This window comes from Pseudomonas sp. P5_B3, from assembly GCF_056400405.1.
On sequence record NZ_JBFULI010000002.1, the window covers coordinates 286,928 to 343,083 of the forward strand.

The 56,156-nt window shown below is 56.9% G+C and carries 57 protein-coding genes, 2 tRNA genes and 1 pseudogene (2 of these 60 running past the window's edge); 35 read left to right on the forward strand and 25 right to left on the reverse strand.

Annotated features, from left to right (window positions below; translation table 11 throughout):
* Window positions 1–119, reverse strand: the 5' end (the start) of a protein-coding gene (gene typA / locus AC1DRN_RS02490) for a translational GTPase TypA (protein WP_116264161.1). 1,702 nt of this gene lie to the left of the window's left edge; only the first 119 of its 1,821 coding nucleotides appear in the window; its start codon is at window positions 117–119; its stop codon lies beyond the left edge, outside the window.
* A 139-nt stretch (window positions 120–258) separates the two neighbouring features.
* Window positions 259–1,713, reverse strand: coding sequence for a tRNA uracil 4-sulfurtransferase ThiI (thiI, locus tag AC1DRN_RS02495; RefSeq protein WP_477786618.1), 1,455 nt, complete (start codon window positions 1,711–1,713; stop codon window positions 259–261).
* 328 nt (window positions 1,714–2,041) lie between these two features.
* Here thiI and glnA point away from each other — a divergent pair, with 328 nt between their 5' ends.
* The 3 genes from glnA to AC1DRN_RS02510 all read left to right on the forward strand — a co-directional run bounded on the left by glnA (window position 2,042) and on the right by AC1DRN_RS02510 (window position 4,880).
* Window positions 2,042–3,448, forward strand: a complete 1,407-nt coding sequence (gene glnA / locus AC1DRN_RS02500; RefSeq protein ID WP_110660758.1) for a glutamate--ammonia ligase — start codon at window positions 2,042–2,044, stop codon at window positions 3,446–3,448.
* Between the two features lie 299 nt (window positions 3,449–3,747).
* Entirely contained in the window at window positions 3,748–4,263 is a 516-nt protein-coding gene (locus AC1DRN_RS02505; RefSeq protein WP_223457839.1) for a DUF4124 domain-containing protein, read from the forward strand.
* Window positions 4,260–4,880, forward strand: a complete 621-nt coding sequence (locus AC1DRN_RS02510) for a DUF4124 domain-containing protein (RefSeq protein WP_223457841.1) — start codon at window positions 4,260–4,262, stop codon at window positions 4,878–4,880. Before AC1DRN_RS02505 ends, AC1DRN_RS02510 begins: the two co-directional genes overlap by 4 nt.
* Before the next feature lie 48 nt (window positions 4,881–4,928).
* Here the strand turns inward: AC1DRN_RS02510 and AC1DRN_RS02515 are convergent, their stop codons facing one another.
* Window positions 4,929–5,087, reverse strand: coding sequence for a hypothetical protein (locus tag AC1DRN_RS02515; protein WP_223457842.1), 159 nt, complete (start codon window positions 5,085–5,087; stop codon window positions 4,929–4,931).
* A 23-nt stretch (window positions 5,088–5,110) separates the two neighbouring features.
* On the opposite strand from AC1DRN_RS02515, the gene glnL reads away from it, so the two are divergent.
* On the forward strand, window positions 5,111–6,196 hold the full coding sequence (gene glnL, locus AC1DRN_RS02520; protein WP_057712404.1) for a nitrogen regulation protein NR(II): 1,086 nt from the start codon (window positions 5,111–5,113) through the stop codon (window positions 6,194–6,196).
* Window positions 6,193–7,629 carry a nitrogen regulation protein NR(I) gene (gene ntrC / locus AC1DRN_RS02525; RefSeq protein WP_223457843.1) on the forward strand — a complete coding sequence of 479 codons (1,437 nt, stop codon included), beginning with the start codon at window positions 6,193–6,195 and terminating at the stop codon, window positions 7,627–7,629. Before glnL ends, ntrC begins: the two co-directional genes overlap by 4 nt.
* 554 nt (window positions 7,630–8,183) lie before the next feature.
* Here ntrC and AC1DRN_RS02530 read toward each other — a convergent pair.
* Window positions 8,184–8,624, reverse strand: a complete 441-nt coding sequence (locus AC1DRN_RS02530) for a hypothetical protein (RefSeq protein ID WP_223457844.1) — start codon at window positions 8,622–8,624, stop codon at window positions 8,184–8,186.
* Here AC1DRN_RS02530 and AC1DRN_RS02535 point away from each other — a divergent pair.
* Window positions 8,623–9,078: a tRNA (cytidine(34)-2'-O)-methyltransferase gene (locus AC1DRN_RS02535; protein ID WP_223457845.1), complete on the forward strand. Its 456-nt coding sequence runs from the start codon at window positions 8,623–8,625 to the stop codon at window positions 9,076–9,078. The two genes, AC1DRN_RS02530 and AC1DRN_RS02535, sit on opposite strands and share 2 nt — an antisense overlap.
* A gap of 118 nt (window positions 9,079–9,196) precedes the next feature.
* Here the strand turns inward: AC1DRN_RS02535 and secB are convergent, their stop codons facing one another.
* The 3 genes from secB to AC1DRN_RS02550 are packed head-to-tail and all read right to left on the reverse strand — an operon-like array spanning window position 9,197 to window position 10,408.
* Window positions 9,197–9,682: a protein-export chaperone SecB gene (gene secB, locus AC1DRN_RS02540; protein WP_008047739.1), complete on the reverse strand. Its 486-nt coding sequence runs from the start codon at window positions 9,680–9,682 to the stop codon at window positions 9,197–9,199.
* A gap of 56 nt (window positions 9,683–9,738) precedes the next feature.
* Window positions 9,739–9,993, reverse strand: a complete 255-nt coding sequence (gene grxC / locus AC1DRN_RS02545; RefSeq protein ID WP_108216188.1) for a glutaredoxin 3 — start codon at window positions 9,991–9,993, stop codon at window positions 9,739–9,741.
* Between the two features lies 1 nt (window position 9,994).
* Window positions 9,995–10,408, reverse strand: a complete 414-nt coding sequence (locus AC1DRN_RS02550) for a rhodanese-like domain-containing protein (protein ID WP_007989216.1) — start codon at window positions 10,406–10,408, stop codon at window positions 9,995–9,997.
* A gap of 152 nt (window positions 10,409–10,560) precedes the next feature.
* On the opposite strand from AC1DRN_RS02550, the gene gpmI reads away from it, so the two are divergent.
* From gpmI to AC1DRN_RS02575, 5 genes are all read left to right on the forward strand, one after another.
* Window positions 10,561–12,090, forward strand: coding sequence for a 2,3-bisphosphoglycerate-independent phosphoglycerate mutase (gpmI, locus tag AC1DRN_RS02555; RefSeq protein ID WP_223457846.1), 1,530 nt, complete (start codon window positions 10,561–10,563; stop codon window positions 12,088–12,090).
* A gap of 253 nt (window positions 12,091–12,343) precedes the next feature.
* Window positions 12,344–13,639, forward strand: coding sequence for a murein hydrolase activator EnvC family protein (locus tag AC1DRN_RS02560; protein WP_223457847.1), 1,296 nt, complete (start codon window positions 12,344–12,346; stop codon window positions 13,637–13,639).
* 31 nt (window positions 13,640–13,670) lie between these two features.
* Complete coding sequence (locus AC1DRN_RS02565; RefSeq protein WP_223457849.1) at window positions 13,671–14,990, forward strand: S41 family peptidase; 1,320 nt, start codon at window positions 13,671–13,673, stop codon at window positions 14,988–14,990.
* Window position 14,991: 1 nt separating this feature from the next.
* Window positions 14,992–15,783, forward strand: coding sequence for a divergent polysaccharide deacetylase family protein (locus AC1DRN_RS02570; protein ID WP_223457851.1), 792 nt, complete (start codon window positions 14,992–14,994; stop codon window positions 15,781–15,783).
* Between the two features lie 207 nt (window positions 15,784–15,990).
* Window positions 15,991–17,409, forward strand: coding sequence for a trypsin-like serine peptidase (locus AC1DRN_RS02575; RefSeq protein ID WP_223457854.1), 1,419 nt, complete (start codon window positions 15,991–15,993; stop codon window positions 17,407–17,409).
* Between the two features lie 36 nt (window positions 17,410–17,445).
* On the opposite strand, the gene AC1DRN_RS02580 is transcribed toward AC1DRN_RS02575, so the two are convergent.
* The 7 genes from AC1DRN_RS02580 to AC1DRN_RS02610 all read right to left on the reverse strand — a co-directional run bounded on the left by AC1DRN_RS02580 (window position 17,446) and on the right by AC1DRN_RS02610 (window position 23,264).
* On the reverse strand, window positions 17,446–18,201 hold the full coding sequence (locus AC1DRN_RS02580; protein WP_223457856.1) for a substrate-binding periplasmic protein: 756 nt from the start codon (window positions 18,199–18,201) through the stop codon (window positions 17,446–17,448).
* Window positions 18,202–18,273: 72 nt separating this feature from the next.
* Complete coding sequence (gene hisF / locus AC1DRN_RS02585) at window positions 18,274–19,044, reverse strand: imidazole glycerol phosphate synthase subunit HisF (protein WP_007972752.1); 771 nt, start codon at window positions 19,042–19,044, stop codon at window positions 18,274–18,276.
* 10 nt (window positions 19,045–19,054) lie between these two features.
* Window positions 19,055–19,792: a 1-(5-phosphoribosyl)-5-[(5-phosphoribosylamino)methylideneamino]imidazole-4-carboxamide isomerase gene (gene hisA, locus AC1DRN_RS02590; RefSeq protein ID WP_020795736.1), complete on the reverse strand. Its 738-nt coding sequence runs from the start codon at window positions 19,790–19,792 to the stop codon at window positions 19,055–19,057.
* A 42-nt stretch (window positions 19,793–19,834) separates the two neighbouring features.
* On the reverse strand, window positions 19,835–20,092 hold the full coding sequence (locus AC1DRN_RS02595; RefSeq protein ID WP_223457858.1) for a DUF2164 domain-containing protein: 258 nt from the start codon (window positions 20,090–20,092) through the stop codon (window positions 19,835–19,837).
* Window positions 20,093–20,731 (reverse strand): imidazole glycerol phosphate synthase subunit HisH, encoded by a 639-nt coding sequence (gene hisH / locus AC1DRN_RS02600; protein ID WP_007972757.1) that lies wholly within the window; start codon window positions 20,729–20,731, stop codon window positions 20,093–20,095.
* Window positions 20,731–21,324 (reverse strand): imidazoleglycerol-phosphate dehydratase HisB, encoded by a 594-nt coding sequence (gene hisB, locus AC1DRN_RS02605; RefSeq protein ID WP_223457860.1) that lies wholly within the window; start codon window positions 21,322–21,324, stop codon window positions 20,731–20,733. The genes hisH and hisB overlap by 1 nt, the downstream gene beginning before the upstream one ends.
* Window positions 21,325–21,599: 275 nt before the next feature.
* On the reverse strand, window positions 21,600–23,264 hold the full coding sequence (locus AC1DRN_RS02610; RefSeq protein WP_223457862.1) for an OFA family MFS transporter: 1,665 nt from the start codon (window positions 23,262–23,264) through the stop codon (window positions 21,600–21,602).
* A 232-nt stretch (window positions 23,265–23,496) separates the two neighbouring features.
* Here AC1DRN_RS02610 and AC1DRN_RS02615 point away from each other — a divergent pair, with 232 nt between their 5' ends.
* The 12 genes from AC1DRN_RS02615 (at window position 23,497) to vapC (ending at window position 33,304) form a co-directional block, all read left to right on the forward strand.
* Entirely contained in the window at window positions 23,497–23,901 is a 405-nt protein-coding gene (locus tag AC1DRN_RS02615; protein WP_223457863.1) for an acetyl-CoA sensor PanZ family protein, read from the forward strand.
* A 78-nt stretch (window positions 23,902–23,979) separates the two neighbouring features.
* On the forward strand, window positions 23,980–26,211 hold the full coding sequence (locus tag AC1DRN_RS02620; RefSeq protein WP_457265693.1) for an AsmA family protein: 2,232 nt from the start codon (window positions 23,980–23,982) through the stop codon (window positions 26,209–26,211).
* A complete protein-coding gene (mutY, locus tag AC1DRN_RS02625) occupies window positions 26,208–27,275 on the forward strand; it encodes an A/G-specific adenine glycosylase (RefSeq protein ID WP_457265694.1) in 1,068 nt (355 codons plus the stop codon). The genes AC1DRN_RS02620 and mutY overlap by 4 nt, the downstream gene beginning before the upstream one ends.
* Window positions 27,272–27,544: an oxidative damage protection protein gene (locus tag AC1DRN_RS02630; protein WP_007989188.1), complete on the forward strand. Its 273-nt coding sequence runs from the start codon at window positions 27,272–27,274 to the stop codon at window positions 27,542–27,544. The genes mutY and AC1DRN_RS02630 overlap by 4 nt, the downstream gene beginning before the upstream one ends.
* Window positions 27,545–27,647: 103 nt before the next feature.
* Window positions 27,648–27,723: transfer RNA gene (locus AC1DRN_RS02635), tRNA-Phe, on the forward strand.
* A 413-nt stretch (window positions 27,724–28,136) separates the two neighbouring features.
* Window positions 28,137–28,928, forward strand: a complete 792-nt coding sequence (locus AC1DRN_RS02640) for a TSUP family transporter (RefSeq protein ID WP_223511754.1) — start codon at window positions 28,137–28,139, stop codon at window positions 28,926–28,928.
* Window positions 28,929–29,427: 499 nt separating this feature from the next.
* Window positions 29,428–30,486 (forward strand): PDDEXK nuclease domain-containing protein, encoded by a 1,059-nt coding sequence (locus AC1DRN_RS02645; RefSeq protein ID WP_223457867.1) that lies wholly within the window; start codon window positions 29,428–29,430, stop codon window positions 30,484–30,486.
* Between the two features lie 68 nt (window positions 30,487–30,554).
* On the forward strand, window positions 30,555–31,529 hold the full coding sequence (locus AC1DRN_RS02650; RefSeq protein ID WP_457265695.1) for an alpha/beta hydrolase family protein: 975 nt from the start codon (window positions 30,555–30,557) through the stop codon (window positions 31,527–31,529).
* A 91-nt stretch (window positions 31,530–31,620) separates the two neighbouring features.
* A complete protein-coding gene (locus tag AC1DRN_RS02655; RefSeq protein WP_008046520.1) occupies window positions 31,621–32,037 on the forward strand; it encodes a hypothetical protein in 417 nt (138 codons plus the stop codon).
* Window positions 32,038–32,043: 6 nt separating this feature from the next.
* Window positions 32,044–32,496: a hypothetical protein gene (locus AC1DRN_RS02660; RefSeq protein ID WP_223457869.1), complete on the forward strand. Its 453-nt coding sequence runs from the start codon at window positions 32,044–32,046 to the stop codon at window positions 32,494–32,496.
* 170 nt (window positions 32,497–32,666) lie between these two features.
* Window positions 32,667–32,897 carry a type II toxin-antitoxin system VapB family antitoxin gene (gene vapB / locus AC1DRN_RS02665; RefSeq protein ID WP_056725827.1) on the forward strand — a complete coding sequence of 77 codons (231 nt, stop codon included), beginning with the start codon at window positions 32,667–32,669 and terminating at the stop codon, window positions 32,895–32,897.
* On the forward strand, window positions 32,897–33,304 hold the full coding sequence (vapC, locus tag AC1DRN_RS02670) for a type II toxin-antitoxin system tRNA(fMet)-specific endonuclease VapC (RefSeq protein WP_457265696.1): 408 nt from the start codon (window positions 32,897–32,899) through the stop codon (window positions 33,302–33,304). The genes vapB and vapC overlap by 1 nt, the downstream gene beginning before the upstream one ends.
* 77 nt (window positions 33,305–33,381) lie before the next feature.
* Here vapC and gabP read toward each other — a convergent pair whose 3' ends face one another.
* The gene (gene gabP / locus AC1DRN_RS02675; RefSeq protein ID WP_457265697.1) at window positions 33,382–34,773 is read right to left on the reverse strand and encodes a GABA permease; all 1,392 of its coding nucleotides are present in this window, start codon (window positions 34,771–34,773) and stop codon (window positions 33,382–33,384) included.
* 564 nt (window positions 34,774–35,337) lie between these two features.
* Between gabP and AC1DRN_RS02680 the strand changes: the two genes are divergently transcribed.
* The 10 genes from AC1DRN_RS02680 to AC1DRN_RS02725 all read left to right on the forward strand — a co-directional run bounded on the left by AC1DRN_RS02680 (window position 35,338) and on the right by AC1DRN_RS02725 (window position 44,493).
* Complete coding sequence (locus AC1DRN_RS02680) at window positions 35,338–36,111, forward strand: ABC transporter ATP-binding protein (RefSeq protein ID WP_007972784.1); 774 nt, start codon at window positions 35,338–35,340, stop codon at window positions 36,109–36,111.
* Between the two features lie 13 nt (window positions 36,112–36,124).
* Window positions 36,125–36,871 carry an ABC transporter substrate-binding protein gene (locus AC1DRN_RS02685; protein WP_457265698.1) on the forward strand — a complete coding sequence of 249 codons (747 nt, stop codon included), beginning with the start codon at window positions 36,125–36,127 and terminating at the stop codon, window positions 36,869–36,871.
* A 72-nt stretch (window positions 36,872–36,943) separates the two neighbouring features.
* On the forward strand, window positions 36,944–37,639 hold the full coding sequence (locus AC1DRN_RS02690; protein WP_008046524.1) for an ABC transporter permease: 696 nt from the start codon (window positions 36,944–36,946) through the stop codon (window positions 37,637–37,639).
* A complete protein-coding gene (locus AC1DRN_RS02695; RefSeq protein WP_223457877.1) occupies window positions 37,636–38,325 on the forward strand; it encodes an ABC transporter permease in 690 nt (229 codons plus the stop codon). Before AC1DRN_RS02690 ends, AC1DRN_RS02695 begins: the two co-directional genes overlap by 4 nt.
* Entirely contained in the window at window positions 38,306–39,535 is a 1,230-nt protein-coding gene (locus tag AC1DRN_RS02700; RefSeq protein ID WP_457265699.1) for a methyltransferase, read from the forward strand. The genes AC1DRN_RS02695 and AC1DRN_RS02700 overlap by 20 nt, the downstream gene beginning before the upstream one ends.
* 344 nt (window positions 39,536–39,879) lie before the next feature.
* The gene (locus AC1DRN_RS02705; protein WP_457265700.1) at window positions 39,880–40,704 is read left to right on the forward strand and encodes an FkbM family methyltransferase; all 825 of its coding nucleotides are present in this window, start codon (window positions 39,880–39,882) and stop codon (window positions 40,702–40,704) included.
* A gap of 78 nt (window positions 40,705–40,782) precedes the next feature.
* A tRNA-Thr gene (locus AC1DRN_RS02710) sits at window positions 40,783–40,858 on the forward strand.
* Between the two features lie 164 nt (window positions 40,859–41,022).
* Window positions 41,023–42,351, forward strand: a complete 1,329-nt coding sequence (locus tag AC1DRN_RS02715; RefSeq protein ID WP_169390144.1) for a tyrosine-type recombinase/integrase — start codon at window positions 41,023–41,025, stop codon at window positions 42,349–42,351.
* A gap of 901 nt (window positions 42,352–43,252) precedes the next feature.
* On the forward strand, window positions 43,253–44,233 hold the full coding sequence (locus AC1DRN_RS02720) for an integrase domain-containing protein (protein ID WP_477786619.1): 981 nt from the start codon (window positions 43,253–43,255) through the stop codon (window positions 44,231–44,233).
* Entirely contained in the window at window positions 44,230–44,493 is a 264-nt protein-coding gene (locus tag AC1DRN_RS02725) for a hypothetical protein (protein WP_457265702.1), read from the forward strand. Before AC1DRN_RS02720 ends, AC1DRN_RS02725 begins: the two co-directional genes overlap by 4 nt.
* A gap of 233 nt (window positions 44,494–44,726) precedes the next feature.
* On the opposite strand, the gene AC1DRN_RS02730 is transcribed toward AC1DRN_RS02725, so the two are convergent.
* The 5 genes from AC1DRN_RS02730 to AC1DRN_RS02750 form a co-directional block, all read right to left on the reverse strand.
* Window positions 44,727–46,196, reverse strand: a complete 1,470-nt coding sequence (locus AC1DRN_RS02730) for a DNA/RNA helicase domain-containing protein (protein ID WP_072445778.1) — start codon at window positions 46,194–46,196, stop codon at window positions 44,727–44,729.
* A 320-nt stretch (window positions 46,197–46,516) separates the two neighbouring features.
* Complete coding sequence (locus AC1DRN_RS02735; RefSeq protein WP_457265703.1) at window positions 46,517–47,212, reverse strand: hypothetical protein; 696 nt, start codon at window positions 47,210–47,212, stop codon at window positions 46,517–46,519.
* A 462-nt stretch (window positions 47,213–47,674) separates the two neighbouring features.
* Complete coding sequence (locus tag AC1DRN_RS02740; RefSeq protein ID WP_457265704.1) at window positions 47,675–48,817, reverse strand: HNH endonuclease; 1,143 nt, start codon at window positions 48,815–48,817, stop codon at window positions 47,675–47,677.
* 104 nt (window positions 48,818–48,921) lie between these two features.
* The gene (locus AC1DRN_RS02745) at window positions 48,922–49,578 is read right to left on the reverse strand and encodes a hypothetical protein (RefSeq protein WP_477786620.1); all 657 of its coding nucleotides are present in this window, start codon (window positions 49,576–49,578) and stop codon (window positions 48,922–48,924) included.
* A 653-nt stretch (window positions 49,579–50,231) separates the two neighbouring features.
* Complete coding sequence (locus AC1DRN_RS02750) at window positions 50,232–50,873, reverse strand: BRCT domain-containing protein (protein WP_457265705.1); 642 nt, start codon at window positions 50,871–50,873, stop codon at window positions 50,232–50,234.
* Window positions 50,874–51,010: 137 nt separating this feature from the next.
* On the opposite strand from AC1DRN_RS02750, the pseudogene AC1DRN_RS02755 reads away from it, so the two are divergent.
* Window positions 51,011–51,253, forward strand: a pseudogene (locus AC1DRN_RS02755) (site-specific integrase); the annotation flags it as partial.
* 65 nt (window positions 51,254–51,318) lie between these two features.
* Window positions 51,319–52,476 (forward strand): PIN domain-containing protein, encoded by a 1,158-nt coding sequence (locus tag AC1DRN_RS02760; protein WP_457265706.1) that lies wholly within the window; start codon window positions 51,319–51,321, stop codon window positions 52,474–52,476.
* Window positions 52,477–52,699: 223 nt separating this feature from the next.
* On the opposite strand, the gene AC1DRN_RS02765 is transcribed toward AC1DRN_RS02760, so the two are convergent.
* From AC1DRN_RS02765 to AC1DRN_RS02785, 5 genes are all read right to left on the reverse strand, one after another.
* Window positions 52,700–53,410 carry an SDR family NAD(P)-dependent oxidoreductase gene (locus AC1DRN_RS02765; protein WP_457265707.1) on the reverse strand — a complete coding sequence of 237 codons (711 nt, stop codon included), beginning with the start codon at window positions 53,408–53,410 and terminating at the stop codon, window positions 52,700–52,702.
* 43 nt (window positions 53,411–53,453) lie between these two features.
* On the reverse strand, window positions 53,454–54,110 hold the full coding sequence (locus tag AC1DRN_RS02770; RefSeq protein ID WP_223457903.1) for a DsbA family oxidoreductase: 657 nt from the start codon (window positions 54,108–54,110) through the stop codon (window positions 53,454–53,456).
* Window positions 54,107–54,328: a tautomerase family protein gene (locus AC1DRN_RS02775; protein WP_007972813.1), complete on the reverse strand. Its 222-nt coding sequence runs from the start codon at window positions 54,326–54,328 to the stop codon at window positions 54,107–54,109. The genes AC1DRN_RS02770 and AC1DRN_RS02775 overlap by 4 nt, the downstream gene beginning before the upstream one ends.
* 240 nt (window positions 54,329–54,568) lie before the next feature.
* Window positions 54,569–54,859, reverse strand: a complete 291-nt coding sequence (locus AC1DRN_RS02780; protein WP_223462748.1) for a hypothetical protein — start codon at window positions 54,857–54,859, stop codon at window positions 54,569–54,571.
* Window positions 54,860–55,111: 252 nt separating this feature from the next.
* On the reverse strand, window positions 55,112–56,156 hold the 3' portion of the coding sequence (locus AC1DRN_RS02785) for a S8 family peptidase (RefSeq protein WP_223462751.1). 20 nt of this gene lie beyond the right edge of the window; only the last 1,045 of its 1,065 coding nucleotides appear in the window; its start codon lies beyond the right edge, outside the window; it ends in the stop codon at window positions 55,112–55,114.

The following is a 56,156-nucleotide window of genomic DNA, read 5'->3' on the forward strand; positions in this document are numbered from 1 at the left end:
TCGTCGTTGAGCTCGTTGCGCTCCAGGGTGCCGGATTGACGCAGGAGTTTGTCTACCAGGGTGGTCTTACCATGGTCAACGTGGGCAATGATGGCGATGTTGCGTAGATTTTCGATCACTTGTGTATCTCGATCAGAGGATTCGGTGTGCTGACAAGTCTTGGCAGCGATTAACAGTAGCGTCCGTGAAAGCCGTTACAGCTTGACGGTGGCGTCGGGGGGCCGGTGACGCAGGCCACAGGCAAACAGCCCCGGGCACTTAGCTCGGTCGATAAACGCGCACATTGGCATGCCCCTCACTGAGCAAATGGTGGGCATGCAGGCGACTCATCACGCCTTTGTCGCAATACAGCAGGTACTGGCGAGTAGGGTCCAGTTCCTTGAAACGAGCGTTCACTGCATAAAACGGCATCGTTTGTACCTCGATGCCAGCGAGTTCCAGCGGGTCGTCCTCAGCGGCATCCGGGTGACGGATGTCGATGACGATCTGACCGGCCAGCGCTTCGCTGACTTCTTCAATCTGCAAGTCCTGGCCCAATTCGTCGATCACGCGATCGATCGGCACCAGTTTGGCGTTTTCGAGCGCACGCTCGAGTACCGCCATATCGAATTCTTTCTCTTCATGCTCGACGCGATAGCGCTTGGCCGCGGTCTTCGGATTGACCGAGATGACACCGCAGTACTCCGGCATGTGCCGGGCGAAATCGGCGGTGCTGATTTCGTTGGCCAGGTCGATGATGTCCTGCTTGTGACTGGCGATCAGCGGACGCAAGACCAGCTTGTCGGTCACACAGTCGATCACGCTCAGGTTCGGCAGCGTCTGGCTCGACACCTGGGAGATCGCCTCACCGGTGACCAGTGCGTCGATGTGCAGTCGATCGGCAATTCGGGACGAAGCGCGCAACATCATACGCTTCAATACTACGCCCATATGACTGTTATCGACTTTGCCGAGAATTTCGCCCAGCACTTCCTCGAACGGCACACTGACAAATAGCACGCGCTGGGAGCTGCCGTACTTCTTCCAGATGAAATGCGCGACTTCCATGACGCCCAGTTCGTGGGCACGTCCGCCCAGATTGAAGAAGCAGAAATGCGCCATCAGGCCGCGGCGCATGATCTGGTAGGCCGCCACGGTGGAGTCGAAGCCACCGGACATCAGCACCAGGGTCTGTTCCAGGGCGCCCAGCGGATATCCGCCGATGCCGTTGTGCTGGCTGTGGATCACGAACAACCGTTGGTCRCGAACTTCGATGCGGACTTCGATTTCCGGCGCTTTCAGGTCGATCCCGGCGGCGCCGCATTCACGACGCAGCTTGCTGCCGACGTATTTTTCGACGTCCATCGAGCTGAACGGGTGCTTGCCCGCACGCTTGCAGCGCACCGAGAAAATCTTCCCGGCCAGCGCATCGCCGTAGTGCTGCCTGCACTTTTCGGTGATGTCGTCGAAGTCGCCCAGCGGGTACTCGTCGATCTGCAGAAAGTGCGCGATGCCCGGCATGCAGGTCAGGCGCTCACCCATCTCTTTCAAGGCTTTCGGGTCGGTGACGCGGGTTTCCAGCTCGAGATTGTCCCACACGCCGTTCACCACCACGGCCGGGTCCAGATCGCGGAGCACGGCGCGGATGTTTTTGGCCAACTGGCGGATAAATTTCGTCCGGACAGGTCGACTCTTGATGGTGATCTCGGGGAAGACTTTTACGATTAATTTCATGGAAACAGCGCGCGCAGGGTCTGCCGAAAAAGGGGGGCGCGGATTATAGCGGAAATTGCTCAAGGTTTAACCAGTTAATGTGTAGAAGGTTTTGCGCGCACCAAAACAGGTCATTTATTGAAATGAACGCCACATTGTAGGGCGGGATTTTCCGATTTAAGGTGCTTTTCCACCTGACAGGCGTGAAATTGGGGCAAAAAACCCATGGTGGGGCACTGGCATGCAATTTGCTCCCTTGTGAGGCAGGTTGCCTTGGCAGAGTATTCGCGCCGGCATCACCCACATTTAAGGGCATCCATTACTAGCCCGAAGCCACCCGGAGGACACTATGTCGAAGTCGGTTCAACTCATCAAAGATCATGACGTCAAGTGGATTGATCTGCGCTTCACGGACACCAAAGGCACTCAGCACCACGTGACCATGCCGGCTCGCGATGCGCTGGATGACGACTTCTTCGAAGTCGGCAAAATGTTCGACGGTTCCTCCATCGCTGGCTGGAAAGGCATCGAAGCCTCCGACATGATCCTGATGCCGGACGACTCCACCGCTGTTCTGGATCCGTTCACCGAAGAACCGACCCTGATCCTGGTCTGCGACATCATCGAGCCTTCGAGCATGCAAGGCTACGATCGCGACCCACGTGCGATCGCCAAGCGCGCCGAAGAGTACCTGAAAGCCACCGCTATCGGTGACACTGTGTACGCCGGTCCAGAGCCAGAGTTCTTCATCTTCGACCAGGTGAAGTTCAAGTCCGACATTTCCGGCTCCATGTTCAAGATCTACTCTGAACAAGGTTCGTGGATGTCCGACCAGGACATCGAAGGCGGCAACAAAGGCCACCGTCCAGGCGTCAAAGGCGGCTACTTCCCGGTTCCACCGTTCGACCACGACCACGAAATCCGTACCTCCATGTGCAACGCACTGGAAGAAATGGGCCTGACCGTCGAAGTTCACCACCACGAAGTGGCGACTGCCGGCCAGAACGAAATCGGCGTCAAGTTCAACACCCTGGTGAAGAAAGCCGACGAAACCCAAACCCTGAAGTACGTCGTGCACAACGTTGCCGATGCCTACGGCCGCACCGCTACCTTCATGCCTAAGCCGCTGTACGGCGACAACGGTTCGGGTATGCACGTGCACATGTCCATCTGGAAAGATGGCAAGAACACCTTCGCAGGCGAAGGCTATGCCGGCCTGTCCGACACCGCCCTGTACTTCATCGGCGGTATCATCAAGCACGGTAAGGCCCTGAACGGCTTCACCAACCCGGCGACCAACTCCTACAAGCGTCTGGTTCCAGGCTTCGAAGCTCCGGTAATGCTGGCCTACTCGGCTCGCAACCGTTCCGCTTCGATCCGTATTCCTTACGTGTCGAGCCCGAAAGCCCGCCGTATCGAAGCACGCTTCCCGGATCCGGCTGCCAACCCGTACCTGTGCTTCGCCGCACTGTTGATGGCTGGCCTGGACGGCATCCAGAACAAGATCCACCCTGGCGACGCCGCTGACAAAAACCTGTACGACCTGCCGCCTGAAGAGGCCAAAGAGATCCCACAAGTTTGCGGCAGCCTGAAAGAAGCCCTGGAAGAGCTGGACAAAGGTCGTGCGTTCCTGACCAAAGGCGGCGTTTTCAGCGACGACTTCATCGACGCTTACATCGCCCTGAAAAGCGAAGAAGAAATCAAGGTACGTACCTTCGTACACCCACTGGAATACGAGCTGTACTACAGCTGCTGATCCGGTAGCGCCCGCGCAAGCGGCGTGACAAAAGAGAGGCCTCCTTCGGGGGGCCTTTTTTATGTGCACGATTCGATGGCTGATCTGTTTCCCTGTGGGAGCGAGCTTGCTCGCGATGACGGACTGACATTCAACAACAATGTTGACTGAACCACCGCAATCGCGAGCAAGCTCGCTCCCACAGGGGATTGAGGCGTCCGCCAGATCTCCGTGAATCATGCGCAAATGTTTAGCGACTTGGGCCAACCACCAACCCTGACCTATGCTGCAACCCTACGTTTTCGTTTCCGGTTGTTTTTATGGGTCGCGGTTATCTGTTCATCCTGCTGCTGATCGTTCTGCCCGCCACGGCGCAGATCTACAAATACACGGACGCCAACGGCGCCACCGCGTACAGCAATCAACCGCCCGACGGCGTCAGCGCCCATCCGGTCGACTTGCCGCCCCTCAACAGCGTCGAGCGCCAGCCTCCCGGCGAAGTCGCACCTGCTGCCGAGGCCGGTCGTAAAGAACAGCCTCACAAGACCTATGAAGTGCTGGAGCTGACCGGCCTGCCCACCACCGAAGCCCTGCGCGCCAACAACGGCACGTTCACCATAACGGTGCTGATCAAGCCGCGCCTGCAAGCCCCCCACCTGTTGCAGCTACTGCTGGACGATCAGCCCTACGGCCAGCCAGGCAATGTGCCGATCCTGCAACTGGTGAACATCGATCGCGGCGAACACCGTCTCGCCGTACAAGTGATCGATGGCGAAAACGTTGTACAGCAGAGCCCTGCGGTGACATTCGCCATACAGCGGGTGCACAAGCCTTGAAGGCCTGGCTACTGATCGCCTGCCTGATCGCCCTGCCCGCCTCGGCAGAGGTCTTCATGTATGTCGACGCTCAGGGCAATCGGGTTTTCACCGACCAGCCAAAACCCGGTAACGCCAGGTGCGTACCGCTGACAAAGAGCAATCGAATAGCGGCCATCCCCACCGGTGCAACGCCGTTGAGTGCTGATAGCAGTCCTGAAGTTCAAGCGCCGTTCCACTATGACTTGTTGCGCATCCTGGTCCCGGAACCCGACGCCACCATCCGCAGCAACGCCGGTGAAGTCATCGTCAGCGCCACCAACGAGCCCGGCCTGCAACCCGGTCATCGCTACCGGTTGCTGCTCGACGGCCAGCCCACTGCCGAACCCGGCCTGAGCCCGGTGTTCCCGTTGAGCAACATCGATCGCGGCAGCCATACCCTGTCCGTGGAAATCCTCGACGAACAGGGACGCATCGTCGAACGCACCGCCAGCCAGCCTTTCCACATGCAACGCACGTCTCTCGCCCAGAAGCGCAGGATCAAACCCTGCACCCTCGAAGACTACGGCCAGCGACCGGAATGCCCGCTCAGCGACAAACCCGCCGAAGAAAAAAATCCTTTTCTGAGACTTTTCTAACCTCGTTCAGGTTTGCGCACTATATTGGTGCAGCTGCTTGCACCGTACTCACATTCCAACCCATTTTGGTTCGAAACTACCCGCGATAGCTGGCAGAACGCCACGCAAACGAGCGTCAAACGCCTGTTTCAGGCGCTGAACGCTTCTTTTCGGAGCCTTGGTTTGGTTTTTGCATTTTGCCCGTACCAGCGCTTTTTTCTTGCGCATGCTCTGCCCTAAAAGAGGTCCCGATGACCATAAGCGACGCACTCCACCGCTTGCTACTCGACAACCTCACCACTGCCACCATCCTGCTCGACGCCGAACTGCGCCTCGAGTACATGAACCCGGCGGCGGAGATGCTGCTGGCCATCAGCGGTCAGCGCAGCCATGGGCAGTTCATCAGTGAGTTGTTTACCGAATCGACCGAAGCGCTGAATTCGTTGCGCCAGGCCGTCGAACAAGCGCACCCGTTCACCAAACGCGAAGCCATGCTCACCGCCCTCACCGGCCAGACCCTGACCGTCGACTACGCGGTAACGCCGATCCTGAGCAACGGCGACACAATGCTGCTGCTCGAAGTCCACCCTCGTGACCGCCTGCTGCGGATCACCAAGGAAGAAGCACAGCTTTCCAAGCAGGAAACCAGCAAGATGCTGGTGCGCGGCCTGGCCCATGAAATCAAGAACCCGCTGGGCGGGATTCGCGGCGCGGCACAATTGCTGGCCCGGGAACTGCCGGAAGAAAGCCTGCGCGACTACACCAACGTCATCATCGAAGAAGCCGACCGCCTGCGTAATCTGGTGGACCGCATGCTCGGCTCCAACAAGTTGCCGTCGCTGGCCATGTGCAATGTCCACGAAGTGCTGGAGCGCGTCTGCCATCTCGTAGAAGCCGAAAGCCAGGGCTGCATCACCTTGGTGCGCGACTACGACCCAAGCATCCCCGACGTCCTGATCGACCGCGAGCAAATGATTCAGGCCGTGCTGAACATCGTGCGCAACGCCATGCAGGCCATCAGCAGCCAGAACGAGCTGCGCCTGGGTCGCATCAGTCTGCGCACCCGCGCCATGCGCCAGTTCACCATCGGCCACGTGCGCCATCGCCTGGTGACCAAGATCGAGATCATCGACAACGGTCCGGGCATCCCTGCAGAACTTCAGGAAACCATTTTCTTCCCCATGGTCAGCGGACGTCCGGACGGTACCGGACTGGGCCTGGCCATTACCCAGAACATCATCAGCCAGCACCAGGGCCTGATCGAATGTGACAGCCACCCCGGCCACACCACCTTCTCGATCTTTCTGCCACTGGAACAAGGAGCCACATCGACATGAGCCGTAGTGAAACCGTGTGGATCGTCGATGACGACCGTTCTATCCGTTGGGTCCTGGAAAAAGCCCTGCAGCAGGAAGGCATGACCACGCAAAGCTTCGACAGCGCCGATGGTGTGATGAGCCGCCTGGCGCGCCAGCAGCCGGACGTGATCATTTCCGACATCCGCATGCCCGGCGCCAGCGGCCTGGACCTTCTGGCGCGGATTCGCGAGCAGCATCCACGACTGCCGGTCATCATCATGACCGCTCACTCCGATCTGGACAGCGCTGTCGCGTCCTATCAGGGCGGCGCTTTCGAGTACCTGCCCAAGCCGTTCGACGTCGACGAAGCGGTTTCCCTGGTCAAACGCGCCAACCAGCACGCCCAGGAACAACAAGGCCTGGAAGTCGCCCCGACCCTGACCCGCACCCCGGAAATCATCGGCGAAGCGCCGGCGATGCAGGAAGTATTTCGCGCCATCGGGCGCTTGAGCCACTCCAACATCACCGTACTGATCAACGGCGAATCGGGTACCGGTAAAGAGCTGGTGGCCCACGCCCTGCACCGTCACAGTCCGCGGGCAGCGTCGCCGTTCATCGCGCTGAACATGGCGGCGATCCCCAAAGACCTCATGGAATCCGAACTGTTCGGCCACGAGAAAGGCGCATTCACCGGCGCGGCCAACCTGCGGCGCGGGCGCTTCGAACAGGCTGACGGCGGCACGCTGTTCCTCGATGAAATCGGTGACATGCCTGCCGACACCCAGACCCGCTTGCTTCGCGTACTGGCTGATGGCGAGTTCTACCGCGTCGGCGGTCATGTGCCGGTGAAGGTCGATGTGCGCATCATCGCCGCGACTCACCAGAATCTGGAAACCCTGGTGCATGCCGGAAAGTTCCGTGAGGACTTGTTCCATCGCCTCAACGTGATCCGCATCCACATCCCGCGCCTGTCGGACCGTCGCGAAGACATCCCGACCCTGGCCAAGCACTTCCTCGGCCGCGCCGCCCAGGAGCTGGCGGTCGAGCCGAAGCTGCTGAAAAGCGAAACCGAGGAATACCTGAAGAACTTGCCGTGGCCCGGCAACGTGCGGCAGCTGGAGAACACCTGCCGCTGGATCACAGTGATGGCTTCGGGTCGCGAAGTGCACATCGGCGACCTGCCGCCGGAGCTGCTGAGCCTGCCACAGGATTCGGCGCCCGTGACCAACTGGGAACAGGCCCTGCGCCAGTGGGCCGACCAGGCGCTGGCCCGCGGTCAGTCGAGCCTGCTCGACAGCGCCGTGCCGGCCTTCGAGCGGATCATGATCGAGACCGCCCTCAAACACACCGCCGGCCGCCGCCGCGATGCCGCCGTATTGCTGGGCTGGGGGCGCAACACCCTGACCCGCAAGATCAAGGAATTGGGGATGAAGGTGGATGGTGGGGATGATGATGAGGGGGATGAGGCTTAAACAGTCTGTAGTTAATCGCGGCTAGTTAGATCCAATCGCGAGCAAGCTCGCTCCCACAGGGTTAATTGGTGTTCACACAATCGTGACAACACTGAATATCCACTGTGGGAGCGAGCTTGCTCGCGATGCTTTTTGGGTTATCAGTGCACCGCCGCAATGCACCGTGAACCGCAATCGCGCACGAAAACAGCTTCGAATCCCCACCTGCTTTCGCAATCGAATCCCTTTCGAAAAAACACGAAAGCCCCGAATCTCGGGGCTTTCAGCGTTTCAAACCGGTTTTTTGTTTCTCTTTGTGAAAATTGGCACGCCCCCTGCAATAACCCTTTCAAGTGAATCAGATCACTTACCCGGTTTCGGGGACCTTGGTACAGGCAGGCCGGGGATTCCCCTCTTTACACCGGGCTCACATCGCATCCGCGACGAGCCCAGCCGTTTTGGGGTCCTTGGTACAGGCAGGCCGGGGATTCCCTCTTTACACCGGGTTCAGACGCGATGCGCGAACCCTCCCGTTTTGGGGACCTTGGTACAGGCAGGCCGGGGATTCCCCTCTTTTATTGCTCCCGGAGATGGATCTCCAGCCGCCAGCGGTCATCGACCTCGCTACCGGTCCACTCGCCCTGCAGGGGCCGGGCCGCCACCAGTGTCAGCAACAACCCCCCATCGCTCAAACGTACCCGCCAGTTCACGTCCTTGCCGCCGAGCTTGAGCTGGCCTTTCTGCGCCTTGCCCTCGGCGCCAAACAGCAGCGCGACACTGCCATCAACCATCTCGCCGTGGGTCTTGGGTTCGTTGTTGAACCACACCACCAGCCCGTCGCTCGTCACCTCAACCTGCTGCAACTGGCTGGGGTCTGGCGTAGTCAGGCGACCGATCATCATCCCGACCATCACCCCGACAATCGCCAGCGAGCCCATTACCCGCAGGAATAGTTTCGAACGCACGCCTTCTGGCGGCGTAGAATGCGCGTCATCTTTACCTTCGGAGCCGTGCATGTTTCACGTCATCCTTTTCCAACCAGAAATTCCGCCGAATACCGGCAACGTTATCAGGCTGTGCGCCAACAGTGGCTGCCACCTGCATTTGATCGAACCGCTGGGCTTCGAGATGGACGACAAGCGCCTGCGCCGGGCCGGCCTCGATTACCACGAGTATGCCACCCTGCAACGCCACGCGGACCTGGCCAGTTGCCTGGAAAGCCTCGGCCATCCGCGGGTATTCGCCTTCACCACCAAGGGTTCGCGGCCGTTCCACGATGCCAGCTTCGCCCCGGGCGATGCGTTCCTGTTCGGCCCGGAAAGCCGGGGCTTGCCCGCAGAGGTGCTGGACGCCCTGCCCGGCGAGCAACGCCTGCGCCTGCCGATGCGCGAGGGCTGCCGCAGCCTGAACCTGTCCAATACCGTGGCAGTGGCCGTGTACGAAGCCTGGCGTCAGAACGACTTCAAATAACACCGCATAAAAAATGTGGGAGCGAGCTTGCTCGCGATGGCGGTGCATCAGTCAACATTGATGTTGAAGCTGGTGACCTCATCGCGAGCAAGCTCGCTCCCACAGTATTGAAACGCTTTTATTGAACGGTCGGAGTCTCGCCAGCAGCCTGCATGCGTTGCAGCTCTTGCGCGTACAGTGCGTCGAAGTTCACCGGAGCCAGCATCAGTGCCGGGAACGAACCGCGGGTCACCAGGCTGTCCAGGGTTTCGCGAGCGTACGGGAACAGGATATTCGGGCAGAACGCACCCAGGGTGTGGCTCATCGAAGCGTCATCCAGGTTCTTGATCAGGAAGATCCCGGCCTGTTGCACTTCAGCGATGAACGCCACTTCGTCACCGTTTTTCACGGTAACCGACAGGGTCAGCACGACTTCGTGGAAGTCGGCTTCCAGCGTCTTCTGACGGGTGTTCAGATCCAGACCGACGCTCGGCTCCCACTGCTGGCGGAAGATCGCCGGGCTTTTCGGAGCTTCGAAGGACAGGTCACGCACATAAATGCGCTGCAAGGAGAATTGCGGTGCAGTTTCTTCTTCGTTCGCAGCAGTGTTCTGTTGGTCAGTCATCGCAGATCCTTCTTGATCCAGGGTTCTTTTAGGTTTGCTTGTTTGGGGTATTACCGTCAGGCCCTGAGCAGCGCGTCGAGCTTGCCGGCACGCTCCAGGGCGAACAAATCATCACAACCGCCCACGTGGGTGCTGCCGATCCAGATTTGCGGCACGGACGTACGCCCGGCCTTCTGGGCCATCGCAGCGCGCACCTGCGGCTTGCCATCGACCTTGATCTCTTCGAAGGCCACGCCTTTGTTCTCGAGCAGGTACTTGGCTCGCGAGCAGAAAGGGCAGTAATCGCTGGAATAGACGACGACGCTACTCATATCACTTCACCAGCGGCAGATTGTCGGCTTTCCAGCTGGAGATACCACCGGACAGCTTGGCGGCAGTGAAGCCGGATTTCATCAGCTCGCGGGCGTGGGTGCCGGCGGTCTGGCCCATGGCGTCGACCAGGATGATGGTCTTGGCCTTGTGCTTTTCCAGTTCGCCAACGCGGGCGGCCAGTTTGTCCTGGGGAATGTTCACCGCACCGACAATGTGACCGGCGGCGAAATCCTTGCTCGGACGAATATCAACCACAACGCCGGCGTCCTTGTTGACCAGACCGGTCAGTTCGCCAGTACTCAGGCTACGGCCGCCGCCCTGCATTTGATAGGCAATCAGCAACGCCAGCAGTACGACGAAGATACCGACGAGAATGTAGTGGTTAGTGGCGAATTCAATCAGGTGAGCAACCATCGAAGGAGGTTCCAGGGCGTTAAAATGTCGGCCAGTATACACAGCCACTATGGTGGGCCAAACCCCGTCCGGCGGTGACGTGGCCGGAACTTCGCTTTAAACTGCCACTCCCTTTTCCATTACCCCTTTTACCTCAGCCACGAGTGGATTCCATGACTACCACGCCTAAACCTTTGGTCCTGATCATTCTCGACGGCTTCGGTCACAGTGAGAGCCCTGAATCCAACGCCATCTTCGCCGCGAAGAAGCCCGTACTGGACCGCCTGTGGGCCACCGTGCCGAACGGCCTGATCTCGGGCAGCGGCATGGACGTCGGCCTGCCGGATGGCCAGATGGGCAACTCCGAAGTCGGCCACATGAACCTGGGCGCCGGCCGCGTGGTGTATCAGGACTTCACGCGCGTCACCAAATCGATCCGCGACGGCGAGTTCTTCGAGAACCCGACCATCTGCGCCGCCGTGGACAAAGCCGTCGCCGCCGGCAAAGCCGTGCATTTCATGGGTCTGCTGTCCGATGGCGGCGTGCACAGCCACCATGATCACCTGGTCGCCATGGCCGAACTGGCCTTCAAGCGCGGTGCGCAAAACATCTACCTGCACGCCTTCCTCGACGGCCGCGATACTCCGCCAAAAAGCGCGCAGTCATCGATCGAGCTGCTCGACGCGACCTTCCAGGCCCTGGGCAAAGGCCGGATCGCCAGCATCATCGGCCGCTACTACGCCATGGACCGCGACAACCGTTGGGACCGCGTGTCCCAGGCCTACAACCTGATTGTCGATGGCCAGGGCGAATTCAACGCCGCCACCGCCCAGGAAGGCCTGCAAGCGGCCTACGAGCGCGGCGAGAGCGACGAATTTGTCAAGGCCACCTCCATCGGCGAGCCGGTAAAAGTCGAAGACGGCGATGCCGTAGTGTTCATGAACTTCCGCGCCGACCGCGCCCGCGAACTGACCCGCGTGTTCGTCGAAGACAACTTCAGTGAGTTCGAGCGTGCCCGCCAGCCGAAACTGGCCGGTTTTGTCATGCTGACCCAATACGCCGCCAGCATCCCTGCGCCTTCGGCTTTCGCTGCCGGCAGCCTGGAAAACGTGCTGGGCGACTACCTGGCGAAAAACGGCAAGACCCAGCTGCGCATCGCTGAAACCGAAAAATATGCCCACGTGACCTTCTTCTTCTCCGGCGGCCGCGAAGAACCGTTCCCGGGCGAAGAGCGCATCCTGATTCCGTCGCCGAAAGTCGCCACCTATGACTTGCAACCGGAAATGAGCGCACCGGAAGTCACCGACCGCATCGTCGATGCCATCGAAAACCAGCGTTACGACGTGATCGTGGTCAACTACGCCAACGGCGACATGGTCGGCCACAGCGGCGTGTTCGAAGCGGCGGTCAAGGCCGTTGAATGCCTGGACCTGTGCGTGGGTCGCATCGTCGATGCGCTGGAAAAGGTCGGTGGCGAAGCGCTGATCACGGCTGACCATGGTAACGTCGAGCAGATGTCCGATGAGACCACTGGCCAGGCGCACACTGCGCACACCACCGAGCCGGTGCCATTCATCTATGTCGGCAAGCGCGACCTGAAGGTCCGCGAAGGCGGCGTGCTGGCGGACGTGGCGCCGACCATGCTGAAGTTGCTGGGCCTTGAGCAACCGGCGGAAATGACCGGGACTTCGATTCTGGTCTGATTGGATCTCCAAAACGCCACAAAACCTGTGGGAGCGAGCTTGCTCGCGATAGCAATCTGACAGCCAACATCTATGTTGAATGATCGGACGCCATCGCGAGCAATCGAGCGTCGACCGGCTGCTCCCACAGTGGTTTTGGGGTGTTTTCAGGGACAACTTCGATCCAGTTATCACACAGTCAGAAATGGGCATTTTTTTTGCCGCCCATGGCGGGCATACTAGGCCGTCCCTTTCCCTGGTGCCGCCCGCCCCTATGCTTCGCGTCCTGATAGCCCTGACTCTGACATGCCTGCTCCAACCGGCCTTTGCTGACGAGCGCGCAGACACCCAACAACAGTTGGACGCCACGCGTCAGGACATTGCCGAGTTGAAGAAACTGCTGGGCAAGCTGCAGGAAGAGAAGTCCGGTGTGCAGAAAGAGCTCAAGGGCACCGAAACCGAGATGGGCAAGCTCGAGAAACAGGTCGAAGCCCTGCAAAAAGAGTTGAAGAAAAGCGAAGCCGAGCTACAGCGCCTCGATGCAGAGAAAAAAAAACTCCAGAGCGCGCGCACTGAACAGCAACGACTGATCGCCATGCAGGCCCGGGCGGCCTACCAGAACGGTCGCCAGGAATACCTCAAGCTGCTGCTCAACCAGCAAAATCCGGAAAAATTCGCCCGTACCCTCACCTATTACGACTACCTGAGCCAGGCTCGCCTGGAGCAACTGAAAAACTTCAACGAAACCCTGCGCCAACTGTCAAATGTCGAGAAAGATATCGCCATGCAGCAGGCGCAATTGCTGGTGCAGCAAAGCAGCCTCGACACCCAGCGTGGCGAACTCGAGAAAGTTCGCCAGGAGCGCCAGCAAGTCCTGGCCAAGCTCAATGACGACGTAAAGGCTCGCGATCAGAAACTGGCGGCGCGCGAGCAGGATCAGGCAGACCTGTCTAAAGTCCTTAAAACCATTGAAGAAACCCTGGCCCGCCAGGCCCGTGAGGCAGAAGAAGCGCGACAAAAAGCGCTGATTGCCCAGCAGGAAGCCGAAAAAAAGCGTTTACGTGAGGCCCAGGCGCAGGCAGATGCCAGCGACGATGCCCCACGCAAACCAGTCAGATCGACACCAGGCGCACTGGTTTCCAGTTCCGGCGAGACCTTTGGCGGCCCGTTTGCATCAACCCGCGGCAAACTTCCCTGGCCTGTCGATGGTCGACTGCTGGCGCGCTACGGTGAAAGCCGTGGCGACGATGCCCGGACCAAGTGGGATGGCGTGATGATCGGCGCGTCTGCCGGCAGCACCGTGCATGCGGTGCATGGTGGTCGCGTAGTGTTTGCCGACTGGCTGCGAGGCGCCGGGTTGCTGGTGATCCTCGACCACGGCAACGGTTTTTTGAGTCTTTATGGTCACAACCAGACGCTGCTCAAGTCTGCGGGTGATGTGGTTAAAGCCGGTGAGTCCATCTCCACTGTCGGCAACAGTGGTGGGCAGGACACGCCAGCGCTGTATTTTGCTATTCGTCAGCAGGGTCACCCGAGTGATCCGGCGCAATGGTGCCGCGCGCAAGGATAAGCGCGTTACCTAATTCAGGAGTTTGTTAGACATGCTGCATTTGTCCCGCCTTACCTCGTTGGCCCTGACGATCGCCCTGGTGATCGGCGCGCCTCTGGCGTTTGCCGCTCAACCAGCCCCGGCGGTTGCGCCTGCGGGCACTGCTGCGACCACCAAGGCGCCACTGCCGCTGGATGAGTTGCGTACCTTTGCCGAGGTGATGGACCGGATCAAAGCCGCTTATGTCGAACCGGTGGATGACAAGACCCTGCTGGAAAACGCCATCAAGGGCATGCTCAGCAACCTCGATCCGCATTCGGCCTACCTCGGCCCTGAAGATTTCGCCGAGTTGCAGGAAAGCACCAGCGGGGAATTTGGTGGCCTGGGTATCGAAGTCGGCGCCGAAGACGGCTTCATCAAGGTGGTTTCGCCCATCGATGACACCCCGGCCTCCAAGGCCGGCATCCAGGCCGGTGACTTCATCGTCAAGATCAACGGCCAACCGACCCGTGGCCAGAGCATGACCGAAGCCGTGGACAAGATGCGCGGCAAGATCGGCCAGAAAATCACCCTGACCCTGGTGCGCGACGGCGGCACACCGTTCGACGTGACCCTGACCCGCGCCGTCATTCAGGTGAAGAGCGTGAAGAGCCAGCTGCTGGAATCGGGCTACGGCTATATCCGCATCACCCAGTTCCAGGTCAAGACCGGCGAAGAGGTTTCCAAGGCCCTGGCCAAGCTGCGCAAGGACAACGGCAAGAAGCTCAAGGGCATCATTCTCGACCTGCGCAACAACCCGGGCGGGGTGCTGCAGGCGGCGGTCGAAGTGGTTGACCACTTCATCACCAAGGGCCTGATCGTTTACACCAAGGGCCGTATTGCCAACTCCGAGCTGCGCTTCTCTGCCACCGGCAAGGACGAAAGCGAAGCCGTGCCAATGGTCGTGCTGATCAACGGCGGCAGCGCTTCGGCTTCGGAAATTGTCGCCGGCGCCCTGCAGGACCAGAAACGCGCCGTGCTGATGGGCACCACCAGTTTCGGCAAAGGCTCGGTACAGACGGTTCTGCCGCTCAACAACGAGCGCGCATTGAAGATCACCACGGCGTTGTATTACACACCGAACGGCCGCTCCATCCAGGCCCAGGGCATCGTCCCGGACATCGAAGTGCGCAAGGCCAAGATCACCAGCGAGCAAGACGGCGACTACTTCAAGGAAGCCGACTTGCAGGGCCACCTGGGCAATGGCAACGGCGGCGCCGACAAACCGACCGGTTCCAGCGGCAAAGCCAAGCCGATGCCGCAGGACGACGATTACCAATTGGCCCAGGCCCTGAGCCTGCTCAAAGGGCTGAGCATCACGTCCGGCCGTTGAGATGCTTCTGCGGTTGCTGATCGGGCTGTTGTGTTGTCTGGCGGGGGTTGCTCACGCAGAACCCGTCGGATCGACGCCCCACAAAGCCTACCTGAGTCTGATCATCGATGACCTGGGGCAGAACCTGCCCCGGGATCGCCGCGTGCTGGCCCTGCCCGGCCCGGTGACCACGGCAATCATGCCTGACACACCCCACGCCACCGAATTCGCCCGCGAAGCCCATCGCGCCGGTAAGATCGTCATTCTGCACATGCCTATGGATCCGGCCACCGGACCGTTCGCCTGGCATCCCGAGCTGCCCGTCGAGGAGCTGGAAAAACGCCTGAACGCCGCGTTCAATATGGTCCCGTACACCAGCGGCATCAACAACCACATGGGCAGCCGCATGACCGCCCAGCAACCGGCCATGACCTGGCTGATGGCCGAGTTGCAACGTCGGCACAAGTTCTTTGTCGACAGCCGTACCAGCGCTCAGACGGTGGCGGCCGCCGAGGCGCAGAAGGTTGGTTTGGCGAGTGTTTCGCGGGATGTGTTTCTGGATGACGAGCCAACGGAAGCGGCGATCTTCACGCAGCTACAGACTGCAATCAGCCTGGCGCGCAAGCAGGGTTCGGCAGTGATGATCGGGCATCCGTATCCGCAGACGTTGGCGGTGCTGGAGCGTGAACTGCCCAAGCTGAAAGCTCAGGGAATTGACTGGATCGATATCAAAATGATGATCAGCGTGCGGGGCAATCGGGCGATGGCTGGGCATGGGAAGGACGGCATTTACCGGACCCCGCACGGTAATTGACCCATTTGTTTGTTTACCACCACCTCCAGGCTGACGGATTCATTGCGCAAGGACTTTGCGCCGGTCATTGCGCTGTGGCCGACTCTATAAATATGTACCACCTACCCCTTTGAATAATGATCACACTACGTCGAGACTTTAAATGACGCAGTAGTCATTCGTGTCTGCTTGCCCAAAACCACAAATATCCATAACCAAGGATTGGTCATGAAATTCAAACAGCTCAGTTTTATTCTTTACTTTATCAGTCACTTCTTTTTGTTCGCTGAAGCCGCACAAAAAGATCTCGGAGAGAATTTAAAGAACGGTTCTCGCTCCCAATCGTTAACCAACAATGACAACCAGTATTCACGCTGGACCGGCGTTGGGCTTCTCAGTACGCCCAATGGTACTTGTACCGCAACGTTGATCGATACCCGGGGTGTTGGGTGGACGACTACTGCACCCGCTTATGTCATCACTGCCGGCCACTGTGTAGTAGCTGAATATGGCACTTCAAGGTTGAATCATGAGCTAAATGCAAGCGTGGCTTTCAATTACTTTCAAGATACAGCTGACAACCACAAAACTTACAAAGTTCGTACGGCCATCTGGACAAGCATGCTGGGGACGGATCTGGCGATACTCGAGCTTGAAAAACCTCTGTCTGCATTGTTACAAGACCAGATCATGCCTCTCGAGCTCTCACCCACGCCTCCCTTGTTCTCTCATGATGTGCTTAATGTCGGAACTCCCGGCACCTTCAACAACAGGACTCTGCGCTTGAGTGCCTGCGCACAGGAAGTGTCCAGGACTATCTCAGGCGTACCACCTGCATTTCCCGGAGGTTTGGTGAACGAGTGCAAGGATCTGGATTATGGAAGCTCAGGCAGCCCAATGGTTGATCGGCAGACAAACCAAATCACGAGCATCGTTTCCGAACGCCATTACGGTTTTTCACCTGCGTTCCTGTCAAGCTGCTTCATAAATGGAATATTCAGCAATGGCACTGAAAACTGCGACCTGCAACAAATCAACGTGAACGTTGACTTTGAGAGCTTGTTTTTCAGGACCAAGCTTCGGCCTGAAGTTGACCCTTCGGGCAATGAACTTATGCCAACATGGAATTTTACATTCAGTATCGATACTCCATATTATCGATACAAGACTGTACGAGATGCGCAAAGTTGCGAAAAACCTGAAGGCTATAGCGCCGCGATCAGCGCTACAAAGGGTCATATCAACGATTCTGTAGGTCCCGAAACGCGCATGCATGTACTGTGCATAATAGGTGTGCGTTCAATAGAGAAAAACCTTACAACGGCATTACTGAAAAATGCATTCACCCACGCTGCACATCTTGCAGAACCCGCTCCTGAACCAGCGTTTGGCTACAATGAAAAATTCACATCGCTGCAATGGAAAGGTGCATACCCTGATTTCAGTTCGCATTTTTTCTATACAACCCTTGTCGATAGCACTCCCTGTGCCGACTTTCGAGATACACGGTACAAGAAAGCAGCGGAGCTCGAGTTGCTGTCGCCAGATAGCCCATTGAAAATATGTAGCTACGCCAGCAATGAGTCAGACCTGCAACCCTCTGCAACGCGGTTTGATCTGATAACGCCACCCACTACGGATCAATAACACGTTCCGCGGGAACAGAATTTTACCACCCGGGTATCAGAGATACCGCGCCATGATCTCGTCGACCACGCCTTCCTTGCGCAACTGATCCAGTGCGGCTTGCAGCTTGGCGACGGTTTCGTCCGGCACGTCCTTGTTCAGCGCCAGGTACAGCTCGGCACTGTTGAATCGCAGCACGGTCTTGAGTCCGGTTACACCATCCTGCCGCGCCAGATACCGCCCGGCAGGATCACCGGTGGCCCACAGGTCGATCTGGCCGTTGACCAGTTTTTTCGCGTTGTCCTGATCACGCAGCACAACGATCGGGTTGAGGCCTTGCTTGGCCAGCGTCTCGGCAATCGCGTCGCCCTTGTAGGCGCCGATCTTGTACTTGCGCGCGTCATTCAAGGTTTCGAGGGTGATCTTGCTGTCAGCCTTGGCCAGCATGATCCAGTCGTCCGGGCCAATCGGGCCGACCCATTTGAAGAGCTTTTCGCGGTCCGGCAGTCGCGCCATGACGAACACGCCATACCCGGGTTTCTCCAGGGCGAGTTTGTAGATTCGCTCCCAAGGGAAACGTAGCGTCAGGCTGTAGGTAATGTCGGCGCGCTTGAAGATCTCGCGGACGATATCGGTGGCGATGCCATTGATGTTGTCGTCCTGAGCGAAGTTCTTGCCGTTCTTCGCCATGTTGTATGGCGGGAAGTTTTCCGTCAGCAACACCAGGTCGGTATCGGAACGATCTGCAGCGTGTGCCCCGTTAATGAACAACAGAGAGGCACTGGCGAGAACGAGTAGAAAGCGTTTAAGCATGTCTGGCTACCGAAATCCATGGCGTACCCAAGAGTGCCTTGGGCCCGCCATGATGTCCACTAGCCTGTATGTTTAACGCATCACGATTCCGCGATGAGCCATATAGGCCTTGGCTTCCTGCACGGTGTATTCGCCGAAGTGGAAAATACTTGCCGCCAATACCGCACTGGCGTGGCCTTCGATAATGCCGTCAGCCAGGTGCTGCAGGTTGCCGACACCGCCGGAGGCGATCACCGGAATGCCCAGCGCATCGCTGATGGCGCGGGTGACGCCCAGGTCGAAACCGTTTTTCATGCCGTCCTGGTCCATGCTGGTCAGCAGGATTTCGCCGGCACCCAGGCCTTCCATTTTCTTCGCCCACTCAACGGCATCGAGACCGGTTGGCTTGCGACCGCCATGGGTGAAGATTTCCCAGCGCGGGGTTTCGCCCGGCCCGGAAACCTTCTTCGCATCGATGGCTACCACTATGCATTGCGAACCGAAATGCTGCGCGGCTTCGCCAACGAATTCCGGGTTGAACACCGCGGCGGTGTTGATCGAAACCTTGTCTGCGCCGGCATTGAGCAGGTTGCGGATGTCCTGCACGGTGCGTACGCCGCCACCCACGGTCAGTGGGATGAACACCTGGCTGGCCATGCGTTCGACGGTGTGCAGCGTGGTGTCGCGGCCGTCGACGCTGGCGGTGATGTCGAGAAAGGTAATCTCGTCGGCGCCCTGCTCATCGTAGCGACGGGCAATTTCCACCGGGTCACCGGCGTCGCGGATGTTTTCGAACTTCACACCCTTGACCACCCGGCCGTTGTCCACGTCCAGGCAAGGGATGATGCGTTTGGCCAGGGCCATGGTCGTTTCCTCAGCCTTTGTACGAATCGCAGAAAGCTTGCGCTTCGGCGACATCGAGGGTGCCTTCGTAGATCGCCCGGCCGGTGATCGCGCCGATGATGCCTGGCGCCTTGGCGTCGAGCAGGGTCTTGATGTCACCCAGGTTGTGGATGCCGCCGGAAGCGATCACCGGGATCTTTGTTGCAGCAGCCAGCGCGGCGGTAAACGGTACGTTGCAGCCCTGCATCATGCCGTCTTTGGCGATGTCGGTATAAACGATGGCGGACACGCCGTCGGCTTCGAACTGCTTGGCCAGGTCGATCACCTGAATGGTGCTGATCTCAGCCCAGCCATCGGTGGCGACGAAACCGTCCTTGGCGTCCAGGCCAACGATCACCTTGCCCGGGAACGCGCGGCAGGCTTCGGCGACGAAGGCCGGATCTTTCACGGCCTTGGTGCCGATGATCACGTAGCTCACGCCCGCTTTCACATAGTGCTCGATGGTTTCCAGGGAACGGATACCGCCGCCGATCTGGATCGGCAGGTTCGGGTAGCGCCTGGCAATGGCCGTCACCACTTCGCCGTTGACCGGCTGGCCTTCGAAAGCGCCGTTCAGGTCGACCAGATGCAGACGGCGGCAACCGCCCTCCACCCACTTGGCAGCCATGCTCACCGGGTCATCGGAGAACACCGTGGAATCTTCCATGCGGCCCTGGCGCAGACGAACACAGGCACCGTCTTTAAGATCGATAGCGGGAATAATCAGCATCTGGCAAACCTTCAAATTTGAATGTTCAGCTTGGCTCGGAAATCAGTTTTTCTCGAGCGCCCACAGGTCGCTTTCGATGCTTTCGAACCTCTCTTTGAGGTGCGCCTGTACATCGAAAATCGCCCTGTTGTAATAATGCGGAGCAATTTCACGGGTAAACAGCTCAAGAATCTCAGCCGCCTCGAACGAGCCGAGGTCGAGTTCGAAGCGGTCTTCCATGAAACGCTTGATCTTGCGATTGGCCTCGTTCTCCTGCTCGGGAGTGAGGGTCAGAATCGGCGGTTTCTTTTTGATTGCCATTTACCAGCGACCGTCCCACGCAGCGAAGTTCTGCAGCAATTGCAGGCCATGGGTATGGCTTTTCTCCGGGTGGAACTGCACGGCGAAACGCGAGCCTTCGGCCAGCGCCGCGGCGAAATCGACACCGTAGTGACCGCCACCCACCACCTGCCGCGCGTTGGCGGCAGCGATGTAGTAGCTGTGCACGAAGTAGAACCGCGCCAGGTCCGGAATGTCGTGCCACAGCGGGTGACTGACCTTCTGCTTCACTTCGTTCCAGCCCATGTGCGGGACTTTCAGGTGTTCGCCGTCTTCGACCAGATCCTTGCCGAAGAACTTCACTGCGCCCGGGAACAGGCCGATGCAGTCGACGCCATCGTTCTCTTCGCTGGTGTCGAGCAAGGCTTGCATGCCCACGCAGATACCAAGGAACGGACGGTCCTGGCTGACTTCACGCACCAGCGAATCGAAGCCGAGGCGACGGATCTCCGCCATGCAATCGCGAATCGCGCCGACGCCGGGGAAAACCACCCGGTCGGCTTCGCGAATCACGTTGGCATCGCTGGTGATCAGCACCTTGCCGGCACCGACGTGCTCGAGGGCCTTGGCCACCGAGTGCAGGTTGCCCATGCCGTAATCGATAACCGCGACTGTCTGCATTACAGGACGCCCTTGGTCGATGGCATTTGCCCGGCCATGCGGTCATCGAGCTCGACGGCCATGCGCAGGGCGCGGCCGAAAGCCTTGAACACGGTTTCGATCTGGTGGTGGGTGTTGCTGCCACGCAGGTTGTCGATGTGCAGGCTGACCAGCGCATGGTTGACGAAACCCTGGAAGAACTCCTGGAACAGGTCAACGTCGAAGCCGCCTACGGTGGCGCGGGTGTACGGCACGTGCATCTGCAGGCCTGGGCGACCGGAGAAGTCGATCACCACGCGCGACAACGCTTCATCGAGCGGCACGTAGGCGTGGCCGTAGCGACGGATGCCTTTCTTGTCGCCGATGGCTTTGGCAAACGCCTGGCCGAGGGTGATACCGACGTCTTCCACCGTGTGGTGGTCATCGATATGCAGGTCGCCCTTGCTGACAATATCCAGGTCGATTAGCCCGTGACGGGCGATCTGGTCCAGCATGTGCTCAAGAAAAGGAACACCGATATCGAATCGGGCCTTTCCGGTGCCATCGAGGTTGATCGAGGCTTTGATCTGGGTTTCCAGAGTGTCGCGCTCGACAGACGCCTTACGTTCGGCCATCACCAGCTCCGCAAAATCATTGGGCGAAAAAGGCAGCCATTATAGGCCTGCAGGCGCCAAACAGAAACACGAGAGGTGATATCCCTGACGGAGTGAATTCGAGGGTGTTGGCGATGTACATGTCAGTACAAGCCATTTGGCACACCACAAAACAGCTGTAGGAGCAGCCGGTCGACGCTCGACTGCTCGCGATGAGGCCCTCACATTCAACATCATTGTCGACTGTCAGACCGCTATCGCGAGCAGGCTCGCTCCTACAAGGGTGATGCGTTTACTTAGTGAAACAACACCGCGGTTTTTTGCAAGGTCACCCAAACACCCCACGCCAGCGGAATGCCCACCACCAGCCACGCCGCAACCGCCAGCGGCTTGGTGCCCGGCGCGGCTTTCCACTCCAGCGACGTGCTGCTGTCAGCGCCTTTGTCGTGACCCAATGCCTGCTCGGCGGCCAGTTCGGCGTCGGTCATGAAGTACTTGTCGGCCACCGGACGCACCAGCAGGTTGCACAGGAAACCCAGCACCAGCAGGCCGGCGAGGATGTACAGGGTGATGTCGTACGCCGCTGCGCGCTCGACGCCGATGCTCAGCTGATACTCACGCAGATAGTTCACCAGCACTGGACCGAGCACGCCGGCAGCCGCCCACGCCGTCAGCAGGCGACCATGGATCGCACCGACCATTTGCGTACCGAACAGGTCCGCCAGATACGCCGGAACAGTCGCGAAACCACCGCCATACATCGACAGGATGATGCAGAACGCCGCCACGAACAGCGCGACATTGCCCAGGTGGCCGAGGTTCGGAATCAGTGCATACAGCGCGAAACCCAGGGCGAAGAACACGAAGTAGGTGTTTTTGCGGCCCAGGTAATCCGAGAACGAAGCCCAGAAGAAACGCCCGCCGATGTTGAACAGGCTCAGCAAACCGGTGAAACCGGCAGCGATGGCGGCGATTGAAGCCAGTTGTGAAGCATCGAGTTGACCGAATGCCAGGTCATTGCCCAGCAACTTGCCACCGAACACTTCCTGCAACAGCGGCGACGCCATGCCGAGGATGCCGATACCGGCCGATACGTTCAGGCACAGCACCAGCCACACCAGACGGAACTGCGGCGTCTTCCAGGCCACATTCACGTGAACATGACGATGAGTGATCATTGCGTTCGAGGCTTTTTTCGCCGGGGCGGTCCAGCCTTCAGGCTTCCAGCCGGTTGGTGGGACGCGATAGGACAACGCGCCACCGATCATGAACACGAAGTAGATCGCGGCCATCACCAGGAAGCTCTGCCACACGCCGACGCTGGTTGGCGAAGCGAAATGCCCCATCAACGCCGCCGCCAGTGGAGCACCGACCATTGCGCCGCCGCCGAAGCCCATGATCGCCATGCCAGTCGCCATGCCTCGCTTGTCCGGGAACCACTTGATCAGGGTCGACACCGGCGAAATGTAGCCCAGGCCCAGGCCGATACCGCCAATGACCCCGGAGCCGATCCACATCAGCCAGATCTGGTGGGTATACACCCCCAGTGCCGAGATCAGCAGGCCGCCGCACCAGCACAACGCCGATACAACACCGGCCTTGCGCGGCCCGGCGTGTTCCAGCCAGCCACCCCAGATCGCTGCAGAGCAGCCCAGGAAGATGAAGAACAGGGTATAGATCCAGCCGAGCATCGAGATCGGCCAGTCACACTGGGACGAAAAGACCTGCGCGATAAAACTCATGTCCGGCGCGCAGGCTACCGGAGCGGTGATGCCCAGTGCCTTGGACAGCGGCAACCAGAACACCGAAAAGCCGTAGGCCATGCCGATGCACAAGTGGATGGCCAACGCGGCCGGTGGTACCAGCCAGCGGTTGAAACCAGGCTTGGCGATGATCCGTTCCTTGGACAGGAACGCAGGCTGGTCGGCGCTGAAGCCGTCCGCCGTGATGCTCGTGGTCATTGTGTATCCCCCAATTATCAGTAGGGTTCGCCAGCCACGGCTCACTCCCGGCCTTGATGCACGCAGACATGACCGTTTTTTCGCTGGAGTGCCTTGTTGTGCGACAACAGCTCGCAGCAGGACGGACGAACGGGCAAAGGTTACCATCTGCAGATGACAGAAAAACCAAAATGACATCATCTTTTTGTACGACATCAGATCTCTCTCACCTCATGACCTCACGGGAATCACCATGCCGATCATTGTCGAGTCACTGAACCAAATCACCGCCCAGGATCGGCAGGACCTGCACAAGATCTACCACGACGCCCCGGACTGGCTGTTCGCGCCGTTTTCCGGAGAAGCGCAGTTGATCGAAGACTGTTTGCGCGACGGCACACTGATCGCCGGACGCTTCAATGATCGCCTACTGGGCGCGGCCCGCCTGCAAAGGCACCAAGACGCCTGGTACTTGTCCCAAATATGTGTGCGAAAAATTACCCGTCGCCGTGGGGTTGCCGAGCGACTGGTCGCCGAAGCCCGGAAAATGGCCGAGCAATCGGGTATGACCCTGCGCTTGCTGGCGCCTGCCGGGCATCTGGAGGCGCAAGCACTGACGGCCAAGTTGAAACTGCCGCTGGATGTACTGCCGACGTGATCGCTGACCGGCCGTCTGTTCGGGGGCGCTATACTCTTCGGCTAAATTTTGAATTCGACTAATTACAAGGACTCGCCCATGAAAGCGTTCGGCAAAATCCTGGGCCTGGTACTTCTCGGGTTGTTGCTGATCATTGTGGCGCTGGGCTTTGCCCTGACCCACATATTCGATCCCAACGACTACAAAGACGAGATTCGCCAGATTGCCCGCGACAAGGCCCACATCGAGCTGACGCTCAATGGCGATATCGGCTGGAGCCTGTTCCCGTGGCTGGGCCTGGAGTTGCACGACGCCAGTGTCGCGACCATGGTCAAACCGACCGAACCGTACGCCGACTTGCAGATGCTCGGCCTGTCGGTGCGCGTACTGCCGCTGCTGCGCCGCGAAGTGCAGATGAGCGACGTGCGCGTCGAAGGCCTGAACCTGCGCCTGAACCGCGACAAGGACGGTCACGGCAATTGGCAAGACATCGGCAAGCTGCCGGCACCGGCCAACACCGACGCGACCAGCACCCCGCCGGCCGCTGGCGAACCTGCGCCCGAAGCCAACGTCGCGGCGGAAAAACCGCCGCAACCGATTCGCCTGGACATCGACAGCCTGACCGTGAACAACGCACGGGTTGAATACACCGACGAACGAACCGGCAAGAGCTTCAGCGCCGAAAGCATTCAGTTGAGCACCGGTGCGGTTCACGACTCCGTCAACATTCCGCTCAAGCTCACGGCTTTCCTGTCAGCCAACCAGCCGGCATTGCGAGTGCGTACCGAGCTCAACGGTGAGGTGCGCATCGCACGTGCATTGCAGCGCTATCAGTTCGAAGACATGAGGTTGTCCGGCGAAGTGACCGGCGACCCATTGCAAGGCAAGACCATGACGTTCGCCGCCCAGGGCCAGCTGGTGCTGGACAAGGCCGCCAACGTTGCCGAATGGACCGGTATCAAGATCTCCGCCAACCAACTGCGGGCACTGGGTGAATTGAAGGTCAACGACCTCGACAAGACTCCACAAGTCAGCGGCGGCATCTCGATTGCCCAGTTCGACCTGGCGAAATTCGTCGACAGCATCGGCCAGAAACTCCCGGCCATGGCCGAAGGCAGCCTGAGCAAAGTCGAGCTGGTCAGCCGATTGGCAGCGACACCGACCAGCCTGGCGCTCGACGACCTCAACCTGAAAGTCGACGACAGCACCTTCAGCGGCCGTATCGCCGTCGAAGACTTCGCCAAGCAATCGTTGCGCGCAGCACTCAAGGCCGACACCTTCAATGTCGACCGTTACCTGCCGCCGAAATCCGCCGAGGCCAATAGCGCGACACAAGTGCGTCAGGCCGAAGTCGCCAGCACCGAAGCCGATGCCATGGCCGGCGCCGGCAGCACTCCGTTGCCACCCGCGCCGACCAAGGACGCCTGGAGCAGTGAGCGCTTGTTGCCCGTGGAGCGCTTGAGCAAGCTCGATGTGGACGCCGACCTGACCTTCGGCCAGTTGACCCTGCAAAAACTGCCGATCCATAACGCGGCGCTCAAGGCCACCGGCCAGGGCGGCCTGCTGACGCTGGCCAACCTGAGCGGCGATCTTTATGAGGGCAGCTTCGAAACCACCGGCACGCTCGATGTACGCCAGCCAGTGCCGGCGCTGAACCTGCAGACGAAGATCAGCCGGGTACCGGCAGAAAAAATCCTCGAAAGCCAGGGCAAGAACCCGCCGGTCAAAGGCCTGGTCACGCTCAACAGCAGCCTGACCGGTAGCGGCAACAGCCAGAAAGCGTTGATCGAAACCCTCAACGGCAACGCCAGTTTCGTCATCAACAATGGCGTGCTGCTCAACGCCAACCTTGAGCAACAGCTGTGCAAAGGTATCGCCACGCTCAACCGCAAAACCCTCAGCGGCGAGCCCCGGGGCAAGGACACACCGTTCCAGGAGCTCAAGGGCAACCTGACCTTGCGTAATGGCGTGGCCAGCAACCCCGACCTGAAAGTGCGCATCCCGGGCATGACCGTCAACGGTGATGGTGACATCGATCTGCGAGTGCTGGGCATGGACTACCGTGTCGGCATCATCGTCGAAGGCGACACCAGCGCCATGCCGGACCCGGCCTGTCAGGTCGGCGACAAGTTTGTCGGCATCGAGTGGCCACTGCGCTGCCGCGGCCCGCTGGAGCTGGGCGCCAAGGCTTGCCGTCTGGATAACGACCGCATGAGCCAGGTCGCGGCCAAACTGGCTGGCGACAGGATCAGCGAAAAAATCGACGAGAAATGGGGCGACAAGGTCAACCCGAAACTCAAAGACGCGCTCAAGGAGCTGTTCAAGCGATGAGAGCCGAGCAGTTTTCAACGGCGGTGCTGGACTGGTTTGACCGCCACGGCCGTCACGATTTGCCCTGGCAACAGGACATCAACCCGTATCGGGTATGGGTCTCGGAAATCATGTTGCAGCAGACCCAGGTCAGCACCGTGCTGAACTACTTCGACCGCTTCATGGCTTCGTTGCCAACGGTCGAAGCCCTGGCGGCGGCACCGGAAGACGAAGTGCTGCACCTGTGGACGGGCCTGGGTTACTACACCCGCGCGCGCAATTTGCAGAAGACCGCGAAAATCGTCGTCGAGCAGTACGGCGGCGAATTTCCCCGGGACGTGGAAAAACTCACTGATCTGCCGGGGATCGGCCTGTCCACCGCTGGCGCCATTGCCAGCATCAGCATGGGTCTGCGTGCGCCGATCCTCGACGGCAACGTCAAACGGGTGCTGGCGCGCTTTACCGCACAAGAGGGCTACCCCGGCGAACCGAAGGTGGCCAAACAACTCTGGGCCAACGCTGAGCGCTTTACACCGCAGACCCGCGTCAACGCCTACACCCAGGCGATGATGGACCTGGGCGCCACGCTCTGTACCCGCAGCAAACCGAGCTGCCTGCTGTGCCCGCTGGAAAAGGGCTGCGAGGCGCACATGCTCGGCCTGGAAACCCGCTACCCGATCCCCAAGCCGCGCAAAGCCATCCCGCAGAAACGCACGCTGATGCCGATGCTCGCCAATGGCGAGGGCGCGATCCTGCTTTACCGTCGCCCGTCCACGGGCCTGTGGGGCGGTTTGTGGAGCCTGCCGGAACTCGACGACCTCGACGACCTGCCGCATCTGGCATTGCAGCACGCGCTGGAACTGGGCACCCAACAGGCATTGCCGAGCCTGGTGCACACCTTCAGCCATTTTCAATTATCCATCGAACCCTGGCTGGTTCAGGTCCAGGAGTCCGGTCATCACGTGGCCGAGGCTGACTGGCTCTGGTATAACCTCGCCACCCCGCCGCGCCTGGGCCTTGCCGCCCCGGTCAAGACCTTGCTCGAACGCGCGGCCGCCGTATTGAACGCAGGAGAGTCGTCATGACCCGCACCATCATGTGCCGCAAGTACAAAGAAGAATTGCCAGGCCTGGAGCGTGCTCCCTTCCCGGGTGCCAAAGGCCAGGACATTTTTGACCACGTCTCGCAAAAGGCCTGGGCCGACTGGCAGAAGCACCAGACCCTGCTGATCAACGAAAAACGCCTGAACATGATGAACGCCGAAGATCGCAAATATCTTCAGGGCGAGATGGACAAGTACTTCTCCGGCGAGGATTACGCCAAGGCCGAAGGCTACGTGCCGCCGTCGGAATAACCCCGATTTATCAGGGGTCGGAACGTAAGCGACGGTAATAATTAAATTTTTTTTGAAAACTTGCTTGACGACCCCCTGAAAAACCCGTTTAATGCGCCCCGTTGCCCAGATAGCTCAGTCGGTAGAGCAGGGGATTGAAAATCCCCGTGTCGGCGGTTCGATTCCGTCTCTGGGCACCAAATACCGAAAACCCTGAATCGCAAGATTCAGGGTTTTTTTATGCCTGCGATTTGACGAGGCACTGCTCCAGCCACCATCGAAGCGACAATTCCCACCTCCTCTCGCCACGCCAGCAAGTGCCTGTAACGGTTGCCGGGGCTGAGCCCCGAAAAGCCTTCAGGCATCGGATATCAGTAATTCCTGGTTGTCCCTGGTCTGTCAGAATGCTCCGTATGCTTTAACGGAAATGGGCGACATACGCTGATCGTCGGTTTGCACAGAATGGGCATTTTTGGCCTGTCGAAATTTTCGTCTCCTATCGTTATTTCAGAAGTCCCGTTGAGGCTGCAGGGCTGACTTTTGCCACACGTCCTGACTGTTGAGTGGCCAGTCACGTGGATGACTTGCCAATAATTGTAAAAGAGGGATTGGGATGTCTTGGGATGTAATTGGCCTATTGGCGCTCGTGGCGTTCTGCGCCGGTTTTTTTGATGCGATTGCGGGTGGGGGCGGACTGATAACATTGCCGGCACTGTTTTTGGCTGGGGTAGATCCCATCAGTGCGATTGCCACGAACAAGTTCCAGGCCGCTTCGGCAACTGTTTCGGCAACTGTTACCTTTGCTCGCAAAGGAATGATCGAGTGGCGCGAAGGCCGTTTCCTGGTTATCTGCGGATTTATTGGCGGCGCCAGTGGTGCCTTGCTGGTCAGCTCCATTGATAAGCGCTACCTGGAAGTTTGCGTGCCTATCATGCTGATACTGGTGGCCATCTATTTTGCGCTCTCACCAAAGCTGGCCAATGAAGATCGACGCAAGAGAATCGGCATTCTGCTTTTTTCGTTTAGCGTGGCGCCGATTCTTGGCTTCTACGACGGTATATTTGGCCCCGGTGTGGGCTCTTTCTTTATCGTCGGATTCGTACTGCTCTGCGGCTTGGGCATGATGCGGGCCATGAGTTTTACCAAACTTGCCAACGCCTCATGCAATCTCGGTTCTCTGTCGGTCTTTATCACCAAAGGTGTGATTATCTGGCCGGTAGCCATTGCCATGGCTTTGGCAGCCTTCGTCGGCGCTCAATTGGGTGCACGGGCCGCTGTTCGGGTCGGACCACGGCTGATCAAACCTATGTTGATCGTGGTCTGCTGCGCCTTGGCCATCAAGCTGCTGAGCGTAGAAACCAACCCTTTACGCGTTGCACTCATCCAGACACTGGCTTCGCTATGATCATCACCCGGTGATGACCAGCGCTTCCTTTTGCCTGGGATCTGACGATGCACCCACTCAATGTCGCCAGACTCTCAATCTTCATTTGAAAAAACCCGCGTATCCATCACCGGGATCGCGGGTTTTGTCGTTTCTGGCCCCGGGCCTGCTGGATGACGACGCTCACATCCGGAATGTATTCATTCCCCCGACCCGTCAAGGCTGACGGCGGTGAGGGGCAACAGGAGTGAATGGAGGTATTTCATGATGACGACTCCCGGGTTCTGCAGTACCCAATCGTTACATCCATTGGATTTCCTGTTGGTGGGAGGGGTCTTGGATTGATTTGGCCTGAGTACGAAACGTACTACGCCACTTGTTCCTCAACCCTCGCCCAGACTCAGACCCGTCCTGCCGCAGAACCCGTTATTTCCTGCCTGTTTCTCAGTAACTCCCGGCATCTTCGAAGGGTGCTCACTTGTCATGCTCTTTCGCCGTTCAACCTGCTGCGGAAGACCTCATGACGGCCCTCACATCCAACGACACTCACGACCCACATCTGGCATCACTGCTTGGCAACCTTGGCAAATTGATCCATCAGGCACGTCAGAAGGTGCTTCGGGCGGTCGATACCGTTCAGGTACAAACCTGTTGGCAAATTGGTCGGCACATCGTTGAGTTCGAACAGAACGGCGCACGACGGGCGAGGTATGGCAAAGAGTTACTGTCTACCTTGGCCAAAGCGCTAACTGCTGAATTCGGAAAGGGATTTGACGCTTCCAACCTTCGGTATATGCGCCTGTTCTATCAAGCCTTTCCAATTCGTGACGCACTGCGTCACGAATTGAGCTGGACCCACTACCGCCGCCTGCTTCGGGTCGACAACGACAGCGCTCGTCTCTGGTACATGAACGAATCAGCCACCCAAAACTGGTCAAGCCGCGCCCTGGAGCGCCAGATCAATACGTTGTACTACGAACGTCTGCTGGCGAGCCGCGATCGCGGCAGTCTCAAGCAGGAGGCCGCCACCAACATTCAAAACATGAAGGCCAGCCCTCGGGATTTCATCCGTGACCCGGTGGTACTGGAGTTTCTTGGTTTACCCAATGCAGGCAAACTTCAGGAAAGCGAGATCGAACAAGCGCTGATCGAACAATTGCAGGGCTTCTTGCTGGAACCGGGAAAGGGCTTTGCGTTCATTGCCCGCCAGCAACGCATCAGTACCGACAGCAAAGACTTCTACATCGACCTGGTGTTCTACAACTACTTGCTCAAGTGCTTCGTCATCTTCGATATCAAGCGCGGTGAACTGACCCATCAGGATGTGGGGCAGATGGACATGTACGTGCGCATGTACGACGACCTCAAACGTAGCGCGCAAGACAGCCCCACCGTCGGCATAATTCTCTGTGCGCAAAAGGATGAATCCGTGGTGCGTTACTCCGTGCAGGACGGAAACGAGCAACTGCTCGCCAACAAGTACAAGCTTGTCCTGCCGAGTGAGGAAGAACTGCGTAACGAACTGGATCGGGAACGGGCGGCTCTTGAAGAACGGCTGCTCGATCAATCATTGCGTTGAGGTGAATGGATTGTTCATCAACGGCATCAAGACTATCGTTGGCAGCTACCCGCAAAGGTCTGACGCCGATGAATTTGCAGGACACGCCTCCACTGGCCCCCACTTCCATCGAGTTGCCGCTGCCGGATACCACCCCCGGCAAATCGTTCAAGGAAACCGCCTCGGACGGTTTCATCCTCGGTGGCTTCACCTGGCGACACCCTTCTCGGGACGCCGCTCGTCCGGTCGTGATCATCAATGCCGCCACCTCGGTCCGTTGTCGCCATTACTCGCGCTTCGCCGACTACCTGTTCGCCCACGGCTTCGATGTCATCACCTATGACTACCGCGGCATCGGCGAGTCTCGGCCGGCATCGCTCAAGGGGCTTCAAGCCTCGTGGACCGATTGGGGAGCGCTGGATTTCGAGGCGATGCTCAAGCGCGCACAGCGTGAGTTCCCAAGGCAGCCTATCGATGTGGTCGGCCACAGCTTTGGCGGCTGTGCAGCGGGCCTGGGGGCGTCCGGGCACCTGATCCGGCGTCTGGTGACGGTCGGTGCGCAATTCGCCTACTGGCGCGACTATGCGCCGGCCCATCGCTGGCGCATGTTCGGCAAGTGGCATGTACTGATGCCACTGGTAACGATGATCTACGGCTACTTTCCGGGCAAACGCCTTGGCTGGCTGGAAGACACACCCGCCGGCGTGGTCCGTGACTGGAGCCTCTCCACTGCCCGTTACGAAAAACGCGCCAGCGGCCGCGCGATCAGCACAACCACCGGGCAGTTGCCCTTTGCCGGTGTCACTGCGCAAACCCTGGCCATCAGCATCAGCGACGACCCTTACGGCACGATCCCGGCCATCGAACGCCTGCTCGGCTACTTTACCGGCAGCACAAACTCCCACTTGCGTATCCACCCTGAAGACATCGGCGAAGAAGAAGTCGGACATTTCGCCTTTTTTCGCAGCGCATACCAAGCCACACTATGGCCCATTGCATTGGCCTGGCTGCAAAATGGCGAACTGACCCCCGATACCCCCGGGCGGCGAGTGCCATGCAGCTAGGGGGCGTTCTCAATTAKTTTTCACGCCGCGAAAACTATTTTTTAACGCCCCCTGGGCCTTTTGCCCTTTCAACGAATACGGAACGACGCCCATGGCCTCCGCCAACAAGCAGCAAAAACGCGCCTCCCGCGCCAAGGCCAAGGCCAAGCAGAACCGCACCCAGCGGGCTGCTGCACCGGTGGAACTGGACCCGAACGACGATCGCATCGACTTCGAATCGGTGGACCTGACCGACATGTTCAAAGAGATGATCGACGCACAAAAAATCAGCCAGCAAGCCATGTGCGCGGCCTTTTTGGAACATCCGCTTATCGCACTGGTACTGGAGCAGGAAGGTGAGGAAACAGCGACAGACTTCATCCTTGCCGCGCTGATCGAATATCGCCAATGGTCCGCTGAAACCGACGAAGCCGGCGCCCTGGCATGGATCGAATCACCGGCCTTCCAGGCTGACTACGTGGCGGCGTCCGACGCCATTGCCGCGCAAACCCAACAGAAACCGAACTGAGTTCCCATGGCCTCCCTGAACAAGCAACAGAAACGCGCCAAGCGTGCAAAAGCCAAAGCCAAGCAGATCAATATCCACGGCCGCAAACCCGCCGCGCTGGACGATGACCTTGGCCACCTCGCCGAACCGATCCCGGAATACACCCTGGCGATGTTCAGCAAAATGCGCGACGCCGAAGCGGTCAGCCGCAGCGAAATGCTCTCGGTATTGCTGACGAACCTCGCCTTTATCATCATCGACCATCCAGAACTGCTGGACATGGAAAACGCCGACGACGAAGGCATGGCCGCCACCCACCTGGCCGCCGACATGCTGATCGACTACCGCATGTGGGCCGACGGCATGGACCGCGACGCCGCCCAGGCATGGCTGAGCGAGCCGCAGTTCATTGCTGACTTCAGCGCTGCGCTGGATGTCTACCGCGAGTCGCTGGAAGCTCCGGAAGAAAAAGCCGAATAAAGGTTACGATTCAAACAAAAACGGCCGCTCGTCATCACTGACAGCGGCCTTTTTTTGGCTCTGAATCGAGCACTTTCCTTCCGTCAGGCACCTCGTATATCCCATTGACATATCCAACACAAAACCTATCCTTCTGACTCATCGCGCCAGCAAAAGCGCAGGAGGTCCAAATGGAACAGACAACCCTTTTCATGAGCAATCGAAGCCAGGCCGTTCGCCTGCCGAAAGCTGTAGCCATGCCAAGCGACGTGAAACGAGTCGACGTCGTTGCCGTCGGTCGAAGCCGCATCATCACGCCCGCCGGTGAAACCTGGGACAGCTGGTTCGATGGCGAAAGTATCACGGCAGACTTCATGACCGATCGCGAGCAACCCGCCGATCAGGAGCGTGAGTCGTTCTGATGATCAAGTACATGCTCGATACCAACATCTGCATCTTCACCATCAAGAACAAACCACAGGTGGTACGGGAGGCGTTCAATCGTCATCACGGCCAACTGTGCATCAGTGCGATAACGTTGATTGAACTGATCTACGGAGCTGAAAAATCAGCAGCCCCCGAAAAAAACCTGGCGGTCATCGAGGGTTTCGTCGCCCGGCTTGAAGTCCTCCCCTTCGACAACGAAGCTGCAGCACACACCGGAATGATTCGATCCGAGCTGGCAAAGGCCGGCACACCCATAGGCCCGTACGACCAAATGATTGCCGGGCACGCACGCTCACGCGGGTTTATCGTGATCACCAACAACCTGCGGGAGTTCGAGCGCGTTCCGGGGTTACGCGTAGAAGACTGGGTTGATGTCGACTGAATACGGAACAATCGACTCAAACAAAAACGGCCGCTCGTCATCACTGACAGCGGCCGTTTTGCGTTACGCGGTATGGATCAGTTCAGCACCACCGCGCCACGCTGTTCCAGTTTGCGACGGCGAGCCACCAGCAAGCCGGTCGCTACTACCAGGGCACTGAGCAAGCCGGTCGCGAGAATTTCCACACGATGGGCATCCTGGAACAGCATGATGGTCAGGGCCGCAACGATGAAGACGATCACCGCGTAGGTCAGGCCCGGGAACAGCCACATGCTGAAGGCGATTTTCTCCCCGCGCGCTATACGCTGCTTACGCATGCGCAGTTGCGAAATCGCAATCACCAGGTACACCAGCAATGCGATGGCGCCGGAGCTGGCCAGCAGGAATTCGAACACCGCAGCCGGGGCCACGTAGTTGGCGAATGTTGCCAGGAACGCGGCACCAGTGGACAGCATCACCGCCCAGTAAGGCGTACCACTTTTGTTGGTACGGGTGGACATCGCCGGCGCATCGCCGCGCTTGCCCAGGGAGAACAACATCCGCGACGAGGTGTAGAGCGCCGAGTTCAGGCAGCTGGTCACGGCGACCAACACCACGATGTCGACGATGATCTTGGCATTCGGGATGCCCATGCGTTCAAGCACAGTCTGGTAGGAACCGAGGCTGGCCAGAATCGGGTCGTTCCATGGCACCAGGGCAACGACGATGAAGATCGACACGAGGTAGAACAAGCCGATCCGCCAGATCACCGAGTTGGTGGCCTTGGAGATTTGCTTGCCCGGATCTTTCGATTCCGCGGCCGCGATGGTCACTATCTCGGTGCCCATGAAGGAGAACATGGTGGTCAGGATCGCGCCCAACACTGCGCCCATGCCGTTTGGCAGGAAGCCCTGGGTGTCGAACAGATGGGAAACGCCGCTGACCTGGCTGCCCGGCAGGAAGCCGAAGATCGCCATGAGGCCCAGAACAATGAAACCGATGATGGCCAACACTTTGATCAGGGCAAACCAGAACTCGAACTCACCGTAGTTCTTTACACTGAAGAGGTTGGTCACGGTCAGCAGCATCGTGATGACCAGAGCGAAGGCCCAGATGTCCACACCAGGGAACCAGGCATGCAGGATGGTCGCGGCGGCGTTGGCCTCCAACGGGATGACGAGCACCCAGAACCACCAGTACAACCAGCCGATGGTGAAACCGGCCCAGTGACCGATCGCGCGGTCGGCGTAAGTCGAAAACGAGCCGGTGTCCGGCGAGGCAACGGCCATTTCGCCGAGCATGCGCATCACCAACACCACCAACATACCGGCGGCGGCGTAAGCCAACAGAACAGCCGGACCTGCAGCGGCGATGGCGTGACCCGAGCCAACGAACAGGCCGGCGCCGATAACCCCGGCAATCGACAGCATGGTCACGTGGCGCGGTTTGAGCCCCTGTTCGAGGCCATTAGAGCTTTGGATACTGCTCATTAAAACTACCTTTGTAAGGAGAAGCGAATGCGTGCATCCCGTTCGGCGATCTTTCTCGTAAAAAGAAGCCAACGGGGCGTTCTGTATTCTGCACGCAATAATTGCGCCAAAATATTTCATAACCCTCTAGCCCGGCGATCTCGTCTAGACCGGACGATCATCGCAACCCATTGAATTTAATGGCACTTCGCCAGAGCGTTACCCTGCGACCCACGTTGTGTGGTGAATCAGCGCACCGGAAACACACCTGAAAATGGCTCCGCGCACATTAAAAGTGCACAAGCGGTGCATTTGGCCGGATAGCGCTTCCAACACCCTGTCAAAGCTGGCAACATCGCGCCTTTTTTTGCGGCAGCCACCGCGCTTTTTACCGACAGGCAAGGTTCAAACGACTGTTCGGTTGTTGATGGGGCGACAGTCTGCTGCGCCGATGCGACAACCTGCCACACACCAGCCGTTTACCGTCCGTAGCGCTGTTGGCTGCCATTGAAACGCTATGCTAGGTTGGCCGCCTCGCCAGGAAGGCCGCCAACAGCAGGAGCGCAACATATATGAGGAACGCACATGGCTGAGGCCACGCCCGCGCTTGAAATCCGCAACTTGCACAAACGCTACGGTTCGCTGGAGGTGCTCAAAGGCATCTCGCTGACCGCCCGCGACGGCGATGTGATCTCGATCCTGGGTTCCTCCGGCTCCGGCAAGTCCACGTTCCTGCGGTGCATCAACCTGCTGGAAAACCCGCACCAGGGCCAGATCCTGGTCGCCGGCGAAGAACTCAAGCTCAAGGCCGCGAAGAACGGTGAACTGGTGGCCGCCGACGGCAAGCAGATCAATCGCCTGCGCAGCGAAATCGGTTTTGTGTTTCAAAACTTTAACCTGTGGCCGCACATGAGCGTGCTCGACAACATCATCGAAGCTCCGCGCCGCGTACTCGGCCAGAGCAAGGCCGAAGCCATCGAAGTCGCCGAAGCCCTGCTGGCCAAGGTCGGCATCGCCGACAAACGCCATGCCTACCCGGCGCAACTGTCCGGTGGCCAGCAACAACGCGCGGCCATCGCCCGCACCCTGGCCATGCAGCCCAAGGTCATCCTGTTCGACGAGCCGACCTCCGCGCTTGACCCGGAAATGGTCCAGGAAGTACTTAATGTCATCCGCGCGCTGGCCGAAGAAGGCCGCACCATGCTGCTCGTGACCCACGAAATGGGCTTCGCCCGTCAGGTCTCCAGCGAAGTGGTGTTCCTCCACCAGGGCCTGGTAGAAGAGCAAGGATCGCCACAGCAGGTGTTTGAAAACCCGCTTTCGGCACGCTGCAAACAATTCATGTCCAGCAACCGCTAACGGAGCTATCCACATGCAGAACTGCAAAAAGGTCTTCCTGGCTGCCGCCGTCACCCTGGCGTTCAGCGCCGGTGCCATGGCCGAAACCCTGAAGATGGGCATCGAAGCGGCTTACCCGCCGTTCAACAATAAAGATGCCAGTGGCAATGTCGTCGGCTTCGACAAAGAGATCGGCGACGCCCTGTGCGCCAAGATGAAAGTCGAGTGCACTGTCGTGACCTCCGACTGGGACGGCATCATCCCGGCCCTGAACGCCAAGAAGTTCGACTTCCTGATCTCCTCGATGTCGATCACCGACGAGCGCAAGCAAGCGGTGGACTTCACCGATCCGTACTACTCCAACAAGCTGCAGTTCGTCGCCAAGAAAGACGTCGACTTCAAAACTGACAAGGACTCCTTGAAAGGCAAGGTGATCGGCGCCCAGCGTTCGACCCTGGCAGGCACCTTCATGGAAGACAACATGCCGGGCGTTGAAGTCAAACTCTACGACACCCAGGAAAACGCCTATCTCGACCTGACTTCCGGCCGCCTGGACGCCATCCTGGCCGACAAGTACGTCAACTACGAGTGGCTGAAAAGCGACGCTGGCCGTGCCTACGAGTTCAAGGGCGACCCGGTGGAAGAAAGCGACAAGATCGGTATTGCCGTGCGCAAGAAGGACCCGATCCGCGAGAAGCTGAACAGCGCGCTCAAAGAAATCGTCGCTGACGGCACCTACAAGAAGATCAACGACAAGTACTTCCCGTTCAGTATCTATTGATACTGACCTGCCAGACCGGCGCCTGATGGCGCCGGTTCTCGGCCTTGCCTGCCGCGATTTGAAAAGAAATCCATGATTATCGACCTCTACGGATTCGGCCCGGCGCTCGCCGCTGGCGCGCTGATGACTGTGAAACTGGCACTCTCGGCCCTGTGCCTGGGGCTGGTACTCGGTCTGCTCGGCGCCTTGGCCAAGACTTCCCCGTACAAGCCGCTGCAATGGCTTGGCGGCACTTATTCGACCCTGGTTCGCGGCATCCCTGAATTGCTCTGGGTGCTGCTGATCTACTTCGGCACGGTCAACCTGATGCGTGCCCTGGGCGAGTTCTTCGGCAACCCCGACCTCGAACTCAACGCCTTCGCCGCCGGCGTGATTGCACTGGGCCTGTGCTTCGGCGCCTACGCCACGGAAGTGTTTCGCGGCGCGATCCTCGCCATCCCCAAAGGCCATCGTGAAGCCGGCGTGGCCTTGGGCCTGTCGAAATGGCGCATCTTCACCAAATTGATCATGCCGCAGATGTGGCGCATCGCCCTGCCCGGCCTTGGCAACCTGTTCATGATCCTGATGAAAGACACCGCGCTGGTGTCGGTGATCGGCCTGGAAGAAATCATGCGTCATGCGCAAATCGGCGTGACCGTCTCCAAACAGCCGTTCACCTTCTTTATGGTGGCCGCGTTCATGTACCTGGGCCTGACGGTTCTGGCGATGACCGGCATGCACTTCCTGGAAAAACGCGCCGCTCGCGGCTTCGCGAGGAGCACCCAATGAACTGGGAAGTCATCATCAAGTGGCTGCCGAGACTGGCCCAGGGCGCGACCCTGACCCTGGAACTGGTGGCCATCGCCGTGATCGCCGGTTTGCTGCTGGCCATTCCACTGGGCATCGCCCGCTCGTCGCGCTTGTGGTGGGTGCGGGCATTTCCCTACGGCTACATCTTCTTTTTCCGTGGTACGCCGTTGCTGGTTCAGCTGTTCCTGGTCTACTACGGCCTGGCGCAGTTCGACGCGATTCGAAACAGCTCGATGTGGCCGTACCTGCGCGATCCGTTCTGGTGCGCCACGGCGACCATGACCCTGCACACAGCGGCCTACATCGCCGAGATCCTGCGCGGCGCCATTCAGGCCATTCCACCGGGCGAGATCGAAGCGGCACGGGCACTGGGCATGTCCAAACCCAAAGCGCTGCTCTACATCATCCTGCCGCGTGCCGCGCGCATCGGCCTGCCGGCCTACAGCAACGAAGTGATCCTGATGCTCAAGGCCAGCGCCCTGGCCAGCACCGTGACCTTGCTGGAACTGACTGGCATGGCCCGCACCATCATTGCCCGGACCTACCTGCCGGTGGAGATCTTCTTCGCCGCCGGCATGTTCTACCTGGTGATGGCCTATGTGCTGGTGCGCGGCTTCAAGCTGCTGGAGCGCTGGCTGCGCGTCGATGCCTGCCAAGGGCGTTGATACCGGCGTGTTGACGGGCGAGGTCCTGCTCGCCCGCTTCACTGCGCTGGATGCTTTTCTGACAGAGCATCAGGGCCTGTGGAAACCTCGCCCGTTCACTCATCTGCAGCTACCCTGGGAAGCGTCCTACCCGGAGTTAGCCGCATGGCTACGTGAACGAACGCTGGAAGACGCGGAAAACGCTCACAACCAACCCGCCCTTCTAGATGCACCGGAACCCTTTGCTTGCCTGGCAAGGATGTCCGTTGCCTTGAGTGCGGTGGATGAATTGCCCGCACGCACACTCGAAGCGGCCGGCCATCGGTTGAACGTCGATGTGCCGGGGCGCAAATGGCAACAGATCGAAGCCTTCGCCAGTCGATTGCAGTTTTCCGAGGCACCGCGGCACTGGCTGGACTGGTGCTCGGGCAAGGGACATCTGGGGCGCCGCCTGCTGCAAGCGGGGCAACAACTGACATGCCTGGAATACGACCCGGCACTGGTCACCAGCGGCCAGGCGCTCAGCCAACGTCATCACCTGCACGCACTGCATATCGAACAGGATGTGCTCGCGGCAGACGCAGCATCTTTACTGAGTGCGTATCACACGCCCGTCGCGCTTCACGCCTGCGGTGATTTGCATGTGCGACTGATTCAACTCGCCAGCGCAACAGGCTGCAAACAAATCGCCATTGCGCCGTGCTGCTACAACCGGATCGGTCTTGCCAAATACTCGCCAATTTCCTCGGCCGCCAAAGGCTCCGGCTTACAGCTTTCCCTCGACGACCTCGCGTTGCCCATGAGCGAAACCGTTACCGCCGGTGCCCGCGTGCGACGTCAACGCGACACCTCCATGGCCCGGCGTCTGGGCTTCGACTTGCTGCAACGGCAACTGCGCGACATGGACGAGTACCTGCCAACCCCTTCTCTGCCCAGCGCCTGGCTGGACAAACCCTTCGCCGATTACTGCCATCACCTGGCCGCGCTTAAAGAGATATCCACAATCGGCCCGCAAGATTGGTCAGCCCTCGAAGCCTCCGGTTGGCAGCGACTGGCCGAAGTGCGCAACCTTGAGCTACTACGGGGACTGTTCCGACGTCCGCTGGAACTTTGGCTGGTCCTTGACCGGGCACTTTTCCTCGCCGAACAGGGTTACAGCGTCCGCGTTGGCACCTTCTGCGACGCCCCGCTCACGCCGCGTAATTTCCTGCTCCTGGCCGAACGCGCTTAAACACATCCGACCTGTGGATAACTCTGTTGATGGAATTATCACGGATCCAATATCCACGCCTGTTTCAGGGCTTAAACCATACTGTTCATTTTTTGTACACCCGGATAAAAAATCGAAAAAACAAGTATTTGCGGACAAATGAGAACGGATCCACAAATTCGACCTAAACCCAGTGCGCTGCCGATGGCATTGTGCATAAGCATTTAATGAAAACGACATAAATGCCTAATCCCGGACCGCTGACAGGGGAAATTGCACCGCTGCACTTCTCTTGATATACACAAACGCCAGGGCGCCAGCATGCGCGGCCACGAACAAGAACATTCTTCCGACAGGATGCGCCAGTGACTTTCATTTCTTATGCACAGAATTTCGAAGACATACGCCTGTGGCGCGCCCTCAAGACTGTCGAGAACGGCTTCTACATCGACGTGGGGGCGAACCATCCCACCCATGACTCGGTCACCAAGGCGTTCTACGACCGCGGCTGGACCGGCATCAACGTCGAACCGATGCCCAACTACTACGAAGCCCTTTGCCAGCAACGTCCCAAAGACACCAACCTGCAGTGCGCGGCTGGGGAAAGTGCTGACGACCTGACCTTCTACGGCATCGCCGGCACCGGCCTCTCGACCCTCGACCCGGCCATGGCCAAAATGCACAAAGACGCCGGCATGGACGTGCGCAGCCAAACGATCAAGTCCCGCACCCTGACCTCCATCTGCGAAGAACACGCCCGGGGCCGCGCCATTCACTTCCTCAAAATCGATGTCGAAGGCCACGAAGAAACCGTCCTGCGCGGCATGGACTTCAGCCAATGGCGACCATGGGTAATCCTCATCGAAACCCCCTGGGCCCGCGACCAGACCTGGGAAAACCTCGTCACCGACGCCGGCTACCAATCCATCCTGTTCGACGGCATCAACACCTACTACCTCGCCGAAGAACACCTGAACCTCAAACCCGCCTTCGACATCCCGCCGTGCAACCTGGACGAGTTCCAGTTCTGCAAAGGCCACAACTTCAGCCACCCCGTCAGCGACGCCGAACACCAACTCGCCGCCGCCCTGCAACGCGCCGAACAGGCCGAAGCACAGCTGCGCGCAATGCAAAACAGTCGAACCTGGAAAGCCATTCAGAAACTCAAGAAAACCCTGCTGCGCGCCTGACCTGAAGCCCGTGCAAAAATAGTCAGAATTCAGGGGTTTACAGAAGCCAACCAATCGCTATAATCGTCGCCCTGACACGCCGGTATAGCTCAGATGGTAGAGCAACTGACTTGTAATCAGTAGGTCCCGGGTTCGATTCCTGGTGCCGGCACCACATTAGGCTCCATTGCATTCCACCGAATGCTCTGGAAGCCCCGAAAACCCGCCCTTTGGCGGGTTTTTTCGTTCCAGGACCCTCTGTCGGGATCCAACAAAATCCCCCTTCCCCGAGGGTATGTTAGGGGTACTGCGATTTTCCGGTCAGGAGCGCGTACCCCTATGCCACGTCTAGCGATCCCTCTCAGCGACCTGCAATGCCGCACGGCCAAAACCCGCGAACGCGCCTACAAACTGTTCGACGGCGGCGGCATGTACCTTTTCGTCAAACCCAATGGCGTGAAGACCTGGCGCTTGAAGTACACCAAGCCCAGCGGCAAGGAAGGTACGCTCATCATCGGCAATTACCCCATCGTTACCCTTTCCGTCGCACGACGTAAGCGAGACGAAGCCAAGGCATTGCTGCTCGACAACCTCGACCCCATGGAAGAAAAGAAGAAGGCCAAGATCGTAGCCCAGCGGGCGGCACTGCTTTTCGAAACCGTTGCTCTGGAGTGGCACGCCGACATGTCCCGTCGCTGGACCGAAGGACACGCAAAAACCGTGATGAGCCGACTGCGTACCCACGTCTTCCCGCTGATCGGCCAACGACCCATCGCTGAACTCGATACCCATGACCTGCTAGAGATCACCCAGCGCATCAAGGAACGCGGCACCATGGATGTGGCGTTAAGGGTACAGAACTACTTATCCACCATCATGCGCGGGGCCAAAAGGGCTCGGCAGATCACCATGAATCCTGCACTGGATCTGGCAGGCTCGATTCACGCGCCACGCACAATCCATCGTCCGGCCCTATCCCTCAACCGCCTACCCGAATTGCTACACCGTATCGACAACTACAACGGCCGCGAGCTAACGCGCCTTGCTGTGCTACTGACTCTGCATGTATTCGTCCGCTCCAGCGAACTGCGCTTCGCTCGATGGAGTGAGTTCGACCTACAACGCGCCATGTGGGAAATTCCCGATACGCGCGCACCGATTGAAGGGGTACGCAACTCCACACGTGGGACCAAGATGAACGGCGACATTCAAATGGTTCCGCTATCGCCGCAGGTCATCGAAATACTGGAGCGCCTGCGAAGCCTCAGTCGCTTTTCAGAGTTGGTGCTACCGGGCGACCACAAGTACTGGAAGCCCATGTCCGAGAATACGGTGAACACCATGCTCCGTAACGTCGGCTATGACACTAGCAAGGACGTGTGCGGCCACGGCTTCAGGACCATGGCCTGTAGCGCTCTGCTGGAGTCCGGGTTATGGACCGACGCAGCCATCGAAAGACAAATGAGCCACAAGGAACGCAACCGCGTGCGCGCCGCGTATATCCACAAAGCTGAATTTCTGGAGCAGCGCCGGCTGATCATGGCGTGGTGGAGCAACTACATCGACGCCAACCGCCATGGGCATGTGACGCCACACGAATTCGCTCACCCAGTCGGCGACAACATCACGGCCCTACAAAATAGCCGTGGCGCATCCAAACGTGGGTAAGCCTGTGAGATCACCGCAGTCCGCCCTTCCACGCGGGTCCATCCAAGCAGGGCTGCAAAGCCGCCCTGCTTGGATGGACCTCACTTAAAAAATCTAAAGCCCACGCAACTGTCTGTGGAAAACCACTGATTTCCACCGGTGGATAATTTCATCCACAGCCGCAGAATCCCCGAAAATTCGAGCCTTGACCCGAATTATCCACAGGCGTAGAAAAGATCGGGCAAAGCGCTGTCGTTGACAGCAACCCAGGTAGCCAGAACCTTTAAGGCTACGCCATACCGTGGTGGTTCACCCAAAGTGCGATTAGCGTCCGGCGGCTCGCACGGTCACAGCGATGTGATGGATGCCTACTTTTACCAGTGTGCCCACTGCGGCAACTCACACCCCTTCCTAGCTGTTCTGCAGCAACCTACCCGCTTGGCCATTTCCTTGCGACAACCTGCGCCCGTCTCTTTCTTCCGGAAAGAGACGGGCGCTCCTACCGCTGCTGCAGCCCAACTTGGACAAGGCTTTGCGGCATTCCCCTCGTGACAATCGGCGTGACAAACACCGAAGTCACCAGCAACAGCGATGCAGATGATGGTGCCGCAGCCCAAGGAATGGACTGCACCTGACTGACAGTCAGGCACGCCCCGGTAATCGCATCACTGCCTTCACCCGACTCAGGATCTCGCGGCGCTGCTCTCGTCAGCCAGTGCAGCCTCCACCCGCCCACCACTATCGGTGTTCAGGAGGCCAGATCATGAGATGCCCAAGCTCCCGGTCGTAAAGAGCCGTCAGTCCCGCGTTAGTGGACAACCCTCACAGGTCGCAGGGGCCTTGATCCCTGATAACACTCAACATTCGTGGCGGGACGACGTGGGGATGGTTTTAAAGGTTTGGCTTCGAGAGGAGTTTGATCATGGCACTGGTCGGTAGACGGGACGGGCGGAATTTTGGATATGGGCGGCAGCTGAGCTATGCAGGACCGCAAGCGCTGAAAGATCTATTTGGCTGCGGACATTACGGCACGGTCAAGGCGCACAGTGATCGCTGGCAGGCGTTTGTACGCTGGTGTCGCTCCGAGAATGGGCCAGGATTTAACGATGCGCGACAAATTGATCGGCAGACCTTGCTGGACTACGCCGGACATCTGCGTCAGCAAGTTGAACAAGGTGAGCTCGCCATCGCCACCGYGCAAAACCGACTGTCCAGCGTCAACCGTACCCTGGCAGCGCTTCGCGGTGATCAATATGTGAAAGTGCAGAGTCCGAGCAAGGCGTTGGGAATGCAGCGCACCAGTGTTCGTCTCTCGGTGCCGCAAGGCCAAGACCGCGAACACGTGAAGCGGATCGTCGACGTGCTCTACGAACACCAAATGCCGCGCGCCGCGGCCATCGCTCAGTTGGCGCGAGCCACCGGCATGCGCCTGCGCGAGACCATTTTGGCCGACTTACCGCGCTTAAAACGTGAGGCCGAACACTACGGCAAGATCAACATCCAGGATGGCACCAAAGGGGGCCGTTCAGGTGCCTCGGCACCTCGCTGGATCAGGGCGGATGATCATATTCGCGAGGCGCTGAAATTCGCCGAACAGGTCTCACCCGACGGTAGCCGCAACCTACTTGCACCGAACGAAACCTACCTCGATTTCCAACGGGGAATCGTCCGTCCTGCACGGGACATCCTCCATCAGTACAACCTCAAAGGCTTCCACGAATTGCGGGCAGCCTATGCGTGCGAACGCTATGAGCAAATCACCCACCATCCCGCCCCCATCAACGGTGGCCATTGCTATCAACTCGACCGACGTCTCGATCAGGAAGCCCGAGTACAAATCAGCTATGAGCTGGGGCACAACCGTATCGTCGTGGTGGCCGCTTACATTGGTGGTCGCGCATGAGCACGGCATTCGATATGGATCTGTTCCTGGCGGGCGTCCTGACCGGGTCGCATACCACGCACCAACGCCACCTGCGTCAGGCGAAGACCATCCAAACAGCGATCGCTGAGCGCTGGCAACGCGACAATCCATGGACTTGGCAGAGAAAACACCTTGCGTGGTTTTTGAATCACCACCTAAACCAGCACACTCAATCGACGCGCTATTACTATTTGCTGACCATGCAATTACTCACTCATCGCTTAGGAAAATCCTGGTAGTTCAACCTCTAAACGAAGGTAAGAAAACGGTCATAAGCAGTCTGTCACGGGAGGCAGTTATTGATCCATTGCGCACGCTGACCAACACCGAGTTCAGTGACAGATTTTAAGTTGTGGATTTATGGAATACTTTTTCGCAGTAAAACCATAACGCCGTGACTTAAAATCTGTTCAACGTAGGCGCGAAGCGTCGAAGCGGTGCCTGAACGACTTACTAGTTGCCTTTTATACTATTACTCCAAGATAGATAAACATCTGCCTAGCACCTGCTTGTTTTTTATTATAATTAATTTTAATCTCTTTCTGGTTCTCGTAATGTTCTGAAATAGCATTTTTACCGAATCGTAATATGTGCGTGACTGATAAATTAATGACCCTGAACTGTCATAAGAGAAATATTCATCCATAACAACAGCGACATTATCGAACTCTTGCCCGATTACTGCATGTGAATTCTTGCTATAAACATCCGAATACGATTCATGATGCTCGGCCGTGTGTAGTGATGGAGTCAACCTAAGTACTTCCCACCCATCATTACTTACCAGTTGAATATAGTTTTTGACAGTCACCAAATCTGTGAAATAATTAAAGTCAATATTGCCGCAATTAGAAAAAGCAATATCGTTTCGCTGATTATTAAATAGCAACTTGATGAAGCTGGAAATTTCCTTGTTGGTTCTAATTTTATCTGACAATCTGAATTTAGATACACCTACAACAGCATTGATTTTTCCCTCAATATCCGCTCTAGCCTCTGTTGAAGATAAAGTCTGTTGCTTATCATATGAGAAAATGCAAACTGTATTGCTCGCTGCAACATTAGCAATCAACTGATCGAATTGAGTTGCATATATTCTTTGGGTTTCATCAATAACAACCAAATCAAAATTTTTCAAGTCATAGTTTTTCAAACTCTTTATGGGTATAATATTCCAGCCTAACCTGTTTAGCTTAATATGCCCTTCATTCAGATTTCCGCAATGTACAATCAGGGTGCGCTTTTGATCTTTGATCAACTTAACTATGTCATATATTAATAATGTTTTGCCAGTTCCTGGCCCACCATTAACTGAAATGAAATCCGACGCGCCTTTGTTAAGCACTTTAAGGATTTTACCCTTTATAGTTTCTTGCTGGCCAGTCAAAAAATATTGATTATTAGTAAATTTATCCGTGGAGTTAAAAGGCGAAACCAAATAATCCGATGGATTAAATAGTTCGTCAGGATTTTCTATCTTCAATAAATTTTGATTCGTTAATAGCTGTGTCAACAAGCTAAAGTCAACCACCTCAAGATCATTTTTGCTGTCGAGCTTATAAAGTGTATTTGTATTAACAACAAAAGAAAAATTGTGAACGACTTTATTTATATGGCCAAGATAATATTTATTTCTTATTAGTTGATTTTTAATTTTTACCTCTGTGCTACTGTTTTTAAGTTCAATATTCAAAATATAGTTATCACCGAAGCGCAATAAATCAAACTCTTTACTAATATGCTGTATTTTATAACTTACAAAAAAAACATCAAATATATTCACGAATGGTAAAATTTTGTACATGCTTAATGCGAATCTTTCCAGATCTTCAACTTCATTATTATTTATGTCTATGCCATAGTGCTTCATATAAGAACTATATTCAGCAGGGTCAAGGCTTTTATAAGCTTGCACAAGAGAGATTATATTGATGCTTTTCATTGGTTAATACCTAGGTTTTACCGTAACTGATAAATCAGGAGGAAGATGCCAACTAGCGCTTGGTTAAGGGGCCGGCTTTAGCCGGCCCGGAACGAGCGGAACGAGCGACTTGTGCCATTTGTTAGGCGTTTATGCCAAGGCGCTTCTGAAGTTGATCTGTGGGCAAGCTCTGAAGTTCTTCCTTGTCGATCATAACAACCAAGTCTTTCCCCTTTCTTCCGAGGCCCTCCGTTGAGATTTTTTCGAGCATAGAAGTGTATTTTTCAGAAAAGTTACCCTTAAACTCCGTGACGATCAGCAACAAAGTATTTGGAATTCGACTAGTGGCTTGTGCGTAGATGTTTTTTTGCGTAAATATTCTTCAGAAAGGACTCACGGAGCCACCCGTAGTTGAAGCCGCGACGAATAGTTTTGATTTCTATGATGTAGTCTTTTGTCAGCCAGCTTCGACCTCGCAGCAATACGTCCACCTCAACGCCGGCTACCATTTTGTTCGATTCGACCTCATACTTTCCGGCATAAATATGTTGGAGGCGTTTTGCCACTGAGCTCTCTGTCTGAGCATAGCTGGCCTCAAAAGCGCTAAGCGTATAGTTCGTTGTGTGACTTTCATCAGGAGCAAGTGCGTGCATGTCTCGAGCCGCAGAGAGTGCGATCTCGTCCTTGGTTGCATCTCGCAAAGACTGTTTTTTAAGCTCAATTTCAACTTTAGTTTGCTCATCTAGCAACAGTTGGTTTGCATGCCATTTTTTTAGGCCAGCGAAAACAAAAATTGACCCGCAAATACATCCGATGGCGGAAAACCACGGAATGAATTTGACGATGAAGGCCACAGCCTCTTGCCTGCCAAGGATTGCTGCGTGAGCAACGCTGGTGACGGATTTCAAATCGGCTTCCGATTTGTATAAGTCAAAGGACTCTTTTAGAAAGAGCCAAGGAACCAGAACCGAGATGGAAATTATGATCACCCCAAGAGAAACAATTAATTTGTACAGGTCTCCAAACTCGAACTTCACACACTTCTCCCTGTGATGCTTAAGGCTAAATATGATTAGCCGACACATGTGGCGTAATGTTATCCGCCGCTTGTGTCTGATAACCTTCCTTGTCCATGAGTAATTCCTTGTTCAGCTTGAGTGTCGCGCTAGAAGCGCGACATGAGGCGAGGAGGAAAAACGACATGACTTGGGCACACATTACTGGCGTATTAGCCGCGTGTCCATGGTCTGTTTTTGGCCGATTACTGCCGGTAGAAACCGACCGCGTTCGGCCAGAGGCAGACATTCATGAGCGACCACTTCCAACCCGAAGTGCACGCTGGTTATGGCAGAATCGGGTAAGAGCAACCAGAAAACGTGCCTACGTTAGCAATTCAATCGGTAGGCGTTCAACAGCCGCCAGTCGCAACCAGCTGCTTAAGGAACACAGTTGCCGGCTTAATTTGCCGAATCGTTTTGCTAGCTTTCTATTTTTAGTATTTAGCTTTGAAGATCGTCGAAAGTGGGGAGGGTTGCAATATCAAACTCTTTCGAATCAATTTCCCAAAGGGCAGGAATTTTTTCTCCGTCAGAGCGGTGGGCCACAAAATCATCTACTGAAAAAGGCCCGGCATAATGACCAAGAGTCTGGCAGATCACATGAACTTCTGAAGCAACTATCTTTTCCCGCCACAAGTCAGGCGCATCTGATACGGTTATTGTCATGAGTTGCCTACCAAACAAATAAATCAATGCTAGTAATCTATCTGGCTCAGGTAGTATGGTAATGGTGTGTACGCCGGGCCAAGCAAGGTGCCCCCATTCTTCGTCATCGTCCACTGATACTAGTTCGCTAAAAGCGATGCCGAAAGATCTTCTTTTGTCTGAATTAATTTCCCACAGAGCATTGCGCAAATTTAAAGCATGAGCGCTATCAATAAATTTATCCCCGAGTTTATTATGCCCGTATGTTAGTGCAAATTTACATAGAAATCTTTGCTCAAAGCCCTGCAGTGTTTTGATAGTGACTTCGTGCTCTTCCCCCTGCTTGGACTGAAGTTGAGTTAGGAATTTTTTTTCATAGTTTGTCGGGGGTGAAAAATAATCTGGATCAGCGGGCAGGCTCACGTTTCCAGATATCAATCTTGAAGTCTTGAATTTTTCTCGCACAGAGACAAGAAACATCATATTCCAGAATTCATCTTGATGCTGAGTAAATACGTAAACCTCGCCTCCAGATTTTTTAAGGTTAATTGGGTTGCCTCCAGCGTAGCAATCATACCTTGGATCTGAACTTTTCCGTCGATGATAAACTAGCCCTCCAATTGTTCCTAACCAAAGCTCACACGTGAACTGCTCGTCCAGAAGCAAATTCTTGACATGCCCAAAGTATCGAAGAGGTATGACTCTGAGATTGTCTGGGTCGAAATAGTGTAGGGCAGCCTCTGCCATGTTGTTTTGCCCCAAAAATCCTTTTATCAACGGGGCATCCACAAAAAGCCCCATTGTCGAATTGCAGTTGCGGCATACACGGCGGCTTTTGAACTCTTCAGAGCATTGCGCTCCGCCTAAGCCTTGGGGGAATATATGCTCTAGCGAGAACTCATGTACTTGTTTTTCTTTGTTGCAAATAATGCATTTCATCTATTAATTCCATGTATTGAATATGGCGGCTGTTCATTGCGCCCACTAGACAGTAATGTGCAATAAGTCAGCGCTATTTTTTCCTGGTTACTTTTGGCAAATACTCAATCGCGAAAGCCTACGAGATTGCGAAACTCGGATACATTTGCCATGTTACCTTTCAATGCTTGGCCGAGCGGCATGAGTAGCCTGTCCAAATCACCTAGCGTGACACCATCTTTCGCCAGCGCAGTGATGCGTTCAATGTAAAGGTCGTAGCCAGCCTTTGTTTTCGATCCACTGATGATAAGCTTCCATGTACCGTCTCTTTTGACTAATAGGCTGTAGCAGATGTTCGCCTGATCCGGTGTTAGCTTGGCATCTATGGCCCAAAGCGCACGGAGTGCGTGTTGGTCGTAGATTGGGTTTTCGGGATTCTGAAGATGTTTAGCAAATGCGTAAAAGACAGAGTCAGTGCTCTTCGGCAAACTCGAAGGGCTGCTGTAGTAAGCCGCAAAAGACTTGTATATGTTCCATTTGCCCATCTTCCATAGCAAGGCCTCCGCCAGCGACTCGGGTGCCGCAAGTTCCGGGATAGCCCAGGGATAGTCAGAAGGGAGTGCTGGGAACAATCCGGTGTCGTACTTGTAAAGATGCTCTGCAAGTTTGTTTGTAGCCGAATGAACCGCATTGGCATCCAACTTGCCTTCCTGGATACGATTTTGCAAAGTGGCAACAATAATTCCGAGTATTGACTTGAAATCGTGGGCCAAACGAGCCATGTCTGCAAATCCTTTCGCTAGCTATACAGGTTTATTTCAAGAGTAACCTCTGGAAACGCCTGTCACAATCTTCTAGATCACTGCTGTAGCGTTTAGCAGCTTTTACTCTTCAGCTATCGGCCGGTGACCGGTGGGTCTGTGTCATTCAATATCGTTCGCTAGTGACTGCTTTTGGCCGTCGGCTGCCTGTCGCCACGGCAGCTTTTGGCGGATTCCTACCTATTCTCGACGGAGGGGATGATCATCAACGTTCGAATTCGGGAGGTTTACCATTCCGTATGCGGCTCTGAATTACTTGCAGACCGACAACGTGCTGACATCTAAAAAATCCCGAGTTCGATTCCACCGAACGCCATAACTAGCTGATTTGTTTATAGTTACTAGTTGGGGTACGCCGAATTTTCCAGCGAACTCCAGATGCCCGAAAAACCTACTCTCGCCGAAACATACCGTTCGTCTGGTGCCGGCACCATACAAAACGAAGCCCTCGTAGAAATACGAGGGCTTTGTTGTTTCTGGAGCGTCCACTTTTTTGTCCACACACCGGAATCTGTGGGAGCGAGCCTGCTCGCGATGAGGCCGTCAAACCCACCGACGATCTGCGGGCCAAGACAAAAGGGTGCCTTTCCCAAAACACCAACAACGAAGCAACCTCAACCAAACAGCATCTTTTGCCAATGATCCTCACCCACAATGGCAATCGAAGCTCCCGCCTCACGCAACTCCACTGCCTTCATGATCTTCGTTCCATAAGTACTGTGGCGCCACTGCTCATTACCCACGCTACCAACCACCAGGTAATGCACCTTCTTGCTCACACTGCCCCCAATCAAACCACCTCGTTCTTCGACCAGCGCCTGACAATCCTTACGCGGCCCAAAGGCCATGACACCAGTAAATACAAACATCCGGCCGTCCCACACCAAATCAGGGATCGGTGAATTGAAAGGAAGGTCCGTAGGAGTAACAGCAACAGCACCGCCAACCTTTGGTCTCTCAATGCCCACTCCAGAAAAACCACGCAGAATGTTAAGCAGCTCCAGGGACTCATCCATGTCTAGAGCATTGTCCTGAAGCATGCACGCCAAACGCGAATACAGCAGATTGATCACCGGATCGTTCAGATGCGCGAGATTGTTTTCCAACCATTGCTTTAGAAAAACCGCTTCCGTGATGTTCACAACACCGTCGGCCGTAATCCCAGCGGCCAACCCGACCAAGGCATCGGCGGCGCGTCGATCGATTCGGGCGCGGTTGAAGAATTTGCTGCTCTCAAACTCGTGGTGTAGATCCATTACGGGTTTTCCTTGAGGTGGGTACTAGCTCGATACCGAAGCATTAGCAAGCAAGTAGATGTTGTGTTCAAAGCTAGCACCACTGCACGCAGACACCCCATTTTTAATAAGGAAAATAGATCCGTCCCCTTTCCTACCACGGTGGCCCGCTTCGCAAAACAAGTCTCGACACCGCTTGGCAGCGATTCATCACGCTGGCAATCGCAGAAGGAAACATTGATCCAGAAGACCGCTTCGCTCTACATGACTTGAAACGGCGCGGCATCACTGATACGACGGGCACCAGAGCAGACAAACAGGAAGCCAGTGGTCACCGTGATGCGAAAATGATGGACGTCTACGACTTGAGCATTCCGATAGTATCGCCGTCAGCAGATTAAATATCAGGTGTGGAGTAGGACAGAACGCTACTGTTACCRCACTGAGTTCAACCAGGAGAAGAACCATGCCAGACGGAATGCCAACCCCAGCTCAGCTATGGGACGGGGAGATCCGTTTTTTTTCGATCGACACTGATGTCATTCAGGGTGCTGGGTACAATTTCGGAGCAGGCACTCTGAACCAACTCCATAGACAGCTCCCTTCCAGCATGGAGTTGCAGCTCACAGATGTAGTGGCCAACGAAGTGGTCAGTCACTTGATGATTCCCGTACTAAAAACCATCCAAGAACTTCAGAGCGCAGCGGACAATCTTAAGCGCAAAACCGACCTTCCGATGGATCAGGTCAGCGATCTGTTCATGGGCTTCGCTCCAGCAGACTCATCACGTGAGTATTTCCGTAAACAAGTGGAGGACTACGCTGAAAGGTGTCGTGGAGGAATCTTGCCCACGGAAGGCGACGGCATTCTGAGTGAGCTCTTCCGTAGATATTTTGCTGTTGAAGCCCCCTTTGAAACGAAGAACGCAAAAAAATCTGAGTTCCCGGACGCTGCCGCACTATTGGTGCTAGAGACTTACGCAGTAGATAACGACGCTATAGGAATCGTTGTATCAAATGATGGTGGATGGAAAGCTTTCGCTTCTCAGTCCGAACACCTGTATTGCGTGAAAACTTTAGAAGAGCTCACAACGCTATTTACCGCTACAGGCGAGCTCGCCGCTCAAATTCAAACTGCAATTCTGGAAGCTATTGAAGACGCCAGCTCGCCGCTACGCTCTCAATTAAGCGATGCGCTCGTAGACCATGTTGGTAATGCGACATGGGACGTGGGGGACATTTACTCGGACACCGGAGACCGGGTGGAAGGAGAGATATCAAATGTCCAGTTCGCGGATCACGATCTTTTAATTGAAAAAACCGCAATTTGGCATGACGCAAGTGATCCAGGTACGTGGTTAGTCGAAGTCACAGCATCAGTGAGAGTTGAAGTCTCTACCTCAGTGACGACCTTTATCTGGGACTCGATCGATCGGGACGAGGTGGAGCTCAGCGGAGACAGCGTCGAAAGCGAAGAAGACATTGAAGTCACGGCGTTTCTAACCTGCTCGAATGTACAAGCCGGCTCCGCACCTCAAGAATGGGACGTCGAGGTGGAAATAGCCACAGCGGACTACAGAGTCGATGTGGGTCAAGTGCAGGCTTTCCCTTGGGAGGAAGATTAGCGTTCGCAGTTACGTAATAAGCCGAAAGGAACCATCCAAAAACGCGAGCTTGCAGGGTGCGTCACGTAATAAGAAAACTCATAACTCCTTGATTTTAAGATTAAGAGCAGCTCCCTTGTAATCAGCAGGTCCTGGGTTCGATTCCTGGTGCCAGCACCATACAAAACAAAGCCCTCGTAGCAATACGAGGGCTTTGTTGTTTCCGGAGTTTGGAAAAGCGCTTTCAGTGCCCCGCGCTCTGACCACCATCCACATGCAGGATTTCGCCGGTAACGAACTTGGCGCCGTCCAGATACACGACCGCTTGTGCAATATCATCGATCTCGCCCATGTGCCCGACCGGGTGCAGATTGCCCAGTGCGGCGTGGGTTTCTTCGCCGTGCATCGGGGTCTTGATGATGCCCGGGCTGACTGCGTTCACCCGAATCCCGCGCTTGGCGTATTCGATGGCCAGGGATTTGGTTGCCGCGTTGAGGCCGCCCTTGGTCAGCGATGCCAGCACCGATGGCACGCCGTCGATGGCGTGGTCCACCAGGCTGGTGGTGATGTTGACGACGTGGCCGCTGCCCTGTTTTTCCATCTCGGCGATGGCGAGTTGGGTGATGTAGAAGAAGCCGTTGAGGTTCACCGACAACACATTGGCGTAGTCTTCTGCGGTGTACGCGGTGAACGGTTTGGCGATGAAGATGCCGGCGTTGTTGACCAGGGTGTCGATGCGACCGAAACGGGACATCGTTTCACGGATGACGCGTTGGGCGGTTTCCGGCTCGCCGATGTCACCGGCCACGGTGTGAATGTCCGGATCGGTGGACGGTTTGATCGAGCGCGATGTGGCGACGATCCGGTAACCGAGTTCACGGAAGGCTTGGACCATACCGTCGCCGAGACCTTGGGATGCGCCGGTGATTACGATGACTTTTTTCGAAATGCTCATGATGAAGACCTCTGACAATAAAGAATGGGGTAGGAATCTGTAATCAGGCTTCGGCCGGTGCCTTGGCCATTTGTCTCAACATCTGTTCGTAGTACTCGACCGATTGCGAACCGGACACCAGGTGATGACCGTTCAGTACCATGGCAGGGACCGAATTGATGCCGCGCTGCTGGTAGTACGCTTCAAGCTCTCGCACCTCATCGGCGAACGCGCCGGACGCCAGCACCTCTTGTGCATTTGCCCCATCCAGCCCCGCTTCAGTCGCCAGACGCACCAGCGCCTGGTGATCACTCGGGTTCTCGCCTTCGCTGAAATAGCCCCGAAGCAGCACCTTCTTCAGCTCGACTTGCCGGCCTTCCTGCAACGCCCACAGCAACAAACGGTGCGCATCGAAGGTGTTGTAGAAGTGCGTGCGTTTCTCCAGATCGAACTTGAAGCCGATGGCCTCGCCGCGAGCGATTTGCATGGCCTTGCCGGCGGCGATGTCGTCGGCTGTTCTCCCGTACTTGCGCATCAGGTGCTCGACCGCTTGCTCACCTTCGACCGGCATGTTCGGGTTCAACTCGAACGGCTTGTAGGTCAGCTCGACCGAGACTTCCCCGGCCAAGTTCTCGATCGCCTGCTCCAGCGCCGTCGCCCCCAATGCGCACCAGGGGCACACCACATCGGAGATGAAATCGATGGTGACGGAGGTCGTCATGACTTCCCCTCTGCCTCGGCCAGTTGCTTGCGGTACTGGGTGGTGGTGATGCCGGCGTAACCCCAGTTATCGGTGTCGACTTCCTCGATCACGATGTGGGTCAGGTCAGGGCGTTTATTGAGGACGCGTTCCAGTGTTTCAGTGATTTCGGCAATCACCTGAGCTTTCTGCTCAGTGGTAACGCCATCGCGGGTGATGCGTACGGTTACGAAAGGCATGAGGGAAACTCCAGTGACCTTCCCGTCGGGATGATGGGAGAGGCGTTGGAGGTGAATGTAGGGGGTTGGCGGGAGGGGATAAAGGTGGGGGCGGGAACTTCATTCGTTACCTGGTGTAATTAGTGCTGTAGAACTCCCGGCTCGCCCGAAGGCGTCCCGCACGCAGCCGCCATGGCAATGCACTGCGAGAACATAAATGTCCGCGGTGCGAATGCTCCTACAGGGGATTATGGTGGTGCTTCAGCCGGTGAGTTTCGGCAAGCGTTGCCGGGCGATGTCGAGCATGTCGTTGCCGTCCTGGGTCAGCAGGTACAGGGCGCTGACGATCTTGGGGATGTCGCTCGCTTCGGCCTGTTTGAAACACGTGCAATAAAGGGTTTCGAGCAGGTCGCTGGCGGCGCGGATGCGTTGTCGGGCGGCGTCGAGGATCTCGAAGGGGTCGGCCTCGGTATCGATGACCAGCACCGGGGTTTCACTGTAGCTGGATTTAAGCGACTGATAGCGTTCGGTAGATGTCTTTAGCGAGGGCATTGATGTCTCAGTCCGGTAAGAGATCGGAGGTCACTCCGGCAGGCCGCCACTGTATTTTCAGCCGCGCTAAAACTATGAAGAGTGTGGCGAAGCAGAGCAATACAGCCGCAATGGACAGGTTTTGTAGGGCGTTTACTGCCTTGGGAGGAATGCTCCTACGCCCCCCCCCGAGTTTGTCGAAGAATGCTTCTACAGGAAATGATTCCTACAAAGCTGCGCAGAAAAATATGTAGGGTGCTCGATGGGCCGGATTCAATCGACTGCCGGTGCGGGAGGACGTCGCGACGCCGCATCAAGGTCGAGCAATCCTCGGCCGTAGGCTTCACTGTTGGCGTAGAGACCGGTCCGGTTTGCGGTTTCAAGCAAGTGGTTGCGCACTTGCTGTGCACTCATTTCGGGGTACAGGCTCTGGACTGCCGCCAACGCGCCACTGACCAATGCGGCGGCGGGGGACGTACCGGCAGTCTGGACGTATTTGCCGTCCTTGCCAGTGGTCAGCAATCCCTGGTCTGCGCCCGAGTCCCCACCAGGAACGGCGATGCACCAGGCCGTTGCGACACCACAATAATTAGATTTGCCATTGATGGCACTGCCATCGTTTTTCAATGCAACTACGGCGATCCAGCCCTTTTCCAACTCAGGGATGGCAAGGGGTAAACCCGGCTCTGCAAGAGGCTCTCGTTTGAGTTCATTACCGGTCGGAAACACAAATACCGCGCCTTGCTGAACCAGTTTTCGCGCGCTCGTCAGCGACTCGGGCATGACCTGTTTGTAACGTGCTTCGGTGATTTCCGTTGCTGGAATGGCATTGGCCCACGAGTTGTTGAATATGCGCGCACCGAGATCGAACCCGGCTTGCCAGGAACGGGAAATTTCACTGTCGAAGAAGAAGGGTTCGTTGTCGTCACCGAAACGGTAGGGGATCAGTTGAGCGTTGAACGCAACGCCGTGCATACCCCGGTCGTCTTTGTTGGCGGCCAGAATGCCGGCCATTTGAGTGCCGTGGCCAACGCGATCATGGGTGCCGGGACGATTCTCGACATAGTCAAAACCGGGGTCGCGGACCCTGCCTTGAAATTCTGGCAGTTCGGCGTTCAGGCCCGAGTCAATCAATGCGACTGGTACGCCTTGGCCGGTGCCGCCACGTGCGTACAGGCGTGATGCCTGGATGACCGCCAACCCCTTTTGAGCGTGATACTCGGCTGTTTCGAATGTGCCTGGTTTGATTGCGGGCTTTTCGGGCGTGGTCAGACATCCACTGAGCAGCAGCGGCACTGGCAGCAACAGAGCAAATGGA

What these genes read in the sequence shown, in the direction of transcription:
- AC1DRN_RS02725 (WP_457265702.1), top strand. Translation starts at nt 44,230, where the DNA reads ATGAGCACGGCATTCGATATGGATCTGTTCCTGGCGGGCGTCCTGACC.
- AC1DRN_RS02630 (WP_007989188.1), top strand. Translation starts at nt 27,272, where the DNA reads ATGACCCGCACCATCATGTGCCGCAAGTACAAAGAAGAATTGCCAGGC.
- AC1DRN_RS02655 (WP_008046520.1), top strand. Translation starts at nt 31,621, where the DNA reads ATGGCCTCCGCCAACAAGCAGCAAAAACGCGCCTCCCGCGCCAAGGCC.
- hisA (WP_020795736.1), bottom strand. Translation starts at nt 19,792, where the DNA reads ATGCTGATTATTCCCGCTATCGATCTTAAAGACGGTGCCTGTGTTCGT.
- hisB (WP_223457860.1), bottom strand. Translation starts at nt 21,324, where the DNA reads ATGGCCGAACGTAAGGCGTCTGTCGAGCGCGACACTCTGGAAACCCAG.
- AC1DRN_RS02575 (WP_223457854.1), top strand. Translation starts at nt 15,991, where the DNA reads ATGAAATTCAAACAGCTCAGTTTTATTCTTTACTTTATCAGTCACTTC.
- AC1DRN_RS02740 (WP_457265704.1), bottom strand. Translation starts at nt 48,817, where the DNA reads ATGAAATGCATTATTTGCAACAAAGAAAAACAAGTACATGAGTTCTCG.
- AC1DRN_RS02610 (WP_223457862.1), bottom strand. Translation starts at nt 23,264, where the DNA reads ATGACCACGAGCATCACGGCGGACGGCTTCAGCGCCGACCAGCCTGCG.
- AC1DRN_RS02775 (WP_007972813.1), bottom strand. Translation starts at nt 54,328, where the DNA reads ATGCCTTTCGTAACCGTACGCATCACCCGCGATGGCGTTACCACTGAG.
- grxC (WP_108216188.1), bottom strand. Translation starts at nt 9,993, where the DNA reads ATGAGTAGCGTCGTCGTCTATTCCAGCGATTACTGCCCTTTCTGCTCG.
- AC1DRN_RS02770 (WP_223457903.1), bottom strand. Translation starts at nt 54,110, where the DNA reads ATGACGACCTCCGTCACCATCGATTTCATCTCCGATGTGGTGTGCCCC.
- hisF (WP_007972752.1), bottom strand. Translation starts at nt 19,044, where the DNA reads ATGGCCCTGGCCAAACGCATCATCCCTTGCCTGGACGTGGACAACGGC.
- vapB (WP_056725827.1), top strand. Translation starts at nt 32,667, where the DNA reads ATGGAACAGACAACCCTTTTCATGAGCAATCGAAGCCAGGCCGTTCGC.
- AC1DRN_RS02530 (WP_223457844.1), bottom strand. Translation starts at nt 8,624, where the DNA reads ATGCACGGCTCCGAAGGTAAAGATGACGCGCATTCTACGCCGCCAGAA.
- AC1DRN_RS02515 (WP_223457842.1), bottom strand. Translation starts at nt 5,087, where the DNA reads ATGCGCAAGAAAAAAGCGCTGGTACGGGCAAAATGCAAAAACCAAACC.
- AC1DRN_RS02570 (WP_223457851.1), top strand. Translation starts at nt 14,992, where the DNA reads ATGCTTCTGCGGTTGCTGATCGGGCTGTTGTGTTGTCTGGCGGGGGTT.
- mutY (WP_457265694.1), top strand. Translation starts at nt 26,208, where the DNA reads ATGAGAGCCGAGCAGTTTTCAACGGCGGTGCTGGACTGGTTTGACCGC.
- glnA (WP_110660758.1), top strand. Translation starts at nt 2,042, where the DNA reads ATGTCGAAGTCGGTTCAACTCATCAAAGATCATGACGTCAAGTGGATT.
- AC1DRN_RS02680 (WP_007972784.1), top strand. Translation starts at nt 35,338, where the DNA reads ATGGCTGAGGCCACGCCCGCGCTTGAAATCCGCAACTTGCACAAACGC.
- AC1DRN_RS02660 (WP_223457869.1), top strand. Translation starts at nt 32,044, where the DNA reads ATGGCCTCCCTGAACAAGCAACAGAAACGCGCCAAGCGTGCAAAAGCC.
- AC1DRN_RS02765 (WP_457265707.1), bottom strand. Translation starts at nt 53,410, where the DNA reads ATGAGCATTTCGAAAAAAGTCATCGTAATCACCGGCGCATCCCAAGGT.
- AC1DRN_RS02650 (WP_457265695.1), top strand. Translation starts at nt 30,555, where the DNA reads ATGAATTTGCAGGACACGCCTCCACTGGCCCCCACTTCCATCGAGTTG.
- AC1DRN_RS02640 (WP_223511754.1), top strand. Translation starts at nt 28,137, where the DNA reads ATGTCTTGGGATGTAATTGGCCTATTGGCGCTCGTGGCGTTCTGCGCC.
- AC1DRN_RS02560 (WP_223457847.1), top strand. Translation starts at nt 12,344, where the DNA reads ATGCTTCGCGTCCTGATAGCCCTGACTCTGACATGCCTGCTCCAACCG.
- AC1DRN_RS02535 (WP_223457845.1), top strand. Translation starts at nt 8,623, where the DNA reads ATGTTTCACGTCATCCTTTTCCAACCAGAAATTCCGCCGAATACCGGC.
- AC1DRN_RS02580 (WP_223457856.1), bottom strand. Translation starts at nt 18,201, where the DNA reads ATGCTTAAACGCTTTCTACTCGTTCTCGCCAGTGCCTCTCTGTTGTTC.
- AC1DRN_RS02565 (WP_223457849.1), top strand. Translation starts at nt 13,671, where the DNA reads ATGCTGCATTTGTCCCGCCTTACCTCGTTGGCCCTGACGATCGCCCTG.
- AC1DRN_RS02595 (WP_223457858.1), bottom strand. Translation starts at nt 20,092, where the DNA reads ATGGCAATCAAAAAGAAACCGCCGATTCTGACCCTCACTCCCGAGCAG.
- AC1DRN_RS02695 (WP_223457877.1), top strand. Translation starts at nt 37,636, where the DNA reads ATGAACTGGGAAGTCATCATCAAGTGGCTGCCGAGACTGGCCCAGGGC.
- AC1DRN_RS02685 (WP_457265698.1), top strand. Translation starts at nt 36,125, where the DNA reads ATGCAGAACTGCAAAAAGGTCTTCCTGGCTGCCGCCGTCACCCTGGCG.
- AC1DRN_RS02645 (WP_223457867.1), top strand. Translation starts at nt 29,428, where the DNA reads ATGACGGCCCTCACATCCAACGACACTCACGACCCACATCTGGCATCA.
- AC1DRN_RS02615 (WP_223457863.1), top strand. Translation starts at nt 23,497, where the DNA reads ATGCCGATCATTGTCGAGTCACTGAACCAAATCACCGCCCAGGATCGG.
- AC1DRN_RS02700 (WP_457265699.1), top strand. Translation starts at nt 38,306, where the DNA reads ATGCCTGCCAAGGGCGTTGATACCGGCGTGTTGACGGGCGAGGTCCTG.
- vapC (WP_457265696.1), top strand. Translation starts at nt 32,897, where the DNA reads ATGATCAAGTACATGCTCGATACCAACATCTGCATCTTCACCATCAAG.
- hisH (WP_007972757.1), bottom strand. Translation starts at nt 20,731, where the DNA reads ATGCAGACAGTCGCGGTTATCGATTACGGCATGGGCAACCTGCACTCG.
- AC1DRN_RS02730 (WP_072445778.1), bottom strand. Translation starts at nt 46,196, where the DNA reads ATGAAAAGCATCAATATAATCTCTCTTGTGCAAGCTTATAAAAGCCTT.
- gabP (WP_457265697.1), bottom strand. Translation starts at nt 34,773, where the DNA reads ATGAGCAGTATCCAAAGCTCTAATGGCCTCGAACAGGGGCTCAAACCG.
- AC1DRN_RS02690 (WP_008046524.1), top strand. Translation starts at nt 36,944, where the DNA reads ATGATTATCGACCTCTACGGATTCGGCCCGGCGCTCGCCGCTGGCGCG.
- AC1DRN_RS02745 (WP_477786620.1), bottom strand. Translation starts at nt 49,578, where the DNA reads ATGGCTCGTTTGGCCCACGATTTCAAGTCAATACTCGGAATTATTGTT.
- AC1DRN_RS02550 (WP_007989216.1), bottom strand. Translation starts at nt 10,408, where the DNA reads ATGGTTGCTCACCTGATTGAATTCGCCACTAACCACTACATTCTCGTC.
- AC1DRN_RS02715 (WP_169390144.1), top strand. Translation starts at nt 41,023, where the DNA reads ATGCCACGTCTAGCGATCCCTCTCAGCGACCTGCAATGCCGCACGGCC.
- secB (WP_008047739.1), bottom strand. Translation starts at nt 9,682, where the DNA reads ATGACTGACCAACAGAACACTGCTGCGAACGAAGAAGAAACTGCACCG.
- gpmI (WP_223457846.1), top strand. Translation starts at nt 10,561, where the DNA reads ATGACTACCACGCCTAAACCTTTGGTCCTGATCATTCTCGACGGCTTC.
- AC1DRN_RS02505 (WP_223457839.1), top strand. Translation starts at nt 3,748, where the DNA reads ATGGGTCGCGGTTATCTGTTCATCCTGCTGCTGATCGTTCTGCCCGCC.
- AC1DRN_RS02620 (WP_457265693.1), top strand. Translation starts at nt 23,980, where the DNA reads ATGAAAGCGTTCGGCAAAATCCTGGGCCTGGTACTTCTCGGGTTGTTG.
- ntrC (WP_223457843.1), top strand. Translation starts at nt 6,193, where the DNA reads ATGAGCCGTAGTGAAACCGTGTGGATCGTCGATGACGACCGTTCTATC.
- glnL (WP_057712404.1), top strand. Translation starts at nt 5,111, where the DNA reads ATGACCATAAGCGACGCACTCCACCGCTTGCTACTCGACAACCTCACC.
- AC1DRN_RS02780 (WP_223462748.1), bottom strand. Translation starts at nt 54,859, where the DNA reads ATGCCCTCGCTAAAGACATCTACCGAACGCTATCAGTCGCTTAAATCC.
- AC1DRN_RS02760 (WP_457265706.1), top strand. Translation starts at nt 51,319, where the DNA reads ATGCCAGACGGAATGCCAACCCCAGCTCAGCTATGGGACGGGGAGATC.
- AC1DRN_RS02750 (WP_457265705.1), bottom strand. Translation starts at nt 50,873, where the DNA reads ATGGATCTACACCACGAGTTTGAGAGCAGCAAATTCTTCAACCGCGCC.